Origin of the sequence: Streptomyces sp. SM11, from assembly GCF_002910905.1 — a bacterium.
Lineage (GTDB): Bacteria > Actinomycetota > Actinomycetes > Streptomycetales > Streptomycetaceae > Streptomyces.
The window spans coordinates 1-55,633 of the sequence record NZ_NEUE01000251.1 but is presented as its reverse complement, the minus strand read 5'-3'; the positions used below and the strand labels follow the sequence as shown (position 1 = coordinate 55,633).

Below are 55,633 nucleotides of genomic sequence, written 5' to 3'. Positions count from 1 at the left end.
AGCCTTGATCCACCGAAGTGGTTTGAGTGTGATCTTCTGATCGGTTTCTGGGCCGGTTCGGGTCGGTGGCTGGGTATGGGCAGGTTGTATCCGCTGGTTTGCCCAGCTTTTCCACGGTGTGGTTCCGGTCGGGCCCTTGCGGGCGGGTGGACGGGGGCTGTTCGTGTCAGCCGGGTGGCCCGTGGGCGGTGTCGAGCAGGTGTGTCCAGGCGTGCTGCCAGGGCCAGTTGCGTGGCAGGTGCAGGGTGATGCGCCGTGCTGAGCGGGCGATCCGGGCCGGAACGTGGACGAGGTGGGTGCGGATCGTGGTGGTGGTGGCCCTGGCGTGGAACGTGGAGGCCAGCGCGCCGGCGGCCCGCAGCAGGTTGTAGGTCATCGCCCACAGCGTGAGCCAGGCGGCGTTGGCGTTGAAGTTTCCGGACGGAAGGTGGGCCAGAGCCCCGGCTTTGCTGTCGGCGATGACCTGCTCGATGACGGCGTGGTGACGGTGTTCCTGCTCGGCCTGGAGCGTCGGGGCGGGCTGGTCGGTGAAGAACGGGTGGTAGCGCCAGACGGGAAACAACTCGCCCTGTTCGCCCACAACGGCGGGTTTGGCCAGGTCACGGACCCGGCGCACGATCAGCCGGGCGGTGACCCGTTCGCTCTTCTTGCGGCCGGTGAACGCGGTGTAGGCGGGTATCTCGGCGACTTCGGCGTTGGAGATGAGTTCGCCGGTCTCCGGGTCGGGCACCGCGGTGGGGTAGGTGATCTGCTGCCATGCCCCGTCGGGAATGCCCAGGACGGCCCGTTTGATGGAGGGGTTCATCCCGCAGGTGATCGAAAAGCGGGCTCCGGCCCGGCGGCAGGCGGCGATCACCCCGCCGTTGTAGAACTGCGAGTCCGCTCGCAGGATCCGGGTGCCGGTGCAGCCCGCCTCGGCGGCGGTGGCGAGTGCCTCGCTGACGAATTTCGGGGCTCCACGGGAATCGGCTGCCTTGCCGCGGCGCATCCGTACTGCGGCGATCACCGGGCGCGACTGTGGGGTGCAGATCGTGGCGAGCAGGGGGTGCATGGTGCGGATGCCCTTGAACCGGCCGTACTCGGCGCCCTGCTTGGCCCGGCCGTAGACCCGTTTGTGGGTGGAGTCGACGTCGATGAACGCCGTCGTGCCGGAGCCGGGCAGCAGGGGGGTGTGGGCGGCCAGACCGGCGAGGAACCTGCGGTGGACGGCGTGGAGTTGGAGTGCGTGGCCGTGGGTGAACGCGCGGAGGAACGTGCCCAGCGTGGACGGCGCGCGGATCCCCCGGAACAGGGCCGGCATCGCACCGTGCCGCAGCACGTGGAGGTCGTCGATACTGTCCGCCCCCGCCGCCATGCCGGCCACGATGCTGCTGACCTTGGCACCCGCCGCGGCCCCCGCGCCGTTCGCTGTCCCGGTCAGCCTCACCTTCTGGGCCACCAGACGCGAAAGACCACACCGCTCGGCCAGCCGCATCACCGGAACCAGCCCGGCCAGCGCGACCAGATTCGGATCATCGAACGCAGCGGAGACCGCCGCCGGCGTATGGGAAACTTGCATCTCGGAAGTGCCTTGCCGATCGTGCGTGCTGGAAGCCTGAAGAACTCCCATCATCACAGGTCACAAGGCACTTCCTCGTTTCCGGAAGAGTCATCCACAGACATCACGTCGGTGGATCAAGGCTAAGGGCCTTGCGTTCGGCAGGGCCCCGGCGTCCCGCTCACCCGGTCCGGGCGTGGTTTGTGGGCCGGGCCCCCGATCGATGATGATGATCGCCAACGCCGCCCGGGTTTGCGGGTCCACCCGAACAGCGCACAAACGGGCGGTGAACTCGGCCTTCCGTTCATCCGATAGCCTCAGCCGACACGCCGCCGGCCCGCCTCGTGGCAGTGCCGCCGTGTGTCGTCCTCGTCAGTGCCAAGGAGTGGGTTCGTCTGTCGACCGCCATCCTCACCGGTACGCCGGTACCCGGGTCGTCGCTCGCGGACGATCTGCGGTCCCTGGGCTTCGACGTGCAGACCGCCGTCGACGCCGGTGACGCCGCAGCCCTCCTCGCCGCCGTCCCGGCAGGCCGCCGGGTCGCCCTGGTCGACCCGCGTTTCGTGGGCCACGTCCACGCGCTGCGGCTCGGACTGACCGACCCGCGCTTCCCCGCCGCCACCGTCCCCGGCGCGCTCACCGCCCAGGCCGAGGCGCGCGGCGCCCTGCTGCGCGCGCTGCACCGCACCACCGCTGCGGTCAGCGCGGGCGCCCCGGTCGTCGAGCCGGAGGCGGACCCCGCGCCCGAGGACCGGACGGTCCCCGGCCGTATCGCCGTCGCGCTGGAGGCCGAGGGCACCGCCGTACAGCGCCCCGCCCTCGGCTCGCTCGTCGCGGCCGTCCCCACGGACGCGGAGCAGCAGGCCACCGCCGAGGCGGGCCTCGCCGCGGTCGACGACGAGGCGGTACGGCTGCGCAGCGCGGTGAAGGCCCACGACGGCTTCTTCACCACGTACTGCATCAGCCCCTACTCCCGCTACATCGCCCGCTGGTGCGCCCGCCGCAACCTCACCCCGAACCAGGTCACCACCGCCTCGCTGATCACGGCGCTCATCGCGGCGGGCAGCGCGGCCACCGGAACCCGGGGCGGATACGTTGCCGCCGGGATCCTGCTCCTGGTCTCCTTCGTCCTGGACTGCACCGACGGGCAGCTGGCCCGCTACTCGCTGCGGTACTCCACGATGGGCGCCTGGCTGGACGCCACCTTCGACCGGGCCAAGGAGTACGCGTACTACGCCGGTCTCGCTATCGGCGCGGTGCGCGGTGGTGACAGTGATGATGTATGGGCCCTCGCGCTCGGTGCGATGGTCCTCCAGGCCTGCCGCCATGTCGTGGACTTCTCGTTCAACGAGGCCAACCACGACGCGGTCGCCAACACCAGCCCCACCGCCGCCCTCTCCGACAAGCTCGACAGCGTCGGCTGGACGGTCTGGGTGCGCCGGATGATCGTGCTGCCGATCGGTGAACGCTGGGCCATGATCGCGGTGCTCACCGCGCTCACCACCCCGCGCATCGTCTTCTACGCCCTGCTCGTCGGCTGCTCCCTGGCCGCCTGCTACACCACGGCGGGCCGCCTGCTGCGCTCGCTGACCCGTAGGGCCGGCCGCACCGACCGCGCGGCACAGGCCCTGGCGGACCTCGCCGACTCCGGTCCCCTCGCCCGGGCCGTCGCGGCGATCACGCCCGGATTCCGCGGCGCGTTCACGGCCCCGGCCGTCGCCCTGCTCGGGACGCTGGTCATGGTCGGCGCCGCGCTGTTCCTCCCGTACGGCAGTTGGCTCACCGTCGCCGCCGCCGGGGTGCACGTCCTGCTCTCCGGCCTCGCCGTCGCCCGCCCGCTGAAGGGCGCGCTCGACTGGCTGGTGCCGCCGTTCTTCCGGGCGGCGGAGTACGTCACGATCCTCGTGCTGGCGGCACGCAGCGACGTCCCGCACGCCGTTCCGGCGGCCTTCGGGCTCGTCTCGGCCGTCGCCTACCATCACTACGACACGGTGTACCGCATCCGCGGCGGCACCGGCGCGCCGCCCCTGTGGCTGGTGCGGACGATCGGTGGGCACGAGGGCCGTACCGCGCTGGTGGCCGTCCTCGCCGCCGTACTCACCCACACCTCAGGTTTCACCACGGCCCTGACCGCGCTCGCGGTCGCCGTGGCTCTGGTGGTGCTCGTGGAGTCCATCCGCTTCTGGGTGTCCTCCTCGGCCCCCGCCGTACACGACGAAGGAGAACTCGCATGATCGGCCTCGTACTGGCAGCCGGTGCAGGACGACGTCTGCGCCCCTACACGGACACGCTGCCCAAGGCGCTCGTCCCTGTCGACGGCGACAAGACGGTCCTCGACCTCACGCTCGCCAACTTCGCCGAGGTCGGACTCACCGAGGTCGCGATCGTCGTCGGCTACCGCAAGGAGGCCGTCTACGCCCGCAAGGCCGAGCTGGAGGCGACCTACGGCGTCACCCTCACGCTCATCGACAACGACAAGGCCGAGGAGTGGAACAACGCCTACTCCCTGTGGTGCGCCCGTGACGTCATCAAGCGCGGCGTGATCCTCGCCAACGGCGACACCGTGCACCCGGTCTCCGTCGAGAGGACCCTCCTGGACGCCCGGGGCAAGGACCAGAAGATCATCCTCGCCCTGGACACCGAGAAGGTCCTCGCCGACGAGGAGATGAAGGTCATCGCGGAGGAGGGCAAGGGCGTCCAGCGCATCACGAAGCTGATGGACCCGGCCACCGCGACCGGCGAGTACATCGGCGTCACCCTCATCGAGGCCGAGGCCGCCGAGGAGCTGGCGGACGCGCTGAGGACCACCTTCGAGCGCGACCCCGACCTCTACTACGAGGACGGCTATCAGGAGCTCGTGGGCCGCGGCTTCACCGTCGACGTGGCCCCCATCGGCACCGTGACCTGGGTCGAGATCGACAACCACGACGACCTCAAGAAGGGCCGTGAGATCGCGTGCCAGTACTGACCCGGCTCATTCCGTCCCCGGTCGTCGTCGACATCCGGCGCGGCGCCATGGACGATCTGGCGGGTCTCCTGGCCGATCAGCGGATCTCCTCCTCGGGCAAGCTCGCCATCGCGATCAGCGACGGTTCCGGGCGCGCCCTGCGGGAGAGGCTCGCCCCGGTCCTGCTGGGTGCCGACTGGTATCCGGTCGCCGACGGCACGATCGACTCCGCGGTGAAGCTCGCCGACGGTATCAAGGGCAACCGGTACGACGCCGTCGTCGGCCTCGGCGGCGGCAAGATCATCGACGTGGCGAAGTACGCCGCGGCGCGGGTCGGACTGCCCATGGTCGCCGTCGCGACGAACCTCTCGCACGACGGCCTGTGCTCGCCGGTCGCCACACTGGACAACGACAACGGGCGCGGCTCCTACGGGGTGCCCACCCCGATCGCCGTCGTCATCGACCTCGATGTGATCCGTGAGGCGCCCGCCCGTTACGTCCGTTCCGGCATCGGCGACGCGATCTCGAACATCTCCTGCGTCGCCGACTGGGAGCTGGCCCACGAGGTCAACGGCGAGGAGATCGACGGACTCGCGGCCGCGATGGCCCGCCAGGCGGGCGAGGCCGTGCTGCGCCACCCCGGCGGGGTCGGCGACGACGCCTTCCTGAAGGTGCTGGCCGAGGGGCTCGTACTCACCGGCATCTCGATGTCGGTCGCGGGCGACTCGCGCCCGGCCTCCGGCGCCTGCCACGAGATCAACCACGCCTTCGACCTGCTGTTCCCCCAGCGCGCGGCCAGCCACGGCGAGCAGGTCGGCCTCGGCGCCTGCTTCGCCATGCATCTGCGCGGTGCCCGCCAGGAGTCCCTCCTGATGGCATCGATACTGCGCCGCCACGGTCTGCCGGTCCTGCCGGAGGAGATCGGTTTCAGCGTCGACGAGTTCGTGAAGGCCGTCGACTACGCGCCGCAGACGCGTCCGGGACGCTTCACGGTCCTGGAGCACCTCAACCTGTCCACCGACCAGATCAGGGACGCGTACGCCGACTATGCGACGACCATCAGTAGCTGAACTCCGTCCGGTCGTTCACCCCCCGGGCGTGAAGGACCGGCGAAGCGGCGAGCACTGGGCCGGGCGCATGTACATGCGTGAGGTCTCGCTGCGTGTGGACCGCTACCTGGTCAACACCCGGGTCACGCCGAACCAGGTGACGTACGTGATGACGCTGGCCGGCGCCCTGGCCGCCCCGGCGCTGCTGGTGCCGGGTGTGTGGGGCGCCGTGCTCGGCGTGGCGATGGTCCAGCTCTACCTGCTGTTCGACTGCGTGGACGGCGAGCTGGCCCGCTGGAAGAAGCAGTACTCGCTCAGCGGGGTCTACCTGGACCGGGTCGCCGCCTACCTGTGCGACGCGGCGGTGCTCGTCGGCCTCGGCCTGCGCGCCGCCGACATCTGGGGCGAGGGCCGGATCGACTGGCTCTGGGCCTTCCTCGGAACCCTCGCCGCACTCGGCGCGATCCTCATCAAGGCCGAGACGGACCTGGTGGGCGTGGCCCGCCACCAGGGCGGGATGCCACCGGTGAAGGAGGCGGCGTCCGAGCCGCGTTCCTCCGGCATGGCGCTGGCCCGCCGGGCGGCCGGGGCGCTGAAGTTCCACCGGTTGATCCTCGGCATCGAGGCCTCGCTGGTGATCCTCCTGGTGGCCGTGATCGACGCGATCGGCGGCGACCTCTTCTACACCCGCCTGACCGTCGCGGTGATGGCCGGCATCGCGCTGCTGCAGACCCTGCTGCATCTGGTGTCCGTCCTGGCGTCCAGCAGGCTGAAGTGACCTCTCCCATGAAACTGGGCGCGGTGATCATCACGATGGGCAACCGCCCGGACGAGCTCCGCGCCCTCCTCGATTCGGTCACCGCCCAGCACGGTGACCGGATCGAGGTCGTGGTGGTCGGCAACGGAGCCCCGGTCCCCGAGGTGCTGGCCGGGGTGCGCACGGTGGAACTGCCCGAGAACCTGGGCATCCCCGGCGGCCGCAATGTCGGCATCGAGGCGTTCGGCCCCTGCGGGGCCGACGTGGACGCGCTGCTCTTCCTGGACGACGACGGGCTGCTCCCGAACCGGGACACCGCCGAGCTGTGCCGGCAGGCGTTCGCGGCGGACCCGGAGCTCGGGATCGTCACCTTCCGGATCGCCGACCCGGACACCGGCGCCACCCAGCGGCGGCACGTGCCCCGGCTGCGGGCCGGCGACCCGATGCGCTCCTCGCGCGTGACGACGTTCCTGGGCGGCGCCAACGCCGTACGCACCCGGGTGATCGCCGAGGTCGGCCCGCTGCCGGAGGACTTCTTCTACGCCCACGAGGAGACGGACCTGGCCTGGCGGGCACTGGACGCGGGCTGGATGATCGACTACCGCGCGGACCTGGTGCTGAACCACCCCACCACCGCCCCGTCCCGGCACGCGGTCTATCACCGCATGGTCGCCCGTAACCGGGTCTGGCTCGCCCGCCGGAACCTGCCCGCCCCGCTGGTTCCCCTCTATCCGGGGGTCTGGCTGCTGCTGACCCTGTTCAGGCGTCCCTCCCTGCCTGCGCTGAAGGCGTGGTTCGGCGGATTCCGGGAAGGCTGGTCGACCCCCTGCGGGCCGCGACGCCCGATCAAGTGGCGTACGGTGTGGCGGCTGACGAGGCTGGGCCGACCTCCGGTCATCTGAGAGGCTTTCCTCTGAGAGCATGAGGCGTATTTTCTTTCCGGGACCTGTCCGCCTGAGCCGCGCCCGCGACTGGCTGCGCGTGAAGACGAGAGTTTCAACTTGTGAGTGACACGACCCACGACGGTGGGGTAGCCCTCGGGACCCCGCCGTCCGCCGACGAGGGCCTCGGCGCGGCCCAGCTGGCCGCCAAGTACGGCCTGACCGTGAGCGGGGCCCGGCCGGGGCTGTTCGAGTACATGCGACAGCTCTGGGGCCGACGCCACTTCATCCTGGCCTTCTCCCGGGCGAAACTGACCGCGCAGTACAGCCAGGCCAAACTGGGCCAGCTGTGGCAAGTGGTCACGCCTTTGCTGAACGCCTGTGTCTATTACCTGATCTTCGGGCTGATCCTGGGGACCAGGGAGGGGATTCCCCACGACGTCTTCGTGCCGTTCCTGGTCACCGGCGTCTTCGTCTTCACCTTCACGCAGAGCTCCGTGATGGCGGGCGTCAAGTCGATCTCCGGAAACCTCGGACTGGTCCGGGCCCTCCACTTCCCCCGGGCCTCGCTGCCCATCTCGTTCTCGCTCCAGCAGCTCCAGCAGCTGCTGTTCTCGATGATCGTGCTGGTCGCGGTCGCCGTCATCTTCGGCAGCTACCCCTCGCTGTCGTGGCTCCTGGTGATTCCCGCCTTGATTCTCCAGTTCTTCTTCAACACGGGCCTGGCCCTCGTCATGGCGCGACTCGGCTCCAAGACCCCCGACCTCGCGCAGCTGATGCCGTTCGTCATGCGGACCTGGTTGTACGCCTCGGGCGTCATGTTCTCCATCCCGGTGATGCTCAAGGACAAACCGGCCTGGATCGCGGACGTGCTGCAGTACAACCCAGCGGCGATCTACATGGACCTGGTCCGCTTCGCGATGATCGACGGGTACGGCACCGAGAACCTCCCGGACCATGTCTGGGCCGCGGGCCTGGGCTGGGCCGTGCTGCTGGGCGTCGTGGGATTCGTGTACTTCTGGAAGGCAGAGGAACGGTACGGCCGTGGCTGAGGACAACGCACAGGGGCGCATCCCCACGGTGATCGCCGACGACGTGCACATCGTGTACCGGGTCAACGGCACGGGCGGCGGCCGGGGCAGTGCCACCGCCGCGCTGAGCCGCATGATGCGGCGGGGCAAGGGCGAGCCGCGCGGCGTCCGGAAGGTGCACGCGGTGCGCGGTGTCTCCTTCACCGCCTACCGCGGCGAGGCCATCGGCCTCATCGGCACCAACGGCTCCGGCAAGTCGACGCTGCTGCGGGCCGTCGCCGGCCTGCTGCCGACCGAATCCGGTCAGGTGTACACGGACGGTCAGCCTTCGCTGCTCGGTGTGAACGCCGCGCTGATGAGCGATCTGACCGGTGAGCGGAACGTCGTGCTCGGCGGTCTGGCGATGGGCATGAGCCAGGAGGAGATCCGCGAGCGCTACCAGGAGATCGTGGAATTCTCCGGGATCAACGAGAAGGGCGACTTCATCACCCTGCCGATGCGGACGTACTCCTCCGGCATGGCGGCGCGGCTGCGCTTCTCGATCGCCGCCGCCAAGAACCACGACGTCCTCATGATCGACGAGGCGCTGGCCACCGGTGACCGCAAGTTCCGGGTCCGCTCCGAGGAGCGGATCCGTGAGCTGCGCAAGGAGGCGGGCACCGTCTTCCTGGTCAGCCACAACAACAAGTCGATCAGGGACACCTGCGACCGCGCGCTCTGGCTGGAGAAGGGTGAGCTCCTGATGGACGGCCCCACCGAGGAAGTCCTCAAGGCGTACGAGCGCGAAACGGGCAAGTAGTCCGGAGCTCTCTCCGTGGCCCCCGCCGGACCGTTCCGGCGGGGGCCACGCGGTGCCCGGTGCCGGGGCAGGCCCTGCATAGTAGGGCCCGGGGGCGATCTCCTCCCGGCGGATGACGTCAATTCCGCCGTGCGCGGGGAAGGTTGATGGGAACGGCCGGGAAGCGGCGGTGGGCGCTCCACCCCGCCGATCCCCTGTGAGCTGTACAACGTAAGCTGTAGCGGTGCTGATTCATGGCAAGTAGGGCGATACGCCCTGGCATCGCCCGCTCTGCCGCAAAGCACTCGGAAGATTGAGCGGCGTGTCCGAAAAGGGTTGTTTTGGGTCAGCAGTGTAGAACGGGAGATGTGACGGCAATGACGGAAGATCTCCAGCTCCGACGTGGTTTCGCCGTCCCCGCGCCGGGTGGTCGGCAGTGACTTCGACCCCCGAGGCGCACATCGGTGACGCCACTCTCGGCAAGGCCGCGGACGAGAACTTCCCCGTGGCGCCCTTCTTCCTGCCCCGCGCCTGGCGCGACGACCTGATGGCGGTCTACGGCTTCGCCCGGCTCGTCGACGACATCGGCGACGGCGACCTCGCCCCCGGCGGCGCCGACGCCCGCCACCTCGGCCTGGAGCCGGAGCAGAGCGACGACCGCCTCACCATGCTCGACGCCTTCGAGACCGACCTCCACCGGGTCTTCGCCACCACGGGCGAGGAGCCGCGCCACCCGCTGCTGCGCAACCTGCGCCCCACCGTGCGGCGCCGCGCGCTCACCCCCGCACCCTTCCTCGGCCTGATCGAGGCCAACCGTCAGGACCAGAAGATCCGCCGCTACGGCACCTACGCCGAGCTTGCCGCCTACTGCGAGCTCTCGGCGAATCCGGTCGGCCGCCTGGTCCTCGCCCTCACCGGCACCGCGAGCCCGGAGCGAATCCGCCGCTCCGACGCGGTCTGCACCGCGCTCCAGATCGTCGAGCATCTGCAGGACGTGGCCGAGGACCTGGAACGCGACCGGATCTATCTGCCCGCCGAGGACATGGAACGCTTCCGGGTCACCGAATCCGACCTGGCCGCGCCCTCCGCCGGAGCCTCCGTGCGCGCCCTGATCGCGTACGAGGCCCAGCGTGCGAGCGAGCTGCTGAAAGAAGGCCCTCCTCTGGTGGGCAGCGTCAACGGCAGGCTCAAGCTGCTTCTCGCCGGATTCGTCGGGGGCGGGCGCAGCGCGCTCACGGCGATCTCGGCCGCCGGGTTCGACGTACTGCCCGGACCGCCCAAGCCCACCAAGCCCAGCCTGCTGCGCGAAGTGGGAATCGTCTTGCGAAGAGCGCGTGGAGAGAGGTGAGCCGGACCGTGGAGGGACAGACGACGTACATGTCGCCGCCGGTGCAGGCCGCATACAGTTACTGCGAGGCCGTCACCGGACAGCAGGCCCGTAACTTCGCCTACGGCATCAGACTGCTGCCGTACGAGAAGCGGCAGGCCATGTCGGCGCTGTACGCCTTCTCCCGTCGTGTCGACGACATCGGCGACGGGGAGCTGGACCCGGCGGTCAAGCGGACCCGGCTGGAGAGCACCCGTGAACTGCTGGAGCGGATCCGCAAGGACGCGGTCGACGAGGACGACACCGACCCGGTGGCCGTCGCGCTCGCCGACGCCGCCCGCCGCTTCCCGCTCCCGCTCGGCGGGCTCGACGAGCTGATCGACGGCGTCCTGATGGACGTCCGGGGCGCGACCTACGAAACCTGGGACGACCTCACGTCCTACTGCCGGTGCGTCGCCGGATCCATCGGACGCCTCAGCCTCGGCGTCTTCGGCACCGCGCCGGGCGCCCGCGGGGCCGAGCGCGCCGCGGAGTACGCCGACACCCTCGGCCTCGCCCTCCAGCTCACCAACATCCTGCGCGACGTCCGCGAGGACGCCGGCAACGGGCGCACCTACCTGCCCGCCGACGACCTGGCCAAATTCGGCTGCTCGGCCGGGTTCCACCGGACCGCCCCGCCCCCCGGCTCCGACTTCGCGGGCCTCATCCACTTCGAGGTCCGCCGCGCCCGCGCCCTGTTCGCCGAGGGCTACCGGCTGTTGCCGATGCTCGACCGCCGCAGCGGCGCCTGCGTCGCGGCGATGGCCGGGATCTACCGCCGCCTCCTCGACCGGATCGAGCGCGACCCCGAGGCCGTGCTGCGCGGACGGGTCTCGCTGCCCGGCCACGAGAAGGCCTACGTCGCGGTGCGCGGCCTGTCCGGACTGGACGCCCGCCACATCTCGCGGCTCACCGCCAGGGGGCGAGCCTGATGCGTCTCGGCAGCTTCGGTTCCTGGGCAACCCTCCAGTGGCCCGACGCGTCACCGACTGCGACGTTCTCCAGGGTGAGGACCCGGCAGACGGCACCGACCCGGCGAGAGGGGCCCGCATGAACGACGAGAGCCCGCGCCCCGTCGCCGTCGTCGTCGGCGGTGGCCTCGCCGGTGTCACGGCCGCGCTCCGCCTCGCCGACGCCGGACTCGACGTGACCCTCCTGGAAGGGCGCCCCCGCCTCGGGGGCCTCGCCTTCTCCTTCCAGCGGGGCGACCTCACCGTCGACAACGGTCAGCACGTCTACCTGCGCTGCTGCACCGGCTACCGCTGGTTCCTCGACCGGATCGACGCCGCTCGCCTGGCCCCGCTCCAGGACCGCCTGGACGTGCCCGTGCTGGACGTCGGCCGGGCCGCGGGACCGCGCCTGGGACGGCTGCGCCGCACCGGCCTGCCCGTACCGCTGCACCTCGCCGGCGGACTCGCCGCCTATCCCCATCTCTCGCTCGCCGAGAAGGCGGGCGTGGGCCGCGCCGCCCTCGCGCTCGGCCGCCTGGATCCCGCCGATCCCGAGCTCGACCGCATCGACTTCGCCACCTGGCTGCGGCGGCACGGCCAGTCGGAGCGCACCATCGAGGCCCTCTGGGACCTCGTCGGCGTCGCCACACTGAACGCCACCGCCCCGAACGCCTCCATGGCGCTCGCGGCGAAGGTCTTCAAGACCGGCCTGCTCTCCGAGCCCGGCGCCGCCGACATCGGCTGGGCCACCGTGCCGCTCGGCGAACTGCACGACACCCTCGCCCGCAAGGCCCTGGACACCGCGGGCGTCCGCACCGAACTGCGCGCCAAGGCCGGCTCCCTCACCCGCACCGACGACGGCCGCTGGAACGTCGAGACGGCGGGGGAGCGGATCACCGCCGACACCGTCGTGCTGGCCGTGCCGCAGACCGAGACCCACGACCTGCTGCCCGCGGGCGCGCTGGACGAGCCGGACCTGCTGCTCGACATCGCGTCCGCGCCCATCCTGAACGTGCACGTCGTCTACGACCGCAAGGTGCTGCGCAGGCCGTTCTTCGCCGCCATCGGCTCCCCGGTCCAGTGGGTCTTCGACCGCACCCACTCCTCGGGCCTCACCGGCCCCGGGCAGTACCTGGCCGTCTCGCAGTCGGCCGCCCAGGACGAGATCGACCTCCCCGTCGCCGAACTGCGGGCGCGCTACCTGCCCGAGCTGGAACGGCTGCTTCCCGCCGCACGCGGCGCGGGCATCCGCGACTTCTTCGTCACCCGGGAACGCACCGCCACCTTCGCGCCCGCCCCGGGTGTCGGGCGGCTGCGCCCCGGCCCCCGCACCCGGCTGCCCGGCCTCCAGCTGGCGGGGGCCTGGACCGACACCGGCTGGCCCGCGACGATGGAGGGCGCCGTGCGCAGCGGCGCCGGCGCCGCCGACGCGGTGCTCCACGACCTCGGCCGTCCCCCAGGACATCCGCTTCAGGAGGCGGCATGAGCAGTACCACCGGAACAAGAGGAGAGTCTGTGACCCCGGCGAATCCGGCTTTCGACACCGTGGCGGACACCGCGGACGTCACCGCGCTTCTGGAGCGCGGACGAGCCCTGTCAGCGCCGGTCCTGCGGGCTGCCGTGGGCCGGCTCGCGCCGCCCATGGACACCGTCGCCGCCTACCACTTCGGCTGGATCGACGCCGAGGGGAGGCCCTCGGACGGCGACGGCGGCAAGGCCGTGCGCCCCGCGCTCGCCCTGCTGTCCGCCGAGGCCGCGGGCGCCCCCGCCGAGGCCGGCATCCCCGGCGCGGTGGCCGTCGAACTCGTGCACAACTTCTCGCTGCTGCACGACGATCTGATGGACGGCGACGAACAGCGCCGCCACCGCGACACCGTCTGGAAGGTGCACGGCCCCGCCCAGGCGATCCTGGTCGGCGACGCGCTCTTCGCGCTCGCCTACGACCTGCTGCTGGAGCTCGGCACGGTCGAGGCGGGCCGCGCGGCCCGTCGGCTGACCACCGCCACCCGCAAGCTCATCGACGGGCAGGCCCAGGACATCTCCTACGAGCACCGCGAGCGGGTCACCGTCGAGGAGTGCCTGGAGATGGAGGGCAACAAGACCGGTGCCCTGCTGGCCTGCGCCGTCTCCATCGGTGCGGTGCTCGGCGGCGCCGACGACCGCACCGCCGACACCCTGGAGGCGTACGGCTACCACCTCGGCCTCGCCTTCCAGGCCGTCGACGACCTCCTCGGCATCTGGGGCGACCCGGAGGCGACCGGCAAGCAGACCTGGAGCGACCTGCGCCAGCGCAAGAAGTCCCTGCCCGTCGTGGCAGCGCTCGCCGCGGGTGGCGAGGCGTCCGAGCGGCTGGGCGAACTGCTCGCCGCCGATGCCAAGAGCAACGACTTCGACAGCTTCTCCGAAGAGGAGTTCGCCGTCCGCGCGGCACTCATCGAGGAGGCGGGTGGCCGCGAGTGGACCGCCCAGGAAGCCCGTCGTCAGCACGCGATCGCCATCGAGGCGCTGCACGCCGTCGACATGCCCCACCGGGTGAGGGAGCAGCTCACCGAGCTCGCCGACTTCGTGGTGGTACGAAAGAGATGATCACTCTTCGCATATGACTCGCAGTCGCCGGCCGGCGCCCCTCACCGGGCGCCGGCCGACGGAGACCCCAGCACAGCAGAGAACCGACTGCACGAAGGGGAAGCTCATGACAGCGACGACCGACGGATCGACCGGGTCCGCGAACCTCTCCGGGGCTCCGGCCGACGATCCGACCGACACGACAACCGCCGCGGACGACGTGACCGTCGCCGCGCGACGGGCCGCGGAACGCTCGGTGGAGCACCTCCTCGGCAGACAGGACGAGCAGGGCTGGTGGAAGGGCGACCTCGCCACCAACGTCACGATGGACGCCGAGGACCTGCTCCTGCGTCAGTTCCTCGGCATCCGGGACCACGGGACCACCCGCGCGGCCGCCCTCTTCATCCGCGGCGAACAGCTCGGCGACGGAACCTGGAACACCTTCTACGGCGGACCGGGCGACCTCTCCGCCACCATCGAGGCGTACGTCGCCCTGCGACTGGCAGGGGACCACCCCGACGAACCGCACATGGCACGCGCCTCCGGCTGGATCAGGGAGCGGGGCGGCATCGCGGCCGCCCGCGTCTTCACCCGTATCTGGCTGGCTCTGTTCGGCTGGTGGAAATGGGACGACCTCCCCGAACTGCCGCCCGAGCTGATGTTCTTCCCCAAGTGGGTCCCGCTCAACATCTACGACTTCGGCTGCTGGGCCCGGCAGACCATCGTGCCGCTCACCGTCGTCTCCGCGAAACGCCCGGTGCGCCCGGCGCCCTTCGCCCTGGACGAGCTGCACACCGACCCGGACCGGCCCAACCCGGCCAGGAAGCTAGCCCCGCCCGCCAGTTGGGACGGACTCTTCCAGCGCCTCGACAAAGGGCTGCACCTCTACCACAAGGTCGCCCCGCGCCCGCTGCGCCGCATCGCGATGAACCTGGCCGCCCGGTGGATCATCGAGCGCCAGGAGAACGACGGCTGCTGGGGCGGGATCCAGCCACCCGCCGTCTACTCCATCATCGCCCTGCACCTGCTCGGCTACGACCTCGACCACCCGGTGATGAAGGCCGGCCTGGCCTCGCTCGACCGGTTCGCCGTCCGGCGCGAGGACGGCGCCCGCATGGTCGAGGCCTGTCAGTCGCCCGTCTGGGACACCTGCCTGGCCACGATCGCCCTGGCCGACGCGGGACTCCGGCCCGACCACCCCGCCCTGGTGAAGGCCGCCGACTGGATGCTGGCCGAGGAGATCACCAGACCCGGTGACTGGGCGGTGCGAAAACCCGAACTGGCCCCCGGAGGCTGGGCGTTCGAGTTCCACAACGACAACTACCCGGATGTCGACGACACCGCCGAGGTCGTCCTGGCGCTGCGCCGGGTGCGCCACCCCGACCCCGCCCGCATGCAGGCGGCCATCGAACGCGGGGTCCGCTGGAACCTCGGGATGCAGTCCCGCAACGGGGCCTGGGGCGCGTTCGACGCCGACAACACCAGTCCCTTCCCCAACCGCCTGCCCTTCTGCGACTTCGGCGAGGTCATCGACCCCCCGTCCGCCGACGTCACCGGCCATGTCGTGGAGATGCTCGCCGTCGAGGGCCTCGCGAACCACCCCCGTACCCGCGAGGGCATCGAGTGGCTGCTCGCCGAACAGGAGGCGTGCGGCGCCTGGTTCGGCCGCTGGGGCGTCAACTACGTCTACGGCACCGGGTCCGTGGTGCCCGCCCTGATCGTCGCCGGACTGCCCGCCGGACACCCCGCGATCCGGCGGGCCGTCGGATGGCTGGAATCCGTCCAGAACGACGACGGCGGCTGGGGCGAGGACCTGCGCTCCTACCAGGAGGAGAAGTGGATCGGGCACGGTGAGTCCACGGCCTCCCAGACCGCCTGGGCGCTGCTCGCCCTCCTCGCCGCGGGCCGCCGCGACACCCGCTCGGTCGCCCGCGGCGTCACCTGGCTGACCGAGGCGCAGCAGGCCGACGGCTCCTGGGACGAGCCGTATTTCACCGGCACCGGCTTCCCCTGGGACTTCTCGATCAACTACCACCTCTACCGCCAGGTCTTCCCCCTCACCGCACTCGGGCGTTACGTGTACGGCGACCCGTTCGCCGACCGCGCGGACGCCGCCGAGGGGGCCTGATGGGCGATCCACGAGGGCCCGGGAGCCCCGTGCCGCCGCTGCTGGTCGCCTGCGCCCTCGGCATCGAGCAGGTGGCCCTGCGCAGCGGCAGGGGCGCCCCCGGCCCCGTCCGGGTGCTGCGCACCGGGATGGGCCCTCGGGCGGCGGAGGCGGCGGTGGCGCGCCTCCTGGGCCCCGGCGGCGTCCCCGACGCCGCCGTGATCGCCTCCGGCTTCTGCGCCGGCCTCGCCCCGGGGATGCACCCCGGGGACCTGGTCGTCGCCGAGGAGACCCGGGACGCGGACGGCGCCACCCCCTGTACGGGCACCGGCGTCTTGGTCGCCGCGCTCGCCAGGGCCGTTCCCGGCCGTACCGTCCACACCGGGCCGCTGACCGGCTCCGACCACGTCGTACGGGGCTCCGAGCGGGCCGCGCTGCGGGCGGGCGGGGCCATCGCGGTGGACATGGAGTCCGCCGCGACACTGCGTACCGCCCTGTGTCACGGACCGCGCCCGGTTGCGGCCGTCCGGGTGGTCGTGGACGCTCCGGAGCATGAGCTCGTCCGCATCGGCACGGTCCGCGGTGGAGTATCGGCCTTCCGCGTTCTTCGTGCCGTCCTTCCGGCTTTCTACGAATGGCACCGATCCTCAACGCTCCCCAGGAGGTGAGCCAGATGGCCATGCCGCTCCGTCAGTCCATCAAGGTTGCGACGTATCTCTTCGAACAGAAGCTCCGCAAGCGTGAGAAGTTCCCGCTGATCGTCGAGCTGGAGCCCTTGTTCGCCTGCAATCTCGCGTGTGAGGGCTGCGGGAAGATCCAGCACCCGGCCGGAGTCCTGAAGCAGCGCATGCCGGTCGCCCAGGCGGTCGGTGCGGTGCTCGAATCCGGTGCCCCCATGGTGTCCATCGCCGGTGGCGAACCGTTGATGCACCCGCAGATCGACGAGATCGTGCGCCAGCTCGTCGCGAAGAAGAAATACGTCTTCCTCTGCACCAACGCGATGCTGATGCGGAAGAAGCTCGACAAGTTCACCCCGTCCCCGTACTTCGCCTTCGCCGTGCACATCGACGGACTGCGCGAGCGGCACGACGAGTCGGTCGCCAAGGAAGGCGTCTTCGACGAGGCCGTCGCCGCGATGAAGGAGGCCAAGCGGCGCGGCTTCCGTGTCACCACCAACTCCACCTTCTTCAACACCGACACCCCGCAGACCATCATCGAGGTCCTCAACTACCTCAACGACGACCTGCACGTCGACGAGATGATGATCTCGCCCGCCTACGCCTACGAGAAGGCGCCCGACCAAGAGCACTTCCTGGGCGTCGAGCAGACCCGCGAGCTGTTCAAGAAGGCCTTCGCAGGCGGCAACCGGCGCCGCTGGCGGCTCAACCACTCGCCGCTCTTCCTGGACTTCCTGGAGGGCAAGGCGGACTTCCCGTGCACCGCGTGGGCGATCCCGAACTACTCGCTCTTCGGCTGGCAGCGCCCCTGCTACCTGATGAGCGACGGCTACGTACCGACGTACCGTCAGCTCATCGAGGAGACCGACTGGGACAAGTACGGCCGCGGCAAGGACCCGCGCTGTGCCAACTGCATGGCGCACTGCGGCTACGAGCCCACGGCCGTACTCGCCACCATGGGGTCCCTGAAGGAATCCCTGCGCGCGGCACGGGAGACCATCAGCGGCAACCGGTGAGGCGGTGACCGACGAGGCACGGCCGGCCGCCACGGGTCTCCCGCGGCGGCCGGCCGCACGGCGCAGCACACCCGAAGGAGAAGAGCGGGCGATGACGGACGGCGGATCCAAGGGCTTCGACCTGGCGCGGCTCCTCGCCGAGCGCGGAGCCGAACGGTACGAGCTGCATGCGCGCCACCTCAACCACCAGCTGCCGCGCATGCTGCACACCATCGGTTTCGACAAGGTCTACGAGCGGGCCGAGGGCGCGTATTTCTGGGACGCGGAGGGCAACGACTACCTCGACATGCTCGCCGGGTTCGGCGTCATGGGTCTCGGCCGCCACCATCCCGTCGTCCGCCGGGCGCTGCACGACGTCCTGGACGCCCAGCTCGCCGACCTCACCCGCTTCGACTGCCAGCCGCTGCCCGGACTGCTCGCCGAGAAGCTGCTGACCCACAGCCCGCACCTGGACCGCGTCTTCTTCGGGAACAGCGGCACCGAAGCGGTCGAGACGGCGCTGAAATTCGCCCGCTACGCCACCGGGAAGCCCCGGATCCTCTACTGCGACCACGCCTTCCACGGGCTCACCACGGGATCCTTGTCGGTCAACGGGGAGAGCGGCTTCCGCGACGGTTTCGCCCCGCTGCTGCCCGACACGGCCATCCCGCTCGGCGACTTGGACGCGCTGCTCCGCGAGCTGAAGCGGGGCGATGTCGCGGCCCTGGTCGTCGAGCCCATCCAGGGCAAGGGCGTGCACGCCGCGGCGCCCGGCTATCTGCGCCAGGCGCAGGAGCTGCTGCATCGGCACAAGGCGCTCCTGATCGCCGACGAGGTGCAGACCGGCCTCGGCCGGACGGGAGACTTCTACGCCTACCAGCACGAGGAGGGGGTGGAGCCCGATCTGGTGTGCGTGGCCAAGGCGCTCTCCGGCGGTTACGTGCCCGTCGGTGCGACTCTCGGCAAGGACTGGATCTTCCGCAAGGTCTACTCCTCGATGGACCGGGTCCTCGTCCACTCCGCGAGCTTCGGTTCCAACGCCCAGGCGATGGCGGCCGGTCTCGCCGTCCTGGCGGTGATGGAGGACGAGGAGACCGTCGCGAACGCCCGGCGCACCGGTGGCCTGCTGCGCGAGCGGCTGGCGGCCCTGGTGGACCGCTACGAGCTGCTGCACGAGGTCCGGGGGCGCGGGCTGATGATCGGCATCGAGTTCGGCCGGCCGTCGTCGCTGAAGCTCCGCAGCCGCTGGACCATGCTCCAGGCGGCCCGCAAGGGGCTCTTCGCCCAGATGGTCGTGGTGCCGCTGCTCCAGAAGCACCGGATCCTCACCCAGGTCTCCGGCGACCACCTGGAAGTGATCAAGCTGATTCCGCCGCTGGTCATCGGGGACGCGGAGGTGGACCGCTTCGTGGCGGCGTTCACGTCCGTCATGGATGACGCGCACAGCGGTGGCGGACTGATGTGGGACTTCGGCCGGACGCTGGTCAAGCAGGCCGTGGCCAACCGCTGACCGGCCCGGGCTCTGCCCGCTTTTGCCTCTGAGGCACGTTATTTGCCCCGTTGGAAAGATCCTGGCCCAATGGAGGCATGAACCCTCCGGACGAAGGGGCGCCGGACGAGCTCCCCGGCGTCGCACCCCGACTGCGTGACCTGCGACGGGGCCGTGGCCTCACCCTGGAGGCCGCCGCCCGGCGGGCCGGGCTCTCCCCGGCCCATCTCTCCCGGCTGGAGACCGGCCGCAGGCAGCCTTCGCTGCCGATGCTGCTGGGACTGGCCCGTATCTACGGTACGACGGTCTCCGAGCTCCTCGGCGAGCAGCCCCCCGAACGGGACGCGATCGTCCGCGGCGGCGGCTTCGAGGGAGCGGAGGCGGACGGCTGGATGTACCGGCAGGCCGGCGGGTCCGGCCGCGCGATGCAGGCGCTGCGGGTGCGCGTTCCGTACGGGGCCCAGGGCGACCTGGTCCGGGTCCACCCCGGCGAGGAGTGGCTGTACGTCGTGGAGGGGCGGCTGCGGGTAGGGCTGGGCGACACCCTCCACGACCTCGGACCCGGCGACAGCGCCCACTTCGACTCGCTCACCCCGCACCGGATCGCGGCCGTCGACCGCGGCGGCGCGGAGCTGCTCTTCGTCCACACCCTGCTGCAGAGCCCCGCCGCCGAGCTCTGCCTCGGCAACGCCCTCCACGCGCGCTGACCGGCCGTTCCCGGCCGGCGGCATCCTTCGCTCCACCGGCCGCGAGGCCGACAGAGAGGACCGTCATGTCCGATTCCGAACACTACGACCCGCTGGGCCCCGGACGTCGTGAGAACGAGGATCCGCAGGAGAAGCGGATGCCGCGCGGCGTGGTGATCCGTCTCTTCGCCTACCTGGTGGCGGGGCACATCATCGCGGGCTTCCTCTATCTGCTCTTCGTGGTGGCCGGGAGCAAATGAGGCCTTCCTGCGGGCGGGGTGCCGTCGGCCGGGTCAGCCCTGGTCGAGCAGGCGCTCGCGCAGCCGCTCCCGGGTCCCGGGGGAGACCTTCAGCCCCTCGGTCAGGTAGCGGTCGGTCGTTCCCCAGCTCTCCTCGATGGCCGTGAACGCCGCCGCGAGGTAGGCGGACTGTGCCCCGAAGAGCGGGTTCAGTAGCTCCATCACCTCGGGAGACATGCCGGACTCGGACATATCGGTGCGCTTCACCTTGTACCGGCGGTGGCGGTCGTTGGACTTGAGGTAGTCCTCCTCGATCGCCTCCGGCTCGACGTCGACCGCCAGCAGGGCGATCGCGATCGAGAGACCGGCCCGGTCCTTGCCCGCGGCGCAGTGCATCAGCGCCGGGACGCTGTCCTCGGCCAGGGAGTGCAGCACCCGGCTGTGCTCGGAGGTGCGGTCCACGATCGTCGAGCGGTACATCCGGAGCATGCGCTCGGTGCCCTTGCCGCCCGCGAGGATGGAGCGCAGCTGTTCGATGTTCCCGTCGCGCACCATGCGCCAGAACTCCGCGCCGTCGGCCGGGTCCGAGAGCGGAATGTTGATGTTACGGACACCGGTCAGCTCGATGTCGTGCCCGTCGAGCCGGTGGTCGGCGGAATTGCGGAAGTCGAAGATCGTGTGCAGCCCGAGCCCGCCGAGGAGGGCCGCGTCCTCGGCGGTGGCGTGCGCCAGGTGGCCGCTGCGGTAGAGCCGGCCGAAGGCGGTGCGCCGCCCGTCCGTGGTGGGGAGCCCGCCCACGTCGCGGAAGTTGCGGACTCCGGTCAGCGCGGTCTCTGTCGGCGGGACCTGCGGCACCTGTTGCGTCACGGTGACTCCTGGGATCTCTGGCGTCGGCGCGGCTCGCCGGCGAGGGCGCTCCCGTGACGATACGACATCGATTCGACAGAAAATCATCACGGTCGCGCGCCCGGAGCCGGGTGCCGCGGAGTCCGGGCTGACCCGGTGTCAGCTGCGTTGCCCGCGGTGTGTCCGTATTGATGTGTTTTGCAGAACATGCCCCGCTAATGGGGGAGATGGGATTCCGGAGGTGAGCGGGATCATATCCGTGACGGACCGTGGTGAGCGCGCCCCGGGGTATTCCCGTTGCCCGTACGGAAATGCAAGATCCGTCATCCACGGAGTGTGACGGGAAATCCGGAGCGCTATCGAATCGATGATTCCGGTACGCAACCGATGGCTTGTACCGCTCGTCCTGACTCGTTTACGGTCGCCGCAATCCGGACGGACCGCCTAATCCTGCCGCCGCCCGGAATTCGCACCCACCCACTCACGCGTGGCAGGAGCGGGGGAACCAGGTAAGCCGCCGGTCCGGAGCGATCCGGACCGGCTCGGGGTGAAGTCGCCGCAAGGCGACCGGGCATCTCCAGCCCGAACCCGACAGCTCACCTCGCAGGCGCCGGAGAGGAATTTCCCCATGCCCGCAAAGGGTAAGCACCGTCGTCCGAAGTCCGGCCCGATCTCCCGCGGCGTCCTCGCCGCAGGGACCGGCGGCGCCGCACTCGCCCTCCCGCTCATCGGCGCCACCGTCGCGAACGCGGCGGACCAGGCCGCTCCGGCCGCGAAGCCCGCCGCCGCCTCGGTCGCCGCCGCGCACACCGCCCCGTCGGCAGCCCCCGCCGCGTCGAAGGCCGCCCCGAAGACGTACTCCGTCGTCTCCGGCGACTACCTGTCGAAGATCGCGGCCGAGCACCAGCTCAAGGGCGGGTGGGAGAAGCTGTACCAGGACAACCGCTCCACCGTCGGCGAGAACCCCAGCCTGATCCACCCGGGCATGAAGCTGACCCTCGGCGCCAAGGGCTCCGCCCCGGCCGAGAAGTCCGCGGCGCCCAAGGCCGCCCCGAAGAAGGCCGAACCGGCCCCGAAGGCCGCACCGAAGGAGGCCCCGAAGGCGGACACCGTCTCCGCCGACGACTCCGAGGGAACCGGCGGCTCCGCGCGGACCGGCTCCTCCGAGGCCACCGGCTCCGGCTGGTCGGCCCCGCTGGCCAGCGCCAACGTCACCACCCAGTACCGCGCTTCCGGTGCCAGCTGGTCCAGCGGCTACCACACCGGCTCGGACTTCCGGGCCGCATCCGGTACCCCCGTCCTCGCCATCGGGCCGGGCACCGTGGTCTCGGCCGGCAACAGCGGCTCGTACGGCAACGAGGTCGTCATCCAGCACGAGGACGGCATGTACTCCCAGTACGCCCACCAGTCCTCGCTGAACGTCTCCGTCGGCCAGACCGTCACCGGCGGCCAGCAGATCGGCCTCTCCGGCTCCACCGGCAACTCCACCGGCCCGCACCTGCACTTCGAGGTCCGCACCGGCCCGGGCTACGGCTCGGACGTCGACCCGATCGCGTACCTGCGTCAGCACGGCGTCACCGTCTGACCGAGCGCGGCGAGAAGTGTCCGAGGGGCGGTGCGCGGCGGTGCACCGCCCCTCTCTTTATTCCGGCTTTACCAAAAGCTGACCGGGTGGTCTATCTCACCACCCGTCAACCCCGTATTACGGTCGCGTAGGTCACATCGAACGATGCAGGATAAGTGCTTGTGGCAGACGATTCGAGAAACAACCAGCAGCACATCATCGGGTCGTACGCGGCGATTGGCGACAGTTTCACCGAGGGTGTCGGCGACCCCGGCCCCGACGGCACCTTCGTCGGCTGGGCGGACCGTTTCGCGGTCCTCCTCGCCGACCGGCTCCCGGCCCCCGACACGGCGGCCGGTCCCGAGGACTCCCCGCACGGGGACTTCCGCTACGCCAATCTCGCCGTACGAGGACGTCTCCTCGACCAGATCGTCGAGGAGCAGATCCCGCGCGCCAAGGAACTGGCCCCCGACCTGGTCAGTTTCTGCGCGGGCGGCAACGACATCATCCGGCCCGGCACCGACCCCGACGACCTCGCCGAGCGCTTCGAGCGGGCGGTCGCCGACCTGAGCAACGCCGTTGGCACGGTCATGGTCACCACCGGCTTCGACACCCGGGGCGTTCCGGTGCTGCGCCACATGCGCGGCAAGATCGCCACGTACAACGTGCATCTCCGGGCCATCGCCGACCGCTACCACTGCCCCGTGCTGGACCTGTGGTCGCTCCGCTCCGTACAGGACCGGCGCGCGTGGGACAACGACCGGCTGCATCTCTCGCCCGAGGGCCACACCCGCGTCGCACTGCGCGCGGCCCAGGTCCTCGGCCACGATGTGCCCGCCGACCCCGACCAGCCCTGGCCGCCGCAGGCCCAGCGCAGCCCCTTCGACGAACGGCGCGACAACATCCAGTGGGCCCGCGAATACCTCGTGCCCTGGATCGGCCGGCGGTTGCGCGGAGAGTCCTCCGGCGACCACGTCGAGGCGAAGCGCCCCGACCTGATGCCGCTGTAGCGGTCGCAGCGGTCAGGGCTCCAACAGGGGAAGCGCACGCCGGGACGGGTTCGGTACCACGAGCCCGTCCGATGGCGCACGCCCGGGTCCGGCCGGTATCCGCTCCAGGACACCGCCCGCGAACACGTCGTACAGCGGCAGCGACTCCAGATGCACATAGCCGATGTGGCAGTCGCACACGGCGAGCGGACAGGCCCGCGGGCCGAGCGCCCGGCGGTAGCCGCCGTCGTAGAGGTTGCCCAGCTCGGCCTTGACGAAGTGACAGCGCCGCACCGTGCCGTCGCCGTCCACGGAGATCACCGACTCGCCCGTACGGCAGGGCAGCCCGGCCGAGCGGTGTGGATCACGGCTGTAGGGGAACAGCGGATCCAGCTCCGTCCACCGCGCCGCCTCCTCGTCGGTGTACGTGTGCCCCTCGGCGGCGTTGATCCACAGATAGACCTCCTCCGGCAGCGCCGCCCGCAGCCGACGCGCCTCCCCCAGATGGTCCTCGAACCCCACCACTCCCACGCTGTAGCGGATCCCGAGCCCGGACAGTTCCCGGCACCGGCCGAGGAACCGCTCGTACGAGGTCTGCCCCGGGTGGTACGTGCACCAGAGCGCGATCCGCTCCGGATCGGCGTCCGCCAGCCAGCCGGTGCGGCAGCTCAGGTTCGTCTGGACCGCCACTCGGCCGATGTGCGGCAGATGCGACAACTCGGTCAGCGCCCGCCGGTACCAGGAGCGCACCAGCCCTTCGCCCCACGGGGTGAACAGCACGGACAGCCGGTCGCCGGTCTGCGCCGCCGCCCAGCCGGTGAACCGCTCCAGCGCCTCCCGGTCCGCCGTGAGCTGCGCGCGGCTGTCGCGTCGCTTCGCGAAGGGGCAGTACGGACAGTCGTAGTCGCAGGAGGCGAGCGGGCCCCGGTAGAGAATCGTCAGGTCCACGGCCCGGTCACTTCCGTTCGTAGGCGGCCATGGCGGCCCGCACCCCGGGGGAGAACAGCGCCGGACCCAGCGCGTCGGAGTGGGCGAGACCCGACGGGGACAGCCGCAGCAGCCCCTGAGGCGCCGATGGGTCCAGCCAGCCCCGGGCCGCGAACCCCGCCAGCTCGGCCGGGAAGTCCGCGCCCGGATCCGTCCCGAACCGTGCCCGGTAGTCCGCCACCGACAACCCCGCCGCCTGGAGCAGCGACTGCATCAGATGCCGCCGGCGCGCCTCGCCGGCGTCGACATACCGGCCGACCTCGGCCCGGGAGAAGTCCTCGGTGGCGGTGAAGCGGTCGATGATCGACCGGATCTCCCGCATGTCCACCGCGTAGTCGAAGGAGTAGTGCAGGGCCGCCGTGTACGAACGGGCCCCGCAGCCCAGGCCGATCATGCCGTCGGTCTGGCAGGCGTAGTCCTCGGGACTCTCCTGTTCCCGCGGGGCATCGCTCCGCCGGAACATCCGCATCGACACCTGCTCGTAGCCGTGCGCCAGCAGATGGTCCCGCCCCACCGCGTACAACCGCAGTCGCTGCTCGTCCCAGGAAACCTGCTCCAGGGCCTCCGCCTCGGCACCGGCCACCGCGCCCAGGCGGTGCAGACCGGTGAGCGGTCGCACGTACAGCGGATACAGGTACAGCTCCTCCGGCCGCCAGACCAGCGCCGCGTCCAGCGAGGCGAGCCAGCTGCGCTCGGTCTGCCCGTCGATGCCGTAGATCAGGTCGATGTTCAGCACCGGGATCGCAGCCTCGCGGATCCGGCCGAGCGCCGCCTCCACATCGGCCCGGCGCTGCGGCCGGACGGCCGCCCGCGCCTCCTCGTCCACGAAGCTCTGCACACCGATGCTGATCCTGGTGGTTCCCCGGTCGGCCAGCACCGCCAGCCGGTCCGCCGTCGCCGTGGCCGGGGAGGTCTCCACCGAGAGCGGCACGGCGCGCAGTTCGGCGCCCATCCGCTGCTCCGCTATGTCGCAGAGCCGCTCCAGCTCACCGGCGGTCAGGAAGGTCGGCGTACCGCCGCCGAACGCCGCCGCCGCGAACCGCACCGGCCCCACGTCACCCAGGGCATCCCGGGCGGCCACGGCCTGCCTCTCCAACGCGTCCAGATAGCGCGTCGTCAGTTCCTCGGGCGCGCCGATCCGGGCGAAGAGATTGCAGAAGCCGCAGCGGACTTCGCAGAACGGTATGTGGAGATAGAGGGAGAGCGCGTCCTTCGGCTCCGCCGCCCACAGCGCGCGCAACGACGGGCGCTCCTCCAGCGGGCGGTAGGCCGTCTTGTGCGGATATGCGTAGACGTAGCTCTCGTACGGCCGGACGGGAGGGAGTGGGGCGGTGGCGGTGGTGGTCATCGGGCGGCCCCAGGTTCGAGCGGTTCGAGCGGTGCGGGTGGTTCGAGGAAGAATTGGGCGTACGGGACAGTCCAGACGGCCGGGTGGCCGAGCCGGTGACCGATGTAGCCGTCGTCGCCGTAGGCGGTGCCGTGGTCGGAACAGACGATGGCGAAGCACCGGCGGCGGCTGCTCGCCGCGGCGAAGAGCCGGCCGACGTGCCGGTCCACGTACTCCAGGGCGGCCGCGTGGGTGGCGCGGGAGTCACCCGCCTCGCGGGTCGCTCCGGGCAGATGGAACCAGTTCGGCTGATGCAGGGCGGACACGTTGACGAAGAGGAACAGCCGCTGCTCCCGGGGGAGCGCCGCGACGACCTCCTCCGCCCTGGCCACCTGCTCCTCGAACGAGGTGGGCGAGGCGACACCGAAGCCGGGCTCCCAGTGGCTCTGCTGGAACATCCCGGGCAGCACCGAACCGAGCGGCCCCTGCCGGTTGAAGAAGCCGACCCCGCCGACGCACACCGTGCGGTAGCCCTCGGCGGCCAGCCCCGACACCAGATCGGGCGTGTCGAACACGAACGTGCCGTCCGCCGTCGTCTCACTGCCCGCGAACCGCGCCGCGAACAGTCGCGGATGCGGTCCCGGAGAGGCGGGCGTCGGCAGGAACCCGGCGAACATCGCCTGGTGCGAGGCGTAGGTGAAGCTGCCCGGAGCATGCCGCTCCTCCCAGCCGCCCCCGGGCAGGTGCCGGGCCAGATTCGGGATGCGTCCGGCGGCCGCCAGCTCGACGGCGACGTCGTGGCGCAGGGTGTCCAGGGTGACCAGCAACAGATCGTGGCTGCCCACGACCTCGCCCATGTCGGGCCGGTCGGATTCAGGGGTCCCGGCGGGGTCAGGAAGCGGTGACGGCACGGTGGTTCCTTGCTCGGTCCAGTACGGCGGCGACCTGCGCCGCATAGGTGTCCAGGCCCTCGGCGCCGCTGCCCGGCAGACCGGTCAGTCCGGGCAGCAGATCGCCGAAGGCGTTGACCTCGCCGACGGCGAAGCGCCGCCAGCCGGCCGTGGGCAGCAGATCGACGCCCACACTGGGCGTCCGGGGGAAGCAGGCCGCGGCCCGTTCGCACATCGCCAGCGCCTCGCGCCAGCAGCCGCCCGCCGCAGCCACGGCGGCCCGGACCTCGTCGAGGTCACCGCGCGTACCGCCGAGATGCAGATTGGTCATGGGGCTCGTGCTCGTCCGCACCACGGCATGGGTCGCCCGGCCGCCGACCACCACGATCCGCAGATCCGCGGCCCGCCCCCGCTGGGACGACTTCGGCAGCCAGCGCTCGATGTGCAGCCCGTCCGGGGCCAGCGCGTCCACGACCGCGCCGACCTCCCGCTCCGAGGTGTACCGGCGGACCCGCAGCGAGTTGTACAGCCGCCCGTGGGCGTCCCGTTCCACCGAGGTGCTCGCCCGGATCCGCCCCGGACCCGCCGTCTCCACCGCCAGCACCCCGGAGGCGGAGGAGCCGTGCGCGAGCTTCACGAACGCCCGGGGCATCCGCCACTCGCGCAGCAACTCCCGTACGTCGGACCAGCCGCGCACCGGCGTCGCCCCCGGGCCGGATGTCGGCGAGGCGGGCACGGAGACTCCCGCGCGGTCGAGCCGCCCGTGGCACAGCCGCTTGTCGAAGAGCACGGAGGTGTCACCGGGGGAGCCCAGCACCTCGGCGCCCGCCGCCGAGGCCACGCCCGCCACCGCGGCCACCGCTGCCGTGAACCGCGCGTACCACCGGGCCGAGCCCTCCACCCGGGTCGGGTCGTCGACCCCGCGGAGCAGCCGCTCCACCTCGGCGTCCTCACCGGGTGAATCGATCCGCACGCACTCGTCCGGCCCGAACGCCGCCTCACCGCGCAGTACCTGGAGCCAGGACACGACCCGGGCCGGCGGCAGGCCGGCGGACCGCACGGCCGCCTCGAAGAACGCGACCCGGCGGTTGTCCGGATTACCGACGACCACGAAGCGGGGGACCTGCCCGTCCCCCGCGCTACTCGCTGACAGCGACATAGCGCTCCGGTTCGTCGTCCGGGTCCCCGTAGTCCTCCTCGGCCTCGCCGCCCTCGACCACAGCCGGAGCGGACGCGCTCCTGATGCGGTCCAGCACCGGGTCGGTGAGGTAGTGGTGGCGCAGGTCGAGCGTGGACAGGTGGTTCAGGGGCTGCCCGGTGAGCAGGGCCTCGCCCCCCTCGTCGCTCAGCGTGCCCATGGACAGCGCGAGGGTCTCCAGCTGGGCGACGACGGGAGCGGAGGCCACGGCGGTGGCGATCTCGTCCTGGATCTCGCTGTTCTGCAGACCCAGGTGGCGCAGCCGGGGGAACACGCCGCCCGACAGGACCGGCCGGATGTCATCGACAGTGGCATCGCCGCCGTACCACGAACTGCCGAACCACAGGTCCAGCCGTTCCAGCGCGGGCAGTTCGCTCGCGGCGACCGCCCGCACCACCTGGCCGGACAGGCCACCGGACTCGAAGCGCAGCGACTTCAGCGCCGTATGGCGCAGCGGGCGCAGCCCCAGTCCTTCCTGGCCGCAGCCACGCACGGTGAACTCCTCCAGCAGCGGCAGTGCTTCGAGCACCGGAGTGATGTCGCACATCCGCAGCCAGGACACCTCGCACTCCTCGCCCTCCACATCGGCGAGGAACAGTGCGCGCAGCGCCGGGAAGCGGTCCGCGTGGGCGACGATCAGCTCCATCACCGGGGCGAACGGTGTGTAGTCGTCATGCCACCAGGGTCCTATGACGAGCGCCCGGACCCGCGCCGTGTCCACCGTGTCCAGGAATTGCTCCCACAGGGTGGCGAAGTCCGTCTCCTCGTCGTAGTCGCACTCCAGCCGCCAGGCCACGGTGTCGGCGGCGGGCAGGGTCCCGGACGAGGGCGTCGGAGTGTGGACCGGCAGCCCGTGGAAGTGGCTGAAGTGCTGGATGCCGATGTAGTTCATGAAGCCCTACTCCGAGACGGCGGTGTAGCGGCCCTCGACGCCGCGGCCGCCCCACGGCTCGTTCCGCTCGGACAGGTCCACCCGCACCCCGTGCGGCTCCAGGACCGAGCGGACCCGCTGCTCCATCGCCTCGGTGAGGAAGTGGTGGTGGAGATCGAGGGCGTCGAGATGGGTGAGCGGCTGTCCTTCGAGGAGCGCGGCAGCGCCTTCGTCCCCCAGCGTCCCGTTCGACAGATCGAGCACCCGCAGCTGGGCGACGACCGGAGCCGCGGCCAACGCCGCCGCGATCTCGTTCTGCACCTCGCTGTTGCGCAGGCCCAGGTGGCTCAGACGGGGGAAACGGGTGCCCGAGAGCAGCGGGGACAGGTCGGCGACATCAGTGTTTCCTTCGTAGGCGGACACACCGAGCCAGAGATCCAGCCGCTCCAGCGCGGGCAGTTCGCTGTCCAGCACACCGCGCACCACCTCGACGGGCAGCCCGCCCGCCTGCACGGTCAGCGACCGCAGCCGCTCGTGCTTCGTCGGCGGGAACAGCAGGCCGGTGCCGCCGCGCACCCCGAACTCCGTCAGCGCGGGGAAGGCGGCCAGCAGCGCCGTCACGTCCGACTGCTCGATCCAGGTGATCTCGGCCTGCTCCGCCTCCAGATCCCCGACGAACACCGCCTCCAGCGAGGTCAGCCGGTCGGCGGCGGCGATCACCAGGCTGATCGGCACGGAGGAGTTCTCCTCGTAGGCCTCGCCCCACTGACCGATGATCAGGGCCCGGACGCCGGCCGGGTCGACCGCGCTCAGGAAATCGGCGAACTCGTCCTCCCAGGGCCGGTCCCGCTCCTCGTCGCAGCCGTACGGATCGACGAAGACACGCCAGGCCACGGCATCGGCGGCGGGCTGGGAGCCCGCTTCGGTCGTGTGGTGGAAGTCGACGGCCGGAAGGCCGCCGAACTCGTGCAGATGCTGCGCACCGTACATGGCCCTGAGCTCCTGATCCTGGGGACGGCTGATCTCCGCAAGGTCTATCAAGCCGAACTGACAACGCCGCGACCGGGACCCGTTCACAACCGCGGCGACGGTGCGTTGTCAGTCCCTGCCCGTAGCGTTTTTCCATGGTCGGCACAGCGGGTGCCGCGACCGAGGGGAGACGTCCGTGTACCGACAGGGCGATGTACTGATCATGGAGCTGGAGGAGTCGGCGGTGCCCGCCCCCTTCCTGGAGGCGCCGGGTGAACTGCGCGACGGGCGGGGACGGCTGGTGCTCGCACTGGGGGAGGTCACCGGACACGCGCACGCCGTTCAGGGCCCCGGCCGGCTGATCCGGGAGGCGGGTCGGTTCGGCCCGATGCTGCTCCATCTCCCCGAGGGCGGGCGGGTGGTGCACGAGGAGCACGCGGTGATCCCGCTCCCGAAGGGCTGGTTCCGCGTCGTGCGCCAGCGGGAGTACGCCCCCGGCGCGATCCGCGTCGTGGCGGACTGACAGCTCCGGCCTGCCGGAGCAAGCACAACCAGCCAGAACGAGCACCGTGATCGAGCACGGCGAACAAGCACTGCACATGAGCGGAACAGGGGACGGGGACAACCGATGCAGAACGTGAATTCCTGGCGGAGCGTGGCGGCGGCGACCGGCCGGGCGGACCGGGCGGCGGCCGAGGCCGGTGTGCGGCGCGCCTACCGCACCGCCGGCCTGGCCGAGCCGGACCGGATCATCTGGGCCGCATCGCCCCGGGCCGCCGTCGGGACGGTGGAGAAGCTGGCCGACGCCGGACGCTCGGTGCGCGAGGAGGTCCGCACCCGCCCGTGGGCCGAGGAACGCCGCCGGATGTACGACGAGCTGGGCCCGGCGGGCTGGTCGGCGCTCTGGTCCGCCACCGGTGCCCAGCTGTGGGAGACGACGGCCGCGCTCGCCGACCGGATACGGACCGGTGTCGTCGCCGACCTGGCGCCCCGGCCCGAGGAAGAGGGGGCCGTGCGGCTGGTGCTCCTGGAGGCCGTGCTCGGCCAGCACGACGCCGCCTGGCTCGCCGCCTTCGACGGGCAGGGCGACCGGCTGACGGGCCTCGCGGAGGTGGCCCGCAGCGCCGGCTGGTGGTGGCCCTACGAGAACGCCGTGGTCATCAGTGAGCGGCCCGACGTCCTCCACCGAGACGAGGCGGGCCGGCTCGACCACGGCGAGGGGCCGGCCCTGGCCTACGGGGACGGGTTCGCCCTGCACGCCTGGCGTGGCATGCCGGTCCCCGCCGCGTTCCTGGCCGAGCTGTTCTCCCTCACGCCCGAGCGGATCCGCTCCGAGGAGAACGCGGAACTGCGCCGCGTGATGCTGGAGTACTACGGCTACGACCGCTATCTCGCCGAGTCGGGGGCCGAGCCCGTCCACCGCGACGAGGCGGGCGTCCTCTGGCGCATCGCACTCGACGGCGACGAGGACGTCGTGATGGTCGAGGTGGTCAACTCCACCCCCGAGCCGGACGGCACACGCCGCACCTACTGGCTGCGTGTGCCGCCCGCCACCCGGACCGCGAAGGACGGGGTCGCCTGGACGTTCGGGCTGGAGGGAGCGGCCTACGCACCGGTGCGCCAGACCTGACCGGAAGGGCGCCGGGCGGGAGGGTAAGCGCCCCGACGACCCGGCGCGGCCGTTGAGCGGGGAGCGCCCCGGGGGCGGCCGTCAGCCGGCCGTGGAAGGGTCCGTCTCCTGAAGGCCGACGCCCGGCGAACCGGTCAGCTCAGCGAGGTCGATGCCCAGCTCGCGGGCGAGGGCCTCGTCGGTCCACCGCAGCATCGTGGTCCGGGCGAGCGGACCCGAGTACGAGGTCATCTGCACCGCCATCCCGTCCAGCAGGGCGGTCAGCCGCCAGGCCACCGCCCGGGGATCCTCGCACCGGAACTCTCCGGCGGCGGCGCCCTCCTCGATGACCTGCGCCAGTTCCGCCTTCCACTGCTGGTCGAGGTCGCCCGCGACCTCACGGAGGGCGGGGTCGCGCAGGGAGGCCGCCCAGCCCTCGATCCACAGTCGCCAGCCCTTGGCCTGCCCCGTCGGCGCGTACCACCGCACGGCCGCCCGCAGTCGTCGTACGGCGGTGGTACGTCGGGCCAGCAGCTTGCGGAGGTGGGCGAGGTCGGCCTCGGCCGCGTACGTGAACGCCGCCGCCACCAGCTTCTCCTTGGTCGAGAAGTGGTAGAGGACGAGGGCGTTGCTCACGCCCAGCACCGAGGACACATCGGCGATCCGCACGGACGAGACGCCACGGACCTCGATCTGCCCGACCGCAGCACGAAGCAGCTCCTCACGCCGCTCCGCCACGTTCAACCGGACTCTTGCCACCGGGCCACCCTAACCAATACGCCAGGTCAGCGACGGTGGGTCGGAGGCCGGCGAATGTGCGGGGCGGGCGCGCCGCACCGGAATCCTTCGGCCAGCCCATACGTTGCATCCTGCATGACGCGAATCGAACCGGCACAGGAAGCGCTGCTCCGCCTCATCGGTGAGCACGAGGGCGGTGTTCTGGTCACTCTCAAGCAGGACGGACGCCCTCAGCTGTCCAACGTCAATCACGCCTTCTGTCCCGAGGACCGGGAGATCCGAGTCTCGATCACCGAGGGCCGGGCCAAGACCCGTAACCTGCGGCGCGACCCCCGGGCGAGCTACCACGTCACCAGTGACGACCGCTGGGCCTGGACCGTGGCAGACGGAACCGCCGAGCTGACCCCACCCGCCGCGGCACCGGACGACGCCACGGTGGAGGCTCTCATCGCCCTGTACCGGGACGTCAAGGGCGAGCACCCCGACTGGGACGACTACCGGCGGGCCATGGTCCAGGACCGCAGGGTGCTGCTCACCCTCCACATCGACCACGTCTACGGTCAACAGCGTGGCTGACACCGCCACCGGCCGAATCGCCTGCCCCGTTCAGCATCTTCTGGTCGCCCTGTCGTACTGGCCGACCATAATGAGACGACACCGACTCCCTCAGGAGATGTTGTGACCGGCGCTGACTACTTGCTTCCGCTCCGCACGAGACTGCGCTCGATGCGCACCGAGTCCTTTGGGGCCGATCCGGCCGGAGCGCGGATGGAGCGCATCCGCCGCTCGCCCCATTTCGTCGACGGGGTGTTCCAGAACCCGGTGGGGGCCCGGACCAGGCCCTCAGGGTCCACCGTCGAGTTCGCCAAGATCTACTTCCATAAGGAGCAGCGGGCCCGCAGGATGCCGACGGGCACCGTCCCCGTCCACGCCACGACCCTCGTCGACCTGGCCGCACCGCCCGCCACCGGGCTCCGGCTGACCTGGATGGGCCATTCCAGCGTGCTGGCGGAGATCGACGGCCGGCGGATCCTGTTCGATCCGGTCTGGGGCGAACGCTGTTCCCCGTTCCCGTTCGCCGGACCCAAGCGCCTGCACCCCACTCCGCTGTCGCTGGCCGCGCTCGGACCCGTCGACGTGGTCGTGATCTCCCACGACCACTACGACCACCTCGACCTGCCGACGATCCGCGCCCTGGCTGGCACCGACACGGTCTTCGCCGTGCCGCTCGGCGTAGGGGCCCATCTGGAACGCTGGGGCGTCCCCGTCGACCGGATGCACGAGCTCGACTGGAACGAGACCGTGACCGTCGCCGGAATCCGTCTCACCGCCACCCCCGCACGCCACTTCTGTGGTCGCGGGCTGCGTAACCAGCAGCACACCCTCTGGGCGTCGTGGGCGGTCGTGGGCCCGGAGCACCGGATCTACCACAGCGGGGACACCGGCTATTTCCCCGGATTCCGGGACATCGGGGCCGGATACGGGCCCTTCGACGCCACCATGATCCAGATCGGTGCGTACTCGGATTACTGGCCGGACATCCATATGACACCCGCCGAAGGCATGCGTGCGCACCTGGACCTTCAGGGCGGCCGTCCGCACGGTGTGCTGCTGCCGATCCACTGGGGGACCTTCAACCTGGCCCCGCATGCCTGGGCGGAGCCGGGGGAGTGGACGAGGTACGAGGCCGGGGAGGCCGGCCAGGCGGTGGCGTTCCCTCGTCCCGGCGAGCCGTTCGAGCCGGCGGGGAAGCTGCCGGCCGAGCCATGGTGGCGTGCGGTGTCCCAGCCGATCGAGAACCCGTGGCGGCGTCCGGAGGGTGCTGAGAGCGTGGCCGACACGAGCAGGGGTGATATGGACCTCGCGGGTGAGCGGTGATGTCGGTCGGGGCCGAGCTCGGAGAGACGGTCCGGACGCTGGGGCGCCTCCCGACCGAGGAGCTGGATCGTGATCTGGGAATGTCGGCGTAGCGCCGCAGGTGGCCCCGTCGAAGCTGGCGGGAAGTCCACCTCCGGTCAGGTCCCAGGCTCAGACCGGCGAAGGCCTCGGTGAAACCGAGGTCGATGATCTGGCAGTTCTCGATGCCTCGGACCGACGGCGGACGAGACCGTCCGTCGTGGGGACCACTGCGACGGCGGAACTCGCTCAGGTGTACTGGTTGAGGAAGTCCGCGAGCTCGCCTTCGTACCGGGCGGGGTGGGCGTTCCAGGAGCCGGTGTGGCCGGCGCCGGGAACGGTGAGGAGCTTTACCTTGTCCGGCCAGTCGCGGGCGAACCGGGCGCTGCCGGCGTACGGAACGATGGTGTCGCCGGTGCCGTGGAAGACCAGCACGGGCTGCTGGGGGCCACCGTTGCGCCTGTTCGCGGCCAGGGCGTCGACCTGGCCCGCGGGGAGGGTCACCGATGCGGGTCCCACGGCGACGATGTGGGTGTTCATCGGGGTGTCGTCGGTGGGGCGCAGAGTTTTCCGGTCAGCAGCCACAGTGCCCCGGCTGCCGTGACGAGCGTGAGGACGAACAGGCCGGTGACGGCGATGACGACGCGTCGGCGCAGGCGGCTTCGGCGACTGGACGGGGACGTCGTGGGGCGGGTCATTTCTGGGTTCGGCTCCTGATCCGTGGGTGCTCAGCGCGGCGGTAGCGCCGAAAGCCGGGTGAGTGCCGTGTCGTCGATGGTCAGGACGAGGCCGTGCCGGCCGGTGTGGCTCGTGCGGGCCTCGGTGTGCTGGTTGACGGCCTCCCGGAGTTGGGCCGGAAGGTCTCCCGGAAAGTCGTGCGGAGGACGGTCGCCGACTCGCCCCGACCGCCGTTGGGAGGTACTCGAAGTCGTACCCGGCGCAGAGGTCCGCCATCGGTGCGGTGAGGTTGTCGATGGTGAAGGTGGCGTCGAATCCTGATGCGACGACCGGATGCGTGACGGTCGGAGGGCGCTCGTCATTGGGCAGCGTTGTGTGAGACGACGCGTCCCGTCATCCAGCGGAGCTTCGGGCCCGGGCGGAGGTCCCGTGGATGCCGATGTGTCGGGGCAGCCGCTACTGGTTCGGGTCAGCTCCGCAGAGCGGCGCAGATGGTGGCGCGTGCCGTTCTGCCTTCGGGGATCGGCAGGAGGGGGTAGACGTGCACCATCTCCGGCGCCTCGTGGAACTCCAGCTCGACGCCCGCGGCCGCGGCGCGGGCGGCCAGTTGACGGGCGTCGGCGTTGACGATGTCACGGGTTCCGCTGAACAGCGTGATCGGGTTCAACCCGGTGAGGTCGGCGAGCAGCGGGCTGACGTGGGGGTGGTCGGCGGATAGATCGCCGCGATAGAGGTCCCCGGCGCAGCGTGCGCCGGCGACGGCGAGCCAGGGGTCGCGGTCTTCGAGCAGGGCGACGCGCGGGTCGGTCAGGGTGATGTCCAGCCACGGAGAGATGAGGAGGGTGCGGGCGGGCGCGGGCAGCCCTCGGTCCCGCAGATGGACGGCGACGGCGAGGGCCATACCGCCGCCGGCGGAGTCCCCGATGAGACTGGGGGGTGTGCCGCCCCCGCCGTCGAGGAGCTCGACGGCCAGGTCGGTGACGGCCGGCACCACTTCGGCCGCGGTCGCCAGCGGGGCGAGAGGATAGATCGGCACAGTGATCCGGGTGGCGGTTTCGGCGGCCACGTGTGCGATGAGTTGCCAGTGCTGGGGTGCTATCTCGTTGATGTACGCGCCGCCGTGCAGGTAGATCGCACGCCGTCGGGCGTCGCAGCCGCGCGGGGTGACCTCGTAGACGGGCCATCCGGCCACCCGGCGTACGGCGAGGTCGACCGTGCGCTCAAGGCCGGCCGGTGGCGTGTACCGTCGGCCGCAGTGAACGGGCGCGGACCTGTTCCCGGACGGCCTCCGGCGAGCTGAACAGCTTCTTGGACCCACGAAGCCTCAGCACGGTCGGTATCGCTCTGCTGGTCAGGCTCGGCACGGTACGGCTCCGTTCCCGCGGTTCTTGTCCGGTGTCACGTCAGGTCGGTGTTCTTCGTCTCGGGCATGCCGACCCAGTCGATCTGGGTGCCGAGGTAGGCGATGATCGCGAAGGTGAACTGGGCGGTCTGGAGGATGGCCACGGGTCCGTTGCGTCGGTTGCGGCGGACGGTCCAGTCGGTGAGGAAGCCGCCGAGCACGGTGCCGGTGAAGAAGCCGATGCCCATGGGGAAGAGGACGACGGAGGCGACCTGGGTGCTGAACCAGTAGACGTCCACCAGGAAGATCACCCCGAACGCCGCGGCGAGAAGATGGCCGGACGGGAGTCGGGAGACGAGCAGGATCACTAGGCTCGGGATCCGGAAGAGTTCGGACACCTGCTTCATGGTGACCTTGGCGTGGGCCTCGCGTGCCTGTCGGTCGAGACCGGCGAGCTGCTGCTCGGACGCTCCTCTGCCCGGGTCGCGCAGCCGGAATCGAGGCCGCGCTCGCTGCCTACGCCGAGGCCGGCAGTCGCAAGGTCTCGGTCCGTGACATCGCCCAGCGGGTGACCAACTCGCCCGCCACATCTCCGGCTTCGAGGCGCAGGCCGTCCCCGAGCCCGTGGCCACGGTCGACCCGGAACGGGCCGCGCGGATCCTGCTCGCAGCGACGGACGCCCTGCAGCTGCAGTGGCTCCTGGAACCCGACATCGACATGGCCGCGGACCTCACGGCCCTGTACGGCGTCCTGATGGCCGCCCTGCGAGACCACACCTGACAAAACCCTGCGGTCTCACGAACGGAAGGCGTCGCGGGCGCCGCTCGACGACAGGCCGACGTCCTCAACGATGTGATCCGAGACGAGGTCGCCCAGCGCGGCGACTTCGTCTGCCCTCCCGCGAGTACCCGGACCAGACCGTCGGCGACTTCGGCCCCGGCCGCGGTGCTGCCTTCCGTGGCTTGCATCGGAGCCTTCCGCCCGACACCGGTCGCGCGAGAGCTGGACTCGGTGTTCGCGGCATCTGTCCTTGCCTCCGCGACTGATCCCGCCTGCAACCGCGGGGCCTGCGGACCCACACGACCCGATCGTCACACGCGCCCACCCGGACCTCCGGAGCGGCCGCCCGCACGGTGTGCCGCTGCCGATCCACTGGACGAGAGCGGGGACCGGAGAGTGCCGGGGCGGCCGGTGCGGGCGAAGGCCGTCCAAGCGGCGCGCACCGTCCGCCCCATCTCCTCCACCTGCTCCCACGGGGTGTCGCCGAGCATCGGGGACGCTCGCCAGGCGGCCCGGTTCCCCAGGAGCAGCGGCAGCTCCAGGCAGTGGGTGGCGCCGTAGTCCGATCCCGCCGGGCGCCAGTCGAGCCGGTACGCGTGGACCCGGGCCCCGGCCCGTACGAGTTCCGCCCCGAGGGCGTTCAGCGGCTCGGCGTACATGCTGCGGGTCGGTCCGGCCGGGGCGCCGTCGTGGCAGGACCCGCTGCCGTGTTCGCCGTCGCGTTCGTCGGCGAAGGCGGTCATGTCGTCCGCGTTCCAGCCGTACATGAGGTCCATGCCGCGCACATACGGTGCGGAGGAGGCGCCGGTCGGCGGGACCGGGCCGAACGGGGGTTCCAGAGGGGATCCGTAGTGTGCGCGATGAGTGAGGGCGGTGTCGCGCTGGGCGGCGAGCAGGGCGGTGGGGGACACGGTACGCGGGTCGGCGCCGGGGGCGTGGACGGCCAGCCGTTCGAGGAAGGTCCGGCCCATTGAGGCCGCCTCGGTCCGTGAGCGGCTGGTGATCGCCAGCGGTGCGCTCTGCAGGATGGCCCGGCGGAACAGCCCCCGGGCCTCGGGAAGGTGGAGCAGGAGCCGGATGGAGAGGGCCCCGGCGGACTGTCCGAAGACGGTCACGTTCTCCGGGTCGCCGCCGTACCCGGCGATGTGCGTGCGTACCCAGCGAACCGCTTCGAGCTGGTCGTACAGTCCGAGGTTGCCCTCGCTGAGTCCGTCGAGGCAGAGGTAGCCGAGGGCGCCGAGGCGGTAGTTGACGGCCACCACGACGACGTCGCCCTCGGTGGCGAGCGCGCCGCCGTCGTACCAGTCCATGAGGCCGGCTCCGCTGCTGAACCCGCCCCCGTGGAGCCATACCATCACCGGGCGCGCTCCCCGGTCGCGGGCGGGCGTGGTGACGGTGAGGTGGAGGCAGTCCTCGCCCTGCGGGCGCCGGTCGGGCGGTGGACCCATGACGGCGTCGAGTCGGGACGGTGGTTGGGGGCAGATCTCTCCGCTCGACGGGCGGTCGTCCTGGTCCGGCACCGGCCGGGGCCGGGCGAACCGCTCGGACACCGCGTAGCGGATCGGGCCGGACCGGTACGGCTCCCGGCTGCTCACGCGCCGCCCCCGGGGAGTGAGCTCGCCGGGGCCCGCACCGGTTCGGGAGCGCCCTCGGGCACCAGCCGGAACAGGGCGACCGCGCCGGCCAGGCTCACGGCGCAGATCGCGACGAGGTACCACGTCACCCCGGTCGACGAGCCCCCGGAGTTGAGCAGCGCCGTGGAGATCATGGGGGCGAGGCCGCCGCCGAGGATCGCGCCGGTCTGCAGGATGAGCGAGGAGCCCGAGTAACGGACGTTGACGGGGAAGGTGTCCACGATGATGCTGCCCTGCACACAGTGCGTCACCGGGATGACGAGGCCCATGCCGAGGAAGGCCACCACGGCGAGCACCGGGCTGCCGGTGTCGAGCAGGGGGAAGAAGGCGACGCACCAGAGGAGGATCGCGGCGGAGCCGGCGATGAACATGGTGCGTCGGCCGTGCCGGTCGGCGACCTTCGTCCACAGCGGGATGGTCGCGAACCAGAGGACCGCCGACACGGTGACGCAGACGATGAGGAACTGCTTGTCGTAGTCGAGATGCTGGGAGCCGTAGGACAGGGTGAAGACCATGAACACGTAGGCCACGGCGGAGTTCGCCACGACGGCGAGCAGGGTCAGCGACAGCCGGGGGAAGCCGACCTTCAGGGACTCGGCCAGCGGGAAGCGGACCACTTCGTTCTGGGCGCGTGCGCGGTCGAAGGACGGTGACTCGGTCACTCTCAGCCGGATCAGCAGCCCCACCGCGACGAGGACGAAGCTGAGCAGGAAGGGTATGCGCCAGCCCCAGGAGGTGAAGGTGTGGTCGCCGAGGACCGCGTGCGTGGTGAGGAAGATGACGTTGGCCAGGACCAGGCCGCCGGGCGTGCCCATCTGCGGGAAGCCGGCGTACAGGTTCTTCTTGCCCGGCGGTGCGTGCTCCATCGACATCAGTGTGGCGCCGGCACCCTCGCCGCCGAGTCCGATGCCCTGGACGATGCGCAGCGCGACCAGGAGGACGGGGGCCCAGAAACCGATGCTGTCGTAGCTGGGAATGGCCCCGATCAGGGTCGATCCGACGCCCATGTGAGCTGAAGTGTTCACGGGTGACCAATCACTTGGATGACGGCTGGGGAGGTTCGCTCCGGACAGCCGCGAAAACGGCTGAAATTCACCTGCCGATAACCGTGCATCCTGATGCCCTGAGACATGACGCACAAATAACGAATCAGATACTCGGCATACCTGTCTCGGTATAGCGGAAGCCGTGAGTCCCGGCGTTGTCGCCCCGCTGTGACGGTGCTCCGATATACCCGTCTGCCTATGTCTCGTCGCAGGATTCGCATTTGTCCGGCATGGCGTGGCAGCTCAGAGTGGGACGCATGACGGCAGGAACAGGGCGGTGGATCCGCAACTTCGTGGACGGGCGGTACGTGGAGCCCGACGAGAACCGCAGCTTCGAGAACATCGACCCGGCCACCGGGCGAGTCTTCGCCCGGGTGCACGAGGCGGACCGGGAGCTGGTGGACCGCGCCGTGACCGCGGCGCGGCGGGCCCTGCGCGACGGGTGGGCGACCACCCCGGTGCGCGAACGGGCGGCGCTGCTGCGGCGCGCCGCGGACCGGATCGAGGAGCGTTTCGAGGAGTTCGTCGCCGCGGAGGTCGCCGACACCGGAAAGCCCGTCACCCAGGCCAGGCAGCTCGACGTCGCGCGAGCGCCGGCCAACTTCCGCACCTTCGCCGACGTGGCCGCCGCCGGGCAGGAGTCCTTCCTCACCGATCTCGCGGGGGGCCGGCAGGCGCTGAACTACGCGGTCCGCAAGCCGCTCGGCGTGGTCGCGGTCGTCGTCCCTTGGAACCTGCCCCTCCTTCTCCTGACCTGGAAGGTCGCCCCGGCTCTGGCCTGCGGCAACGCCGTGGTCGTCAAGCCCAGCGAGGAGACGCCGGCCACCGCCTCGCTGCTGGCCGAAATCCTCACGGAGGTCGGGCTTCCCGCCGGGGTGTACAACGTGGTCCACGGTTTCGGCGGTGGCTCCGCCGGTGAGTTCCTGACCTCGCACCCGGACATCGACGGCGTGACGTTCACCGGTTCGTCCGCGACCGGGACGCAGGTCATGCGGACCGTCGCGCCCCGCGCCCGTCCGGTCTCCCTCGAACTCGGCGGGAAGAACGCCGCAGTCGTCTTCGACGACGTGGACGTGGACGAGGCGCTGACCGGACTGACCAAGTCCGTCTTCACCAACACCGGCCAGGTATGCCTGTGCACCGAGCGGGTCTACGTCCAGCGCGCGATCTTCGACGACATCGCCCAGGGGCTCGCCGAGCGGGCCCGGGGTCTGCGGCTGGGCGACCCCCTGGACGCGGCGACGACCACCGGACCGCTGATCTCGAAGGCCCACCGCGACAAGGTGGCGGGCTACTTCGAACTGGCCGAACAGGCCGGTGCCCAGGTCCTCACCGGCGGGGGCGTGCCCCAACTCGGGCCGGACCTGGCGGGCGGCTCCTGGATCGAGCCGACGCTGTGGACGGGTCTGGCCAACACGCACCCGGCAGTGCGCGAGGAGATCTTCGGGCCAGTGGCCGCGCTGATCCCCTTCGACACCGAGGAGGAGGCGATCGGCCTGGCCAATGACACCGAGTACGGCCTCGCGGCCTCCGTGTGGACCGACGACCTGCGTCGCGGTCACCGGGTCGCGCAGGCGATGAATGTGGGGACGGCCTGGGTCAACACCTGGTTCCTACGCGATCTGCGCTCCCCGTTCGGCGGGGTGGGGCTCTCGGGCCTCGGCCGCGAGGGCGGCGAGTCCTCCCTTCACTTCTACACCGAGCCGACGAATGTGTGCGTACAGCTGTGACCGAGACGACCGGTGCGACCGAGTACGAACCCGACCCGTCCGCACGGATCGACGCGGCCGTGGCGCGTCTGACGGCCGCCGCCTTGAGCGGCGCCCCCTGCGCTCCGGTCCGGGAGTTCCTGGGCCACGACGACATCGACGCCGCCTATGAGACGCAGAACCGTCTCACCGCCGCCCGGAGCGCGGCCGGCGCCCGGCCGGTGGGCGCCAAGATCGGCCTCACCGCCCCGGCCGTACAGCAGCAGTTCGGCGTGTTCCGGCCGGACTTCGGGGTGATCTTCGACGACATGACGTACGCGCACGCCGAACCGGTGCCGCTGGAGCGGCTCCTCCAGCCGCGCGTGGAGGGCGAGATCGCCTTCGTGCTCGGCCGGGACCTCGACCGGCCGGGCGCGGGCGTCGCCGACGTGCTGCGGGCCACCGAGTTCGTGCTGCCGGCCATCGAGATCGTCGACTCCCGGATCGCAGGCTGGGACCTCGCCATCACGGACACCGTCGCTGACAACGCCTCCAGCGGCGCGATCGTGCTCGGCACCACTCCCTGCCCGCTCGCCGGGGTCGACCTGTCCCGGGTCGGCATGGTCCTGGAACGGGACGGTGAACCGGTCTCGTTCGGCGCGGGCCAGGCCTGTCTCGGTTCGCCGGTCGTCGCGGTCGCCTGGCTGGCCCGCGAACTCGCCGCGCGAGGGCGGCCGCTGCGGGCCGGCGACGTGGTCATGTCCGGGGCGCTCGGCCCGATGGTGCCGGTCGGCGGCCCCGGCCGCTACCGACTGGCGCTGGACGGGCTCGGAGAGGTCGAGGCAGTCATCGAGAAGGAGACCCCATGAGTTCCCCGACGGACGGTGCGGCGAGCGGCGCCGCGCCCTCCCCCCTCCCCACCGGCACGGCGGCCGCCCGGCCGCCCCGTGCCGCGCCGGACGCGACGTCCGGCACCGTCCCGGTCGCCGTCATCGGCTCCGGCAACATCGGCACCGACCTCATGATCAAGGTGCTGCGGCTGTCCAGAACGCTGCGGATGGGCGCGATGGCGGGCATCGATCCGGACTCCGACGGGCTGGCCCGCGCCGCCCGGCTCGGGATCGCCACCACGCACAGCGGCATCGAGGGGCTCGCCGGAATGCCGGAGTTCGAGGACATCCGCGTCATCTTCGACGCGACCTCCGCCAAGGCACATGTGCGCAACGCGCGACTGGCTGCCGAACACGGCAAGCTGATGATCGACCTGACCCCGGCGGCCCTGGGCCCGTTCGTGGTTCCCTCGGTCAACCTGGACGAGCACCTGGACGCCCCCGACGTCAACATGGTGACCTGCGGCGGCCAGGCGACCATTCCGGTGGTGGCCGCGGTCTCCCGGATCGCCCCGGTCGCGTACGCCGAGATCGTCGCCTCCATCGCGTCGAGATCGGCCGGTCCCGGGACCCGCGCCAACATCGACGAGTTCACCGGGACCACCGGTGAGGCGATCCGGCGGGTCGGGGGCGCCGAGGTCGGCAAGGCCATCATCGTGCTCAACCCCGCCGAGCCCCCGCTCGCCATGCGCGACACGGTCTTCTGCCTCGTCGAGGGTGCTCTGTCCGACGCCGGCCGGGACCTGATCACGAACTCCGTGGAGCGGATGGCGCGCGACGTACGTGAGTACGTTCCCGGCTACCGCCTCAAGCAGCGGGTGCAGTTCGACCCGGTGGAGGACACCCTCGTGCCCGCTCTCGGCCGACGCGTCACCGGTGTCAAGGTCTCGGTGTTCCTGGAGGTGCTCGGCGCTGGCCACTACCTGCCCGAATACGCGGGCAATCTCGACATCATGACCTCCGCCGCGGTCCGCACCGCGGAGAAGGTCGCCGCACTCCGGGGATGGCTGACCACGTGAAACTGTACCTCCGGGATGTGACGCTCCGTGATGGCATGCACGCCATGGGGCACCTGTACACCGTCGATCAGGTTCGCCGGATCGTGTCGGCGCTCGACCGGTCCGGGGTGGCGGCCATCGAGGTCGCGCACGGGGACGGGCTCGGCGGTTCCAGCGCCAACTACGGCTTCGGCGCGCACAGCGACGAGGAATGGATCGAGGCCGCCGCCGACGTTTTCGAGAACGCCAGGCTGACGACGTTGCTGTTGCCCGGCATCGGCACCATCGACCATCTCCGCCGCGCCCACGCGCTCGGGGTGCGCAGTGTGCGCGTCGCCACGCACTGCACCGAGGCCGACGTGAGCGCACAGCGCATCTCCTGGGCCCGGGAGAACGGCATGGACGTCTCGGGCTTCCTGATGATGAGCCACCTCAACACCCCCGAGGGCCTCGCCCGGCAGGCCCGGCTGATGGAGTCCTACGGGGCGCACTGCGTCTACGTCACCGACTCCGGGGGTCGTCTGACGATGCGGGATGTCGCGGCCCGGGTCGACGCGTACCGCGAGGTGCTGGACGAGGGCACCGAGATCGGCATCCACGCACACGAGAACCTGTCGCTGTCGGTCGCCAACAGTGTGACCGCGGTCGAGCACGGAGCGTACCGCGTCGATGTGGCGCTGGCGGGCCAGGGCGCCGGGGCCGGGAACTGCCCGGCCGAGCCGTTCGTCGCCGTCGCCGACCTGCTGGGCTGGGAGCACGGCTGCGACCTGTTCGCGCTCCAGGACGCGGCCGACGACATCGTCCGCCCGCTGCGCACCCGTCCGGTCCAGGTGGACCGGGAGACCCTGACCCTCGGTTACGCCGGCGTCTACTCCAGCTTCCTGCGGCACGCCGAGCGCGCGGCGAAGCGGTACGGGGTCGACGCCCGGCAGATCCTGCTGGAGGTCGGGCGACGGCAGATGGTGGGTGGTCAGGAGGACCTGATCGTGGACATCGCACTGGACCTCGCCGCGGGACACGGGGCCACGACGGAAGGAAGCAGCACATGATCACGGCGGAGCTGACCGGCATCCTGGCCCAGCGGCTGGACACGGCGCAGACGTCCCGCGAGGACACGCAGAGCCTCGCCGACGACCACGAGCTGGACATCGACGACGCCTACGCGGTGCAGGCCGCGCTGCTGGCGCTGCGGCTGGCCCGCGGCGAGCGGATCACGGGCGTCAAGCTGGGCTTCACCAGCAAGGCCAAGATGGCGCAGATGGGCGTCAGCGACGTGATCGTGGGCCGGCTCACCGACGCGATGCGGATCGCGGACGGGGGCGAGGTCGATCTGTCGCGCTTCATCCATCCGAAGGTCGAGCCGGAGGTGGCGTACCGGATCTGCCGGGACGTGGACCCGGCAGATCCGGCCACGGACATCGAGGCGTGTGTGGACGCGATGGCGCCGGCCGTCGAGATCATCGACTCGCGGTACCGGGACTTCCGGTTCACCTACACCGACGTCGTGGCGGACAACACCTCGGCGGCCGGGTACGCGATCGGCCCGTGGCGGCCGGTGGAGAGTGCGCCGAACCGCGCGGTACGGCTGCGTACCGGGGCGGGGGAGGCGGTCGGTTCCACGGCGGCGATCCTCGGCGATCCGGTGCGCGCGCTGCACGCCCTGCTGGACATGTGCCGTCGCCGCGGGATCGCCCTGGTGGCGGGCCAGGTGGTGCTGGCGGGGGCGGCCACGGCGGCGCTGCCGCTGGTGGCCGGCGCAACCGAGTGCGAGGTGGCGGGGCTGGGATCCGTCACGGTGAAGGGGTGCCGATGAACGGCTCACGCGTCATCGAGGGCAAGGCGGCGCCGCGCGGGCGGTTCCCGCACGTGAAGGTCGTCGGGGACCTCGTGTTCGTCTCCGGCACCAGTTCGCGCCGGCCCGACAACACGTTCGTGCGGGTGGAGGCGGACGAGTTCGGCACCACGAGCCTGGACATCCGGGCGCAGACCCGAGCGGTGATCGAGAACATCCGCGACATCCTCGCCGAGGTCGGCGCCGAACTCCACGACGTCGCGCAGATCACCACCTACCTGGTGTCCATGAACGACTTCGGCGGATACAACGAGGTCTACGGCGAGTTCTTCGACGAGCGGGGGCCGACCCGTACGACCGTCGCGGTGCACCAGCTGCCGCATCCCCATCTGCTGATCGAGATCCAGGCCGTCGCCCACCTGCCTCGACCCCGTACATCCGATCACACGCACAGCACGGAGCTGTCCTCATGACCGTCATTCCCCCGGTCATCGATTTCCAGGGCTGGATCGCCGAGCACGAGCACCTGCTCAAGCCGCCGGTGAACAACCGCACCATGTCCCTGGGGCAGGACTTCATCGTCCAGGTCGTCGGCGGCCCCAACCAGCGCACGGACTTCCACGTCGATCCGTACGAGGAGTGGTTCTACCAGGTCAAGGGCGACATGCACATCAACCTGATGACCGAGGAGGGTCCGCGGACCGTGCACATCCGGCAGGGTGAGGTGTGGCTGCTGCCGGGCGATGTGCCGCACTCCCCGCAGCGGCCCGACGCGGGTTCCATCGGGCTGGTCATCGAGCGGGTACGGGAGGAGGGCACGCTGGAGAGATTCCAGTGGTACTGCCCCGGCTGCACGGCGAAGATCCAGGAGGTCGAACTCCAGGTGCGGGACATCGTGGCGGACCTGCCGCCCGTCTTCGCCGAGTTCTCCCCGGAAAGGGCTGAGCATGGACCGCACGATCGACATCCACACGCATTACGTTCCGCTCGGATGGCCGGATCTGACGGCCGAGGCAGGCCCGGACGCTCCCTGGCTACGGATCGAATCCGAGTCCGACGCCGTGATCATGATGGGTTCGAAGGAGTTCCGCCGGATCGGCTCCGACGCCTGGGACGCGGAGAGACGACTGCGGGACATGGACGCGGACGGCATCCACCGTCAGGTGGTCTCCCCCACGCCGGCGTTCTTCACCTACGGGCGGGACGGCGCCGACGCGGCCAGGATAGCCCGGGTCTTCAACGACCTCGCGCTGGAGATCGTCGCACCGGCCCCGGACCGGCTGATCCCCTTCTGCCAGGTGCCGTTGCAGGACCCCGACGCGGCCTGCCGCGAACTGGAACGGTCCGTCGCCAACGGCCACCGGGGGGTGGAGATCGGCAACCACGTCGGTGACCAGGATCTGGACAGCGAAGGCGTGGTGACGTTCCTCCAGCACTGCGCCTCGCTCGATGTGCCGGTTTTCGTGCACCCGTGGGACATGGCGAGTTCGCCGCGGTTGGACCGGTGGATGGCGCAGTGGCTGACGGCCATGCCGGCCGAGACACATCTGTCGATCCTGGCGCTGATCCTGGGTGGCGTCTTCGACCGGATCGACGAGCGGCTGAAGATCTGCTTCGCACACGGCGGCGGGTCTTTCGCCTTCTGGCTCGGCCGTATGGAAAACGCCTGGCACGGCCGGAACGATGTCATCGGCACCTCGGAGTATCCCCCTTCCCACTACCTGGGCCGGTTCTCCGTCGACTCGGTGGTCTTCGACGAGCGGGCGCTGCGGCTCCTGGTCGAGACGATCGGCGCGGACCGGGTGATGGTGGGGAGCGACTACCCCTACCCGCTGGGGGAACGGCCGGTCGGTGAGGTGGTCCGCCGCAGTACGTTCCTGAGTGAACAGGACCGCGACCTGATCACGCACGGCAACGCGGAGCGGTTCCTGGGACTCGCCACCTCCTGAATACCGAGCGCGCACCCGGACGCACGGTCCTCAGCGCGAGCAGACACACCCCGTGCACCCCGGACACCGCGGGGTGCACGGGGTACACGCGTCGTACGAACCTGCTCCGGCCCGCGCAGTGGCGGTCTTCACCCCCGCCCGCGGCGGAACGGCGGGCACGGGGCACGCGTTCCTGGGCCGTGCGTCCGGCAGAGACGCTCGACCGCCGTTCAGCCCGACCGGGCCCCACGGCCCGGGGCGCCGGGATCTTCGGCGCGCGGGGCGGACGTCGCGGTGTCCGGGGCCATGTGGCCGGCGATCTTCTCCAGGCTCCGGATCAGCGCCTGCGCCGAGGGGCCGAGTGCGCGGGCGGCCGACAGGGTGAGTCCGACGCTGTGGCTGATCGGGTCCAGCGGCACCGCCAGCCGGACGAGCCGGACGTCGTCCTGGACGATCAGGCTGGAAAGCGCCGCCACGACATCGGTCTCCAGCAGGAGTTGGCGAACGGTCAGGAACGAAGTGGTCTCGACCCGGTTCAGCGGCAGCGGCATCGCCCGTCGGGCGAAGAACTCCTCGATCTCCCGCCGCAGCGCGGTCTCGGCGCCCGGCAGGATCCACGGGTAGTCCGCCAGGTCCGCCAGGTCCACCGCGGCCCGCCCCGCCAGCGGGTGCCCCGACCTGACGACGAGCTCGACGGACTCGTCGTAGAGCTTGCGGCGCACGATCCGTTCGTCGGAGGGGACGGTGAGCCTGCCGACGACGAAGTCGATGCGGCCTGCCTCCAGATCCAGCAACAGCGCTTCCGGGGACGCCTCCCGCACGACCACGGTCAGGTAGGGGCGTTCCTTCTTGATCTCGGCGATGGCACGCGGGAGGAGCACGTTCGACCCGGCCAGGTGGGTGCCGACGATCACGGTGCCCCGGTCGGCGTCGGCGAGCTCCACCACATGGCGGCCCGCCTGTGCCAACTGGGCCAGCACGGCCCGCGCATGCTCGGTGAACGCCTCGCCGAAGACGGTGGGCGTGACGCCCCGTGGGCCCCGCTCGTACAGCGGGACGCCGAGGATGTCCTCCAGCTCGTGCAGGCTGCGGGTGGCGGACGGCTGGGTGACGTGCAGTTCCGCGGCGGCGCTGACGACGCTTCCCTGCCGGGACAGCGCGTCGACGAGAAGCAGATGGCGGAACTTCAGCCGCCCGTCGAGCAGACGCGGGATCTTCACCCTCCGACTCTATCCGGGACGGGTGCGGCCGCCTCGGACGGGCCGCCGCCTCGGACAGCGGGCGCGGAATCGCCACCCGGATGAGAAGACCGACACTGCCTGCCCGTCCGGAGTCCATGTCACGGCCGCCGTCCTGATCAGCGAGGTGAATTCGAGCGAAAGAGCTCAGCGGATGGTGATGCGGAATGTGCTGAGTACGGCCTTGTGGTCGGTCGGCCAGGTCCAGGTGGGCGTCCAGAACTCGTCTCTGCCCTTCTCCTCCACCCGCTTGTTGCGCACGATGGTGCTGGAGGGGCCGACGATCACGCTTTCGAGCAGCTTGACGCGCCGGTCGGGGTGGTAGAAGACGAAGTCGATCCGGTCCCGCTCGTCGGCCTTGGGCGCCCAGGTGATCTCTCCGGGGTCGGCCCCCAGGTTGTCGCTCGGCCAGGTGAAGCCGGGGAAGCGGACGGGGTCCGGGTGGATCGCCCGATAGCTGTCGCGGAAGCCCGCGTCCTCGATCGCTCTGGTCGTCGACCATTCGACGACGGTACCGTGGTGGTCGTACAGGTTCCGGGTCCGACGGTCCCAGTCCCGGTGCGAGGGCTCGTTGAAGTCACCGGCGATCATCGTGAGCCGGCCCTTGGCACGCTCCTCCGCGGCGTCCGCGAGGACCGTCTTCGTCCGCTCCGTACGTCCGGAAGCCGTGTTGATGCGCTCGATCAGTTCGACATCGGTGATCGGGCCGGTCGGGATCTCGTTCCAGCCGTACTCGGAGGTCTCCAGGGGCGACGGCGTACCGCCGCCGTATCCGCGCGGCAGGTAGGTGACGTAGTAGCGGTACTCCAAGTGACCTGAATAGGCGGTGACTTCGGTGCCGTCGACCGAGACGACCGCCTTCGACCAGGACGGGAAGGAGGCGAACTCGATGATCGGGTAGCGCGATATCACCGCCGAGTCGGCCGGGTGCTTGTTGTCGAAGTAGGTCAGTCCGCGCGCGGCGAGGTCGGACAGCAGGTTGACCACCCGTTCGGGGCTCGACTCGCTGAGCATCACCACGTCCGGCTCGACCGCGGCGAGGGTGTCGGCGATGCCCGCCCGCCCGCCGGGCACCCGGCTGCCACCGAGCCAGATGTTGAACTGCAGCACCTTGAGCGTGCGGTGCTTCGGATGTGACGAACTGCCGTGGTGCCCGTCCTTCCCGGGCTTGGGCCTGGCCTCTGCCGTTCCCGCTCCCAGGACTCCTGCTCCGACGCTCGCGCCGACCATTCCGAACAACTCACGACGCTTGACCATTCATGACCTCCTGTAGGCACCCTGAGCCCGTGGTTCAGGTGCGGCTCGACCCAGCATGCGGGCCACTGGTGTACGAATCGACAACTCGGGCATAACCTCGAATGCCGAGTGAATCACCGTGCTCGCGCCGCGCAGGGCAGGAGCTCCGGCGTCCGGCAGTGCGGCTTGCCGGAAGGCGGCCGCCATGCCGGTCGCGGCACAAGTGCCATCTCCGGCAAGGGGCTCACCGCACCGGTGACCATGCACCTGGTGGTCGAGGACAGCCTGATCGTTCGCATGCACCTGTACGAGGGCACGTGGACCGTCGCCGAGGTGTCCAAGGCCCCTGAGCGGAGGCTTGGGTTCCCACGGTCCGTACTATCTCTTCTGGACTGTTCCAGCTCGGCGATCGTGCCGGAGACGGTCGCGGCCAGGGCGTCGAGCCGGTCCCGCTCGGCGAGCAGCCGCAGATGGTGTCCGTGCGGGGCATCCACCGTGTCGACCTGGTCGGCGAGGTCCCTGCCGATCTCCGGCAGTGCGACGACCAGAGCCCGCAGTACGAGGAACTTCTGCGGCAGCGGAAGCCGGTGCTCCTCGTAGTAGCGGGGGCCGTTGGAGCCGATCCGGGCCGGCGGCAGCAGGCCGATCTCGTCGTCGTGCCGCAGGGGCCGGGCGGTCACCCCCGACATCCGGGCGACCTCCGCGATCGGTCGGTCCATCGTCACTCCCTCACGAGCGTCTGGCCGGGCCGGTTCTTCCGGCCCTGGTCATGACGGTAGAAGCTGCCGCAGCGGCAACTTCAAGCCCGGATCCGCACCGGCCGGGCTCAGCACGGGCCCTCCTCGACGGTGATGGAGAGGCTGACCGTGACGTTCGCCGGCGCCGACTCGGGCTCCGGCGGCGACACGCTCAGGCAGAACGTGGCGTCGACGTCCTTCGCCGTGACCTCGAACAGGTCGACGGACGGGTCCGCGTCCTCGTCGTAGGGATCGTTCGCGCCTTCGACGTACACGACGCCGCCGGTCGAGGGGCCTTCGCCGCTCTCGTCCAGTGCGTCGCGGATTAGACTCTCGTAACCGCCGGTCCAGGAGTTGATGGTGTGCCGCTCCGACTCCAGGTCCCGGACGGCCGCGTGCACGGCGTCGCGCAACTCGCCCTCGCTCCACGAAGAACTCGCGAAGAGGTGGTACATGCCCCCGGCGGCGAACAGCAGGGACCCGATGATCAGTCCCATGCCGATCGGATTGTTCGGGTTGTAGACATAGCGACTTGTGCCCCAGTTCGAGCGGACGAATATCGGCTCGTCATGATCCTTGCTCATGCCCCGGGAGCCTAGTTCGTGCCCCCGACACCGTCCGCGACGCGACGATGGGCACCCGGCGTGCGTCTCATCGGGCGTGATGGATCTTCCTGAGTCCTCGGAACCCGCCGGCCCCCATGTCGAGGATGCCAGTGTGCGTCCCGGCCCGCTGTGGCGCCATGCGTTGTGGGCGGCGGGCGTCACCGCCGCAGGAGTGGCGCTGGGATGGGCGGGCGCCCTGTTCCGCATCGGCCCCGAGGAGTACGGCATGCCGCCCGCCGCTCCGGGAGCGCTCTGGCCCTATCTGACCGCCTGGACCGTGATCGGCCTGGTGCTGGCCGCCCTCCTGCGGTCCGTGGCGGCCAGGGTTCCGGTCTACTACCCGGAGAAGGCCGCCATCGGTCTCGTCCTGATCGGTACGCGCCTCTCCCTCGGCTGGCGTCCGGAGCCCCTGGAAGTCGGGGGCCTGGCCGCGGCCGCGCTGCTCCTGGTGGCCGTCTGGTGCGTAGTCGCGCTGCGCGGGGCGGCCGTCGTACGACGGTCCGAGGGCGCTCCCGACGTCGCCTAGGTGTATTGCCCCAGGAGGTTGTGGACGGGAGCGACCGCCTACGACACGCCGCCCGCTCCGGTGCCGGTGACGGGAGACGTGCCCGGCGCGCAGGGCACACTGGGCAGCCCCGAATCCCCGTACGAAGGAGCGTGCAGTGGCCCTCACCCGCGAAGAGCGCGAACAGTTCCTCGCCGAACCTCATGTCGCCGCACTGTCCGTCGCGTCGCGGGACAGGACAGGGCCCCGCTCAGCGTGCCCAGCTGGTACCAGTACGCACCGGGCGGCGATGTGCGCATCCTCACCGGACGCACCTCACGCAAGGCCGAACTGATCGCCGCCGCAGGCCGGTTCACCCTGTTGGTCGACCGGCTGGAGCCGACCATCCGGTACGTCTCCGTCGAGGGGCCCGTCGTCGACACCCGCCCCGGCACGCGTGCGGACCTGGAGGAGGTGTCGGCGCGCTATCTCCCGGCCGAGAAGGTCGCCGGTTACGTGGACCTCGCCTGGGAGAACCACGGCGAGCAGGTCGTGATCACCCTGCGCCCCCAGCGCTGGGTCAGCTCGGACCTCGGCCTGGTCTGAACTCAACGCCGAGCGTGCGTACAGCATGTGGCGGGCCTGCCGCCAGTCCGGGCTCGCCAACCTGCTGTCCACGAACGAGCCGGCCCGGCTGACCGGGCTGGACGCCGACGTCGTGTGACGCGTAACGGAGCAATCGAAAACAAGTCGTGGGGCCCAGGGGGGTGTTGATAGGAAGGGGCGATGAACACCGATGCGCTGGATCCCCTGGACCGCCTGATCGCCGAGCGCGCCTGCGAGCGGCTGGTCGTCGAGTTCGTCCGCACCCTCGATCTGGGTGAACCCGGCGACGTGGCCGAGCTGTTCACCCCTGACGGGGTCTGGCAGTGGGCCGAGGGGGACCGGAGGATCGAGGGCCGGGACGCCCTGCGCGCCTACTTCGGGGCCCGTCCCGCCGACCGGCTCTCACGCCGCCTGTGCACCAACATCCTGGTGACCCTGACATCCGCCTCGACGGCGTCCGCGAGCACGTACTTCACGACCTACCGCGTGGACGGTCACGCCGGCGGCATGCTGCCACCGCGCCTTCCCGTGCAGGTCGGGCACTACGAGGACACGTTTCGGCAGGTCGACGGGGGCTGGCTCCTCGCCGAGCGGTCCACGTTCCTCGGAGGCCCGACCGAACGGCTGGGTACGGCCGTCCCGCGCTGAGGTGCCCTCCCGCCCGCCCGCGACCGCGAGGCGAATCGTTCGCCCGGTGCCCGGCAGGAGAACCTGCCGGGCACCGGGCGACGGACGAACGTGGCGCCGGGTTCAGACCGCCGGGGCCGGGAAGGTCGGGTACTCCACCCCGGAGACGTGCTGGACGACCCGGATGACCTGGCACGAGTAGCCGAACTCGTTGTCGTACCAGAGGTAGAGGATCGCGTTGTCGCCGTCGACCTTGGTGGCGCCCGCGTCGACGATCGAGGCGTGGCGCGAACCGATGAAGTCGCTGGAGACCGCGTCAGGCGCGCTGATGAAGTCGATCTGCCGCTTGAGCGGCGAGGCCAGCGACACGTTGCGGAGGTAGTCGAGGATCTCTTCACGGGTGGTCTCGCGCTCCAGCCGCAGGCTGAGGATCGCGATCGAGACGTCCGGCACCGGGACGCGGATCGAGCTGCCGGTGATCGGCGCGTCGAGGTCGGGCAGTGCCTTGGCGACGGCCGAGGCCGCACCGGTCTCGGTGATGACCATGTTGAGCGCCGCCGAACGGCCACGACGGTCCGAACCGTGGTAATTGTCCAGCAGATTCTGGTCGTTGGTGTACGAGTGGACCGTCTCCACGTGCCCGCGCAGAACGCCGTACTCGTCCGCCATCGCCTTCAGCGGCGGCACGATCGCGTTGGTCGTGCAGGACGCGCAGGACAGGATGCGCTCGTCCGGCTTGACCGTGTCGTGGTTGACGCCGTGCACGATGTTCGGGACGTCGCCCTTGCCCGGCGCGGTGAGCACGACCTTGGCGATGCCCGCCCGGAGGTGCTTCGAGAGCCCCTCGCGGTCACGCCACCGGCCGGTGTTGTCGATCAGGATGGCGTCCTTGATGCCGTACGCCGTGTAGTCGACGGTCGTCGGATCGTCGGAGTAGATCACCTTGATCTCGTTGCCGTTGGCGATGATCTTGCTGTTCGCCTCGTCGACGGTGATCGTGCCCTGGAACTGGCCGTGGATCGAGTCGCGGCGCAGCAGCGAGGCGCGCTTGACGATGTCCTGGCCGGAGCCCTTGCGGACGACGATGGCCCGCAGTCGCAGACCGTTGCCCGAGCCGGCCTTCTCGATGAGCAGGCGGGCCAGGAGCCGGCCGATGCGGCCGAAGCCGTAGAGCACCACGTCACGCGATGCGCGGCGCTCGATCTTGTTGTCGCCCGTCGCCCCGGCGACGGCCTCCGCGGTGAACTCCTCGACCGAGAGTCCGCGACCGTCGGCCCGGTAGGTCGCGGCCAGCATGCCTATGTCGATCTGGGAGGGGCCGAGGTCGAGCGTTGTCAGAGCCCGCAGGAACGGCATCGTCTCGGTGACCGAGAGTTCCTCGCCGGCGATCTGCCGGGCGAAGCGGTGGGTCTTCAGGATGCTGACCACCGACTTGTTCACCAGGGAGCGGCTGTGCAGCAGGACATTGACGTCCTGCTCGCGGTGCAGCTTCCCGATGATCGGGATCATCGACTCCGCGATCTCCTCGCGGTGCATCCAGTTGGTGAACGAGTCGTCATTGACAGTCACAAGTTTATCTTTCGAGCTAGGCGGCGCTCATATGGTAACCGTCCGCGTCTCCGTCCCTTGAAGCGGTGCCCTACCTGCGGGTAGACCCGCGATCGGCACCCCTCGCGCGGCCTCGGCGTGCTCGAAGTGTCCAGCATGTGGGCGGCCGTCGGGGGCGTGGCGCGATTCGGGGTCAAGGCGGCGTAATCGGGCGCGCGTGCGAGGGGTCATACCAGAGTGGGACGGATGGCGGGCAAGTTCGACAACTGCCCGCCGCGCATACGTCATTGACGACTACCGTGTGTGCCCGGTGATCAACGGTGGGCTCATAACGTTCGGGCCTGTCCGACCGATGACCCGAGCCTGACCGACCACCGTAGGGGCCACCACATGGACGCCGGCACGACCGTCGATCCCCGGTGCCCCCTGTACCGAGGACGCTGATGTCTCAACTTCGCGCACCCGACGCGCGACCGGACCGCCGTGAGGGCGGGCGGCACGGCCGCCCCGGCACGCGCGCCCACTCGGCCACGAGCAGGCCGCGCACCGCAGGGCCTTCCCCCGACGCCCGCATACGCCCCCAGCTGGTGCGTACCGCGCTGCTCCCGGCCATCGCCGCGGTGCTCAGCGGCGCCGCCGCCGTCATCTTCACCGTCCGCGCCGGAGCCGTCGGCTCATCGCCCAGCCTCTGGGCGGCGCTCGGCGGCTCGGCCGCCCTGGCCGTCGCCGCCGTCGCCGCCGCCTATCTCGGCGCCAACCGGGTGGCGGGCCAGGTGCTCGACCGGGCCCTCGCGCTCCGCCGCGTCAGCGCCCAGGGCCAGGCCGAGCTGCAAGGTGTGGTGGAACAGCTCCGCAACGGGGAAACCGTCGCCGCGCGGCGACCGGCGCAACCCCCCGCGCCCGGGGCCGACGCCTTCGACCTGCTCGGGCAGGAGATGGTACGGGCCCAGGAGGCCGCCGTCGCCGCCGTCGTCCAGGCCTCCCAGCTCTTCAGCAGAACCGGCAACGAACAGAAGGTCGAGGTCTTCGTCAACCTCGCGCGGCGGCTGCAATCCCTCGTCCACCGCGAGATCCAGATCCTCGATGAGCTGGAACACGAGGTCGAGGACCCCGACCTCCTCAAGGGCCTCTTCCACGTCGACCATCTCGCCACCCGGATCCGCCGCCACGCGGAGAACCTCGCCGTTCTCGGCGGGGCCGTCTCCCGGCGGCAGTGGAGCAACCCGGTCACCATGACCGAGGTGCTCCGTTCGGCCATCGCCGAGGTCGAGCAGTACCCCCGGGTCAAGCTGGTCCCGCCGATAGAGGGCACCCTGCGCGGCCACGCCGTCGCCGACGTGATCCATCTGCTGGCCGAGCTGGTCGAGAACGCGACCGTGTTCTCCGCCCCGCACACCCAGGTGCTGCTGCGCGTCCAGCATGTCACCGCCGGGCTCGCACTGGAGGTGGAGGACCGCGGTCTGGGGATGCCGGACCACGAGCAGAAGCGGATGAACGCCCTGCTCTCCGACCCCGACCAGGTCAACGTCGCCCATCTGCTCCAGGACGGCCGGATCGGCCTGTTCGTCGTCTCGGCCCTGGCCCGCCGCCACGGCATCGCCGTCCGGCTGCAGAGCAACATCTACGGCGGTACGCAGGCGGTGCTGGTCCTCCCGCAGTCGCTGCTCGGGACCGACCCCGACGCCCCGCCGTCGCCCGACGCCGTACCCGTACCGCCCCCCGGCGCGGTGCACCGGCCGCCCGTCGAGGCCGGGGCCCCCACCGCTCCGCCGCCGAACGGTACGACCCGGCCGGCGGCTCCGGCCCAGACGTCCACGGACGGCTCGCACCGGGGGCCC

53 protein-coding genes, 3 pseudogenes and 1 riboswitch are annotated in these 55,633 nt (G+C 70.8%); of the genes and pseudogenes, 36 read left to right on the top strand and 20 right to left on the bottom strand.

Features of this window, described 5'->3' with window-relative positions; genetic code table 11:
* Nucleotides 1–166: 166 nt before the first annotated feature.
* Nucleotides 167–1,558, bottom strand: coding sequence for an IS1380 family transposase (locus B9S58_RS26965; RefSeq protein WP_103531556.1), 1,392 nt, complete (start codon nucleotides 1,556–1,558; stop codon nucleotides 167–169).
* A 452-nt stretch (nucleotides 1,559–2,010) separates the two neighbouring features.
* Here B9S58_RS26965 and B9S58_RS26960 point away from each other — a divergent pair, with 452 nt between their 5' ends.
* The 17 genes from B9S58_RS26960 (at nucleotide 2,011) to B9S58_RS38210 (ending at nucleotide 20,075) form a co-directional block, all read left to right on the top strand.
* Nucleotides 2,011–3,771 carry a DUF5941 domain-containing protein gene (locus B9S58_RS26960; RefSeq protein ID WP_103534630.1) on the top strand — a complete coding sequence of 587 codons (1,761 nt, stop codon included), beginning with the start codon at nucleotides 2,011–2,013 and terminating at the stop codon, nucleotides 3,769–3,771.
* Nucleotides 3,768–4,505, top strand: a complete 738-nt coding sequence (locus B9S58_RS26955; RefSeq protein ID WP_103534627.1) for a sugar phosphate nucleotidyltransferase — start codon at nucleotides 3,768–3,770, stop codon at nucleotides 4,503–4,505. Before B9S58_RS26960 ends, B9S58_RS26955 begins: the two co-directional genes overlap by 4 nt.
* Nucleotides 4,493–5,554, top strand: coding sequence for an iron-containing alcohol dehydrogenase family protein (locus B9S58_RS26950; protein WP_103534626.1), 1,062 nt, complete (start codon nucleotides 4,493–4,495; stop codon nucleotides 5,552–5,554). Before B9S58_RS26955 ends, B9S58_RS26950 begins: the two co-directional genes overlap by 13 nt.
* A complete protein-coding gene (locus B9S58_RS26945; RefSeq protein ID WP_103534625.1) occupies nucleotides 5,532–6,311 on the top strand; it encodes a CDP-alcohol phosphatidyltransferase family protein in 780 nt (259 codons plus the stop codon). Before B9S58_RS26950 ends, B9S58_RS26945 begins: the two co-directional genes overlap by 23 nt.
* Before the next feature lie 8 nt (nucleotides 6,312–6,319).
* Nucleotides 6,320–7,192, top strand: a complete 873-nt coding sequence (locus B9S58_RS26940) for a glycosyltransferase family 2 protein (protein WP_103534624.1) — start codon at nucleotides 6,320–6,322, stop codon at nucleotides 7,190–7,192.
* Between the two features lie 101 nt (nucleotides 7,193–7,293).
* Nucleotides 7,294–8,223, top strand: a complete 930-nt coding sequence (locus B9S58_RS26935) for an ABC transporter permease (protein WP_103534623.1) — start codon at nucleotides 7,294–7,296, stop codon at nucleotides 8,221–8,223.
* Nucleotides 8,216–9,001 (top strand): ABC transporter ATP-binding protein, encoded by a 786-nt coding sequence (locus tag B9S58_RS26930; RefSeq protein WP_103534622.1) that lies wholly within the window; start codon nucleotides 8,216–8,218, stop codon nucleotides 8,999–9,001. The genes B9S58_RS26935 and B9S58_RS26930 overlap by 8 nt, the downstream gene beginning before the upstream one ends.
* Nucleotides 9,002–9,416: 415 nt before the next feature.
* Entirely contained in the window at nucleotides 9,417–10,328 is a 912-nt protein-coding gene (gene hpnC, locus B9S58_RS26925; protein WP_103534621.1) for a squalene synthase HpnC, read from the top strand.
* Between the two features lie 29 nt (nucleotides 10,329–10,357).
* Nucleotides 10,358–11,278, top strand: coding sequence for a presqualene diphosphate synthase HpnD (gene hpnD, locus B9S58_RS26920; protein WP_181009474.1), 921 nt, complete (start codon nucleotides 10,358–10,360; stop codon nucleotides 11,276–11,278).
* Nucleotides 11,279–11,396: 118 nt separating this feature from the next.
* A complete protein-coding gene (hpnE, locus tag B9S58_RS26915; RefSeq protein ID WP_103534620.1) occupies nucleotides 11,397–12,782 on the top strand; it encodes a hydroxysqualene dehydroxylase HpnE in 1,386 nt (461 codons plus the stop codon).
* Nucleotides 12,779–13,882, top strand: a complete 1,104-nt coding sequence (locus tag B9S58_RS26910) for a polyprenyl synthetase family protein (protein ID WP_181009472.1) — start codon at nucleotides 12,779–12,781, stop codon at nucleotides 13,880–13,882. Before hpnE ends, B9S58_RS26910 begins: the two co-directional genes overlap by 4 nt.
* A gap of 106 nt (nucleotides 13,883–13,988) precedes the next feature.
* Nucleotides 13,989–15,989: a squalene--hopene cyclase gene (gene shc, locus B9S58_RS26905; RefSeq protein ID WP_103534618.1), complete on the top strand. Its 2,001-nt coding sequence runs from the start codon at nucleotides 13,989–13,991 to the stop codon at nucleotides 15,987–15,989.
* Nucleotides 15,989–16,636 (top strand): 1-hydroxy-2-methyl-2-butenyl 4-diphosphate reductase, encoded by a 648-nt coding sequence (locus tag B9S58_RS26900; RefSeq protein WP_103534617.1) that lies wholly within the window; start codon nucleotides 15,989–15,991, stop codon nucleotides 16,634–16,636. The genes shc and B9S58_RS26900 overlap by 1 nt, the downstream gene beginning before the upstream one ends.
* 5 nt (nucleotides 16,637–16,641) lie before the next feature.
* A complete protein-coding gene (gene hpnH, locus B9S58_RS26895; RefSeq protein WP_103534616.1) occupies nucleotides 16,642–17,661 on the top strand; it encodes an adenosyl-hopene transferase HpnH in 1,020 nt (339 codons plus the stop codon).
* Between the two features lie 91 nt (nucleotides 17,662–17,752).
* Complete coding sequence (locus B9S58_RS26890; protein ID WP_103534615.1) at nucleotides 17,753–19,150, top strand: aspartate aminotransferase family protein; 1,398 nt, start codon at nucleotides 17,753–17,755, stop codon at nucleotides 19,148–19,150.
* A 77-nt stretch (nucleotides 19,151–19,227) separates the two neighbouring features.
* Nucleotides 19,228–19,836, top strand: a complete 609-nt coding sequence (locus B9S58_RS26885) for a helix-turn-helix domain-containing protein (protein WP_103534614.1) — start codon at nucleotides 19,228–19,230, stop codon at nucleotides 19,834–19,836.
* Nucleotides 19,837–19,901: 65 nt separating this feature from the next.
* On the top strand, nucleotides 19,902–20,075 hold the full coding sequence (locus B9S58_RS38210) for a DUF6126 family protein (protein ID WP_181009471.1): 174 nt from the start codon (nucleotides 19,902–19,904) through the stop codon (nucleotides 20,073–20,075).
* A 33-nt stretch (nucleotides 20,076–20,108) separates the two neighbouring features.
* Here the strand turns inward: B9S58_RS38210 and B9S58_RS26880 are convergent, their stop codons facing one another.
* Nucleotides 20,109–20,921 (bottom strand): tyrosine-protein phosphatase, encoded by an 813-nt coding sequence (locus B9S58_RS26880; protein ID WP_103534613.1) that lies wholly within the window; start codon nucleotides 20,919–20,921, stop codon nucleotides 20,109–20,111.
* 443 nt (nucleotides 20,922–21,364) lie between these two features.
* Nucleotides 21,365–21,525: riboswitch (cyclic di-AMP (ydaO/yuaA leader) on the top strand.
* A 3-nt stretch (nucleotides 21,526–21,528) separates the two neighbouring features.
* Between B9S58_RS26880 and B9S58_RS26875 the strand changes: the two genes are divergently transcribed.
* Nucleotides 21,529–22,485, top strand: a complete 957-nt coding sequence (locus tag B9S58_RS26875) for a LysM peptidoglycan-binding domain-containing M23 family metallopeptidase (protein WP_103534612.1) — start codon at nucleotides 21,529–21,531, stop codon at nucleotides 22,483–22,485.
* 161 nt (nucleotides 22,486–22,646) lie between these two features.
* Nucleotides 22,647–23,474: an SGNH/GDSL hydrolase family protein gene (locus tag B9S58_RS26870; RefSeq protein ID WP_103534611.1), complete on the top strand. Its 828-nt coding sequence runs from the start codon at nucleotides 22,647–22,649 to the stop codon at nucleotides 23,472–23,474.
* 12 nt (nucleotides 23,475–23,486) lie between these two features.
* Here the strand turns inward: B9S58_RS26870 and B9S58_RS26865 are convergent, their stop codons facing one another.
* Genes B9S58_RS26865 through B9S58_RS26840 form a run of 6 tightly spaced genes read right to left on the bottom strand, consistent with a single transcriptional unit; the run spans nucleotide 23,487 to nucleotide 29,716 of the window.
* Complete coding sequence (locus B9S58_RS26865) at nucleotides 23,487–24,401, bottom strand: STM4011 family radical SAM protein (protein WP_103534610.1); 915 nt, start codon at nucleotides 24,399–24,401, stop codon at nucleotides 23,487–23,489.
* 7 nt (nucleotides 24,402–24,408) lie between these two features.
* Nucleotides 24,409–25,788 (bottom strand): STM4012 family radical SAM protein, encoded by a 1,380-nt coding sequence (locus B9S58_RS26860; protein ID WP_103534609.1) that lies wholly within the window; start codon nucleotides 25,786–25,788, stop codon nucleotides 24,409–24,411.
* On the bottom strand, nucleotides 25,785–26,624 hold the full coding sequence (locus tag B9S58_RS26855) for an STM4013/SEN3800 family hydrolase (protein WP_103534608.1): 840 nt from the start codon (nucleotides 26,622–26,624) through the stop codon (nucleotides 25,785–25,787). The genes B9S58_RS26860 and B9S58_RS26855 overlap by 4 nt, the downstream gene beginning before the upstream one ends.
* Nucleotides 26,625–26,658: 34 nt before the next feature.
* Nucleotides 26,659–27,816 (bottom strand): STM4014 family protein, encoded by a 1,158-nt coding sequence (locus B9S58_RS26850; RefSeq protein ID WP_103534607.1) that lies wholly within the window; start codon nucleotides 27,814–27,816, stop codon nucleotides 26,659–26,661.
* Entirely contained in the window at nucleotides 27,797–28,747 is a 951-nt protein-coding gene (locus B9S58_RS26845; RefSeq protein WP_103534606.1) for an STM4015 family protein, read from the bottom strand. Before B9S58_RS26845 ends, B9S58_RS26850 begins: the two co-directional genes overlap by 20 nt.
* Nucleotides 28,748–28,753: 6 nt before the next feature.
* Entirely contained in the window at nucleotides 28,754–29,716 is a 963-nt protein-coding gene (locus B9S58_RS26840; protein WP_103534605.1) for an STM4015 family protein, read from the bottom strand.
* Between the two features lie 175 nt (nucleotides 29,717–29,891).
* Here B9S58_RS26840 and B9S58_RS26835 point away from each other — a divergent pair, with 175 nt between their 5' ends.
* Nucleotides 29,892–30,218 carry a hypothetical protein gene (locus B9S58_RS26835; RefSeq protein WP_003964833.1) on the top strand — a complete coding sequence of 109 codons (327 nt, stop codon included), beginning with the start codon at nucleotides 29,892–29,894 and terminating at the stop codon, nucleotides 30,216–30,218.
* Between the two features lie 105 nt (nucleotides 30,219–30,323).
* A complete protein-coding gene (locus tag B9S58_RS26830; RefSeq protein ID WP_103534604.1) occupies nucleotides 30,324–31,325 on the top strand; it encodes a DUF6745 domain-containing protein in 1,002 nt (333 codons plus the stop codon).
* A gap of 81 nt (nucleotides 31,326–31,406) precedes the next feature.
* Here B9S58_RS26830 and B9S58_RS26825 read toward each other — a convergent pair whose 3' ends face one another.
* The gene (locus B9S58_RS26825; protein WP_103534603.1) at nucleotides 31,407–32,063 is read right to left on the bottom strand and encodes a TetR family transcriptional regulator C-terminal domain-containing protein; all 657 of its coding nucleotides are present in this window, start codon (nucleotides 32,061–32,063) and stop codon (nucleotides 31,407–31,409) included.
* A gap of 114 nt (nucleotides 32,064–32,177) precedes the next feature.
* Here B9S58_RS26825 and B9S58_RS26820 point away from each other — a divergent pair, with 114 nt between their 5' ends.
* On the top strand, nucleotides 32,178–32,618 hold the full coding sequence (locus tag B9S58_RS26820; protein ID WP_103534602.1) for a PPOX class F420-dependent oxidoreductase: 441 nt from the start codon (nucleotides 32,178–32,180) through the stop codon (nucleotides 32,616–32,618).
* A gap of 102 nt (nucleotides 32,619–32,720) precedes the next feature.
* Nucleotides 32,721–33,920: an MBL fold metallo-hydrolase gene (locus B9S58_RS26815; RefSeq protein WP_103534601.1), complete on the top strand. Its 1,200-nt coding sequence runs from the start codon at nucleotides 32,721–32,723 to the stop codon at nucleotides 33,918–33,920.
* Nucleotides 33,921–34,187: 267 nt separating this feature from the next.
* On the opposite strand, the gene B9S58_RS26810 is transcribed toward B9S58_RS26815, so the two are convergent.
* The 4 genes from B9S58_RS26810 to B9S58_RS26795 all read right to left on the bottom strand — a co-directional run bounded on the left by B9S58_RS26810 (nucleotide 34,188) and on the right by B9S58_RS26795 (nucleotide 36,356).
* Nucleotides 34,188–34,478, bottom strand: a complete 291-nt coding sequence (locus B9S58_RS26810; protein WP_103534600.1) for an alpha/beta hydrolase — start codon at nucleotides 34,476–34,478, stop codon at nucleotides 34,188–34,190.
* Complete coding sequence (locus B9S58_RS38205; protein WP_181009470.1) at nucleotides 34,475–34,636, bottom strand: hypothetical protein; 162 nt, start codon at nucleotides 34,634–34,636, stop codon at nucleotides 34,475–34,477. The genes B9S58_RS26810 and B9S58_RS38205 overlap by 4 nt, the downstream gene beginning before the upstream one ends.
* Nucleotides 34,637–35,085: 449 nt before the next feature.
* Nucleotides 35,086–35,808, bottom strand: a complete 723-nt coding sequence (locus B9S58_RS26800; RefSeq protein ID WP_181009469.1) for an alpha/beta hydrolase fold domain-containing protein — start codon at nucleotides 35,806–35,808, stop codon at nucleotides 35,086–35,088.
* A 206-nt stretch (nucleotides 35,809–36,014) separates the two neighbouring features.
* Nucleotides 36,015–36,356 carry a hypothetical protein gene (locus tag B9S58_RS26795; protein ID WP_146063569.1) on the bottom strand — a complete coding sequence of 114 codons (342 nt, stop codon included), beginning with the start codon at nucleotides 36,354–36,356 and terminating at the stop codon, nucleotides 36,015–36,017.
* 226 nt (nucleotides 36,357–36,582) lie between these two features.
* On the opposite strand from B9S58_RS26795, the gene B9S58_RS38200 reads away from it, so the two are divergent.
* Complete coding sequence (locus B9S58_RS38200) at nucleotides 36,583–36,738, top strand: hypothetical protein (RefSeq protein ID WP_181009468.1); 156 nt, start codon at nucleotides 36,583–36,585, stop codon at nucleotides 36,736–36,738.
* A 311-nt stretch (nucleotides 36,739–37,049) separates the two neighbouring features.
* Here the strand turns inward: B9S58_RS38200 and B9S58_RS26790 are convergent, their stop codons facing one another.
* Together B9S58_RS26790 and B9S58_RS26785 are read right to left on the bottom strand one after the other, a co-directional pair.
* Nucleotides 37,050–38,333, bottom strand: a complete 1,284-nt coding sequence (locus B9S58_RS26790; RefSeq protein ID WP_103534597.1) for a carboxylesterase family protein — start codon at nucleotides 38,331–38,333, stop codon at nucleotides 37,050–37,052.
* Nucleotides 38,330–39,379: an MFS transporter gene (locus tag B9S58_RS26785; RefSeq protein WP_219818918.1), complete on the bottom strand. Its 1,050-nt coding sequence runs from the start codon at nucleotides 39,377–39,379 to the stop codon at nucleotides 38,330–38,332. Before B9S58_RS26785 ends, B9S58_RS26790 begins: the two co-directional genes overlap by 4 nt.
* A 296-nt stretch (nucleotides 39,380–39,675) precedes the next feature.
* Between B9S58_RS26785 and B9S58_RS26780 the strand changes: the two genes are divergently transcribed.
* From B9S58_RS26780 to B9S58_RS26745, 8 genes and pseudogenes are all read left to right on the top strand, one after another.
* Nucleotides 39,676–41,148: a 2-hydroxymuconic semialdehyde dehydrogenase gene (locus tag B9S58_RS26780; RefSeq protein WP_103534628.1), complete on the top strand. Its 1,473-nt coding sequence runs from the start codon at nucleotides 39,676–39,678 to the stop codon at nucleotides 41,146–41,148.
* Nucleotides 41,145–41,975: a 2-keto-4-pentenoate hydratase gene (locus tag B9S58_RS26775; protein WP_219818917.1), complete on the top strand. Its 831-nt coding sequence runs from the start codon at nucleotides 41,145–41,147 to the stop codon at nucleotides 41,973–41,975. Before B9S58_RS26780 ends, B9S58_RS26775 begins: the two co-directional genes overlap by 4 nt.
* On the top strand, nucleotides 41,972–43,015 hold the full coding sequence (locus B9S58_RS26770) for an acetaldehyde dehydrogenase (acetylating) (RefSeq protein WP_103534595.1): 1,044 nt from the start codon (nucleotides 41,972–41,974) through the stop codon (nucleotides 43,013–43,015). Before B9S58_RS26775 ends, B9S58_RS26770 begins: the two co-directional genes overlap by 4 nt.
* Nucleotides 43,000–44,043, top strand: a complete 1,044-nt coding sequence (gene dmpG / locus B9S58_RS26765) for a 4-hydroxy-2-oxovalerate aldolase (RefSeq protein WP_103534594.1) — start codon at nucleotides 43,000–43,002, stop codon at nucleotides 44,041–44,043. The genes B9S58_RS26770 and dmpG overlap by 16 nt, the downstream gene beginning before the upstream one ends.
* Nucleotides 44,040–44,807 (top strand): 2-keto-4-pentenoate hydratase, encoded by a 768-nt coding sequence (locus B9S58_RS26760; protein ID WP_103534593.1) that lies wholly within the window; start codon nucleotides 44,040–44,042, stop codon nucleotides 44,805–44,807. Before dmpG ends, B9S58_RS26760 begins: the two co-directional genes overlap by 4 nt.
* Nucleotides 44,804–45,259, top strand: a complete 456-nt coding sequence (locus B9S58_RS26755; protein WP_103534592.1) for a RidA family protein — start codon at nucleotides 44,804–44,806, stop codon at nucleotides 45,257–45,259. The genes B9S58_RS26760 and B9S58_RS26755 overlap by 4 nt, the downstream gene beginning before the upstream one ends.
* Nucleotides 45,256–45,663, top strand: a pseudogene (gene nbaC / locus B9S58_RS26750) (3-hydroxyanthranilate 3,4-dioxygenase); the annotation flags it as partial. The gene B9S58_RS26755 and the pseudogene nbaC, both read left to right, overlap by 4 nt.
* Nucleotides 45,664–45,733: 70 nt before the next feature.
* Entirely contained in the window at nucleotides 45,734–46,735 is a 1,002-nt protein-coding gene (locus tag B9S58_RS26745; protein ID WP_103534591.1) for an amidohydrolase family protein, read from the top strand.
* Between the two features lie 209 nt (nucleotides 46,736–46,944).
* On the opposite strand, the gene B9S58_RS26740 is transcribed toward B9S58_RS26745, so the two are convergent.
* The 4 genes and pseudogenes from B9S58_RS26740 to B9S58_RS26725 all read right to left on the bottom strand — a co-directional run bounded on the left by B9S58_RS26740 (nucleotide 46,945) and on the right by B9S58_RS26725 (nucleotide 50,509).
* A complete protein-coding gene (locus B9S58_RS26740) occupies nucleotides 46,945–47,934 on the bottom strand; it encodes a LysR substrate-binding domain-containing protein (RefSeq protein WP_103534590.1) in 990 nt (329 codons plus the stop codon).
* 165 nt (nucleotides 47,935–48,099) lie between these two features.
* Entirely contained in the window at nucleotides 48,100–49,209 is a 1,110-nt protein-coding gene (locus B9S58_RS26735; RefSeq protein ID WP_103534589.1) for an endonuclease/exonuclease/phosphatase family protein, read from the bottom strand.
* A gap of 353 nt (nucleotides 49,210–49,562) precedes the next feature.
* Nucleotides 49,563–49,907, bottom strand: a pseudogene (locus tag B9S58_RS26730) (MerR family DNA-binding transcriptional regulator); the annotation flags it as partial.
* A 107-nt stretch (nucleotides 49,908–50,014) separates the two neighbouring features.
* Nucleotides 50,015–50,509, bottom strand: a complete 495-nt coding sequence (locus B9S58_RS26725) for a hypothetical protein (protein ID WP_103534588.1) — start codon at nucleotides 50,507–50,509, stop codon at nucleotides 50,015–50,017.
* Nucleotides 50,510–50,588: 79 nt separating this feature from the next.
* On the opposite strand from B9S58_RS26725, the gene B9S58_RS26720 reads away from it, so the two are divergent.
* From B9S58_RS26720 to B9S58_RS26710, 3 genes and pseudogenes are all read left to right on the top strand, one after another.
* A complete protein-coding gene (locus B9S58_RS26720) occupies nucleotides 50,589–51,056 on the top strand; it encodes a hypothetical protein (protein ID WP_103534587.1) in 468 nt (155 codons plus the stop codon).
* Nucleotides 51,057–51,192: 136 nt separating this feature from the next.
* A pseudogene (locus tag B9S58_RS26715) lies at nucleotides 51,193–51,620 on the top strand (pyridoxamine 5'-phosphate oxidase family protein).
* Nucleotides 51,621–51,800: 180 nt separating this feature from the next.
* Nucleotides 51,801–52,268, top strand: coding sequence for a nuclear transport factor 2 family protein (locus tag B9S58_RS26710; RefSeq protein WP_103534586.1), 468 nt, complete (start codon nucleotides 51,801–51,803; stop codon nucleotides 52,266–52,268).
* 102 nt (nucleotides 52,269–52,370) lie between these two features.
* On the opposite strand, the gene B9S58_RS26705 is transcribed toward B9S58_RS26710, so the two are convergent.
* Nucleotides 52,371–53,816: a glyceraldehyde-3-phosphate dehydrogenase gene (locus B9S58_RS26705; RefSeq protein WP_103534585.1), complete on the bottom strand. Its 1,446-nt coding sequence runs from the start codon at nucleotides 53,814–53,816 to the stop codon at nucleotides 52,371–52,373.
* Between the two features lie 422 nt (nucleotides 53,817–54,238).
* On the opposite strand from B9S58_RS26705, the gene B9S58_RS26700 reads away from it, so the two are divergent.
* Nucleotides 54,239–55,633 (top strand): sensor histidine kinase KdpD (locus tag B9S58_RS26700; RefSeq protein ID WP_258045070.1); only part of this gene is annotated, 1,395 nt, incomplete at its 3' end.

Excerpts from the sequence above, each read along its gene's own strand:
- B9S58_RS26965 (WP_103531556.1), bottom strand. The coding sequence starts at position 1,558 with ATGCAAGTTTCCCATACGCCGGCGGCGGTCTCCGCTGCGTTCGATGAT.
- B9S58_RS26955 (WP_103534627.1), top strand. The coding sequence starts at position 3,768 with ATGATCGGCCTCGTACTGGCAGCCGGTGCAGGACGACGTCTGCGCCCC.
- B9S58_RS26945 (WP_103534625.1), top strand. The coding sequence starts at position 5,532 with ATGCGACGACCATCAGTAGCTGAACTCCGTCCGGTCGTTCACCCCCCG.
- B9S58_RS26940 (WP_103534624.1), top strand. The coding sequence starts at position 6,320 with ATGAAACTGGGCGCGGTGATCATCACGATGGGCAACCGCCCGGACGAG.
- hpnD (WP_181009474.1), top strand. The coding sequence starts at position 10,358 with ATGTCGCCGCCGGTGCAGGCCGCATACAGTTACTGCGAGGCCGTCACC.
- hpnE (WP_103534620.1), top strand. The coding sequence starts at position 11,397 with ATGAACGACGAGAGCCCGCGCCCCGTCGCCGTCGTCGTCGGCGGTGGC.
- B9S58_RS26910 (WP_181009472.1), top strand. The coding sequence starts at position 12,779 with ATGAGCAGTACCACCGGAACAAGAGGAGAGTCTGTGACCCCGGCGAAT.
- shc (WP_103534618.1), top strand. The coding sequence starts at position 13,989 with ATGACAGCGACGACCGACGGATCGACCGGGTCCGCGAACCTCTCCGGG.
- B9S58_RS26900 (WP_103534617.1), top strand. The coding sequence starts at position 15,989 with ATGGGCGATCCACGAGGGCCCGGGAGCCCCGTGCCGCCGCTGCTGGTC.
- hpnH (WP_103534616.1), top strand. The coding sequence starts at position 16,642 with ATGGCCATGCCGCTCCGTCAGTCCATCAAGGTTGCGACGTATCTCTTC.
- B9S58_RS26890 (WP_103534615.1), top strand. The coding sequence starts at position 17,753 with ATGACGGACGGCGGATCCAAGGGCTTCGACCTGGCGCGGCTCCTCGCC.
- B9S58_RS26885 (WP_103534614.1), top strand. The coding sequence starts at position 19,228 with ATGAACCCTCCGGACGAAGGGGCGCCGGACGAGCTCCCCGGCGTCGCA.
- B9S58_RS38210 (WP_181009471.1), top strand. The coding sequence starts at position 19,902 with ATGTCCGATTCCGAACACTACGACCCGCTGGGCCCCGGACGTCGTGAG.
- B9S58_RS26875 (WP_103534612.1), top strand. The coding sequence starts at position 21,529 with ATGCCCGCAAAGGGTAAGCACCGTCGTCCGAAGTCCGGCCCGATCTCC.
- B9S58_RS26860 (WP_103534609.1), bottom strand. The coding sequence starts at position 25,788 with ATGACCACCACCGCCACCGCCCCACTCCCTCCCGTCCGGCCGTACGAG.
- B9S58_RS26855 (WP_103534608.1), bottom strand. The coding sequence starts at position 26,624 with ATGGGCGAGGTCGTGGGCAGCCACGATCTGTTGCTGGTCACCCTGGAC.
- B9S58_RS26850 (WP_103534607.1), bottom strand. The coding sequence starts at position 27,816 with ATGTCGCTGTCAGCGAGTAGCGCGGGGGACGGGCAGGTCCCCCGCTTC.
- B9S58_RS26845 (WP_103534606.1), bottom strand. The coding sequence starts at position 28,747 with ATGAACTACATCGGCATCCAGCACTTCAGCCACTTCCACGGGCTGCCG.
- B9S58_RS26840 (WP_103534605.1), bottom strand. The coding sequence starts at position 29,716 with ATGTACGGTGCGCAGCATCTGCACGAGTTCGGCGGCCTTCCGGCCGTC.
- B9S58_RS26830 (WP_103534604.1), top strand. The coding sequence starts at position 30,324 with ATGCAGAACGTGAATTCCTGGCGGAGCGTGGCGGCGGCGACCGGCCGG.
- B9S58_RS26820 (WP_103534602.1), top strand. The coding sequence starts at position 32,178 with ATGACGCGAATCGAACCGGCACAGGAAGCGCTGCTCCGCCTCATCGGT.
- B9S58_RS26810 (WP_103534600.1), bottom strand. The coding sequence starts at position 34,478 with ATGAACACCCACATCGTCGCCGTGGGACCCGCATCGGTGACCCTCCCC.
- B9S58_RS38205 (WP_181009470.1), bottom strand. The coding sequence starts at position 34,636 with ATGACCCGCCCCACGACGTCCCCGTCCAGTCGCCGAAGCCGCCTGCGC.
- B9S58_RS26785 (WP_219818918.1), bottom strand. The coding sequence starts at position 39,379 with ATGGGCGTCGGATCGACCCTGATCGGGGCCATTCCCAGCTACGACAGC.
- B9S58_RS26780 (WP_103534628.1), top strand. The coding sequence starts at position 39,676 with ATGACGGCAGGAACAGGGCGGTGGATCCGCAACTTCGTGGACGGGCGG.
- B9S58_RS26770 (WP_103534595.1), top strand. The coding sequence starts at position 41,972 with ATGAGTTCCCCGACGGACGGTGCGGCGAGCGGCGCCGCGCCCTCCCCC.
- dmpG (WP_103534594.1), top strand. The coding sequence starts at position 43,000 with ATGGCTGACCACGTGAAACTGTACCTCCGGGATGTGACGCTCCGTGAT.
- B9S58_RS26760 (WP_103534593.1), top strand. The coding sequence starts at position 44,040 with ATGATCACGGCGGAGCTGACCGGCATCCTGGCCCAGCGGCTGGACACG.
- B9S58_RS26755 (WP_103534592.1), top strand. The coding sequence starts at position 44,804 with ATGAACGGCTCACGCGTCATCGAGGGCAAGGCGGCGCCGCGCGGGCGG.
- B9S58_RS26745 (WP_103534591.1), top strand. The coding sequence starts at position 45,734 with ATGGACCGCACGATCGACATCCACACGCATTACGTTCCGCTCGGATGG.
- B9S58_RS26735 (WP_103534589.1), bottom strand. The coding sequence starts at position 49,209 with ATGGTCAAGCGTCGTGAGTTGTTCGGAATGGTCGGCGCGAGCGTCGGA.
- B9S58_RS26725 (WP_103534588.1), bottom strand. The coding sequence starts at position 50,509 with ATGAGCAAGGATCATGACGAGCCGATATTCGTCCGCTCGAACTGGGGC.
- B9S58_RS26720 (WP_103534587.1), top strand. The coding sequence starts at position 50,589 with ATGGATCTTCCTGAGTCCTCGGAACCCGCCGGCCCCCATGTCGAGGAT.
- B9S58_RS26710 (WP_103534586.1), top strand. The coding sequence starts at position 51,801 with ATGAACACCGATGCGCTGGATCCCCTGGACCGCCTGATCGCCGAGCGC.